This is a genomic window from Streptomyces sp. NPDC018263, from assembly GCF_055562575.1.
The window spans coordinates 280,444-337,039 of sequence record NZ_JBVHFA010000003.1; the positions used below are offsets into that span (position 1 = coordinate 280,444).

Genomic DNA, 56,596 nt, shown 5'->3' on the forward strand with positions numbered 1-56,596 from the left:
CAGGCCGTGCGGGCGCAGGTTGCGCGCGATGGCCGGCAGTAGCCGCTCGGGAGCGACGAGGCCCACGGCACCGAAGATCGAGTAGACGACGTCGAACCGCTCCGCTCGATGGCCGAGGTACCGGAGGGCATCACAGGGCAGAAACGTGGTGCCCGTCAGGTGTCCGTACCGGGTGACGGCCCGCCGGATCTGGAGGTCCACCGGGTCGATCGCCACGACGCTCGCTCCGTGCCTCTGCGCCAGGTGTGCCGCGTTGTGTCCCGGACCGCAGCCGAGTTCGAGGACCCGTTGGCCGCGTAGGTCCCGGCCGAACGCGGCCGTGCCCGGCCCGCTGCCAGGGTGGGTGCCCCACTCGAAGCGTGCGGGGGCGGCCTGTGGTCCGGGTGGCGACTCCGGAGTGCGGGCCGCGTAGGCGGACCAGGTCGAGGATCGGTCGATCACGTCGTCTCCTGCGGGATGCTCGGCTCCCGCCGGGACGGGAACTGCGCTGGCTGATTGGGGAGTTGATCAGTAGGAGAAGGCATGGGAATGCCCGGAAAGGCACAAGCGGGTGGTCTGTGCGTGCGTCCACCGCCGATGCTGACCTCAGCGGACGACCGGTCGCACTGTGGTCCGGCGGTCGACCGAACACACGATGACTCTAGGCAAACAGGTCGCGTTTCACTCCGTTTTGCCGGGCAACTGAGGCGGTAATGTCCGGACAGAGGCTTCATGCCCCATGAGAGCGAATTCCCTCCATTGGCCGGTTTGGGTAGTTGCCGGATCTGCACTCGCCGGTCTGCGACCGCTTCCCTCGAAGCCCGCTCGCCCCTCTGCGCGGGGAGACCCGGGCAACGCAGGAAAGGACACGCGATGCCCGCATCATCCGAACGGCTCAGTCACAGCGAAACGGGCCCGTGAGCGTCGGCGGAGCGGGAATTCCCCGCCTTCAGGAGCTCAGCTACATCGAGACCGCGGCACTGGCGGTGGCACGGGGCGACTCGCTTGAGCAGATCCGGGTGGCGATGGTCGATCAGGCCGAGCGCATCGCGCGCAAGGGGGACAACGACGGATCGTTCAACGGCGCCAAGTGGGCCGCGATTCGCGCTGATCACCGGCGCTACGTCCACAACACGGTCGATGTTCTGAAAGAGCTCATGCGACTGGGCTGGGTCGAGCGCCACATCCTTCCGTCCTCACCTCGCTCGGCCTACGCGCACGCCCATGACGTCTTCGAGCTCACCGAACCAGGCCGCGCGTGGACCGATCTCGTCATGCGCGACACACGTGTGGGATACCACGTCCTGTTCGGCGAGCTACTCGCCGCGCACCCTCAGTTCGAGGGCTTCCTGCGTGCCGTTGGAGCACGGCCCGACAGCATCTCGGACCACCTGACCGTTCCGCTGCTGCGCTGGGACGACGCGTCCCACCGCACCGGACAGGAATTCCGGCACGCGTTCGCCGCTCACCTGGTGGACTGCGTCCGCCAAGGCGGTCTGGGCTGGGACGCCGAGCCGGAGGCCGTGGTCTCCGCGATCGACGGCTACGTGACCCTGGCCGTCCAGCGGGTGGAGACCCGTATCGCGCGTTGGAGGGCTCAGCAGCGGGCTGATGAGGAAAAGCGGCTGAGCGGCGCGAGCCGGCAGCCGGCCAAGGCGCCGCCACCGCTGACCCGTAAGCGCATCGTCTCGTTCTGCGAGGAGGCGGCCGTCCGGCTGGCCTTCACGGCGGCCGGGTGTCCCATGGATTACATCAGTCACGAACTGCTGCGTCACTGGAGTGACTTCATGGGGCTGACGAACTTCAGCTATTACGCCCCGGGCACCGCCGCGCTACGGCTGTGGGCGACGGGAACCGTCACGGGGAGCGGAGCGGAGGCAACATTCCAACGCTCGGTCGGACCGGCCGTCCGCCGGTCGGTGCTGACCGCGCTGCCGCGCATCTGCCATGAGGAAGCGATGCGCATGGGAGCCACCACCGACTACTACGCGATCTGGCGTATCCGTGCGGCGACTTGCTGGCAGCAGCGCATCAATGACGCCGAGTTCGACGCTGCGTTGCTCGCCGCCCACCGGGGCCAGGTGGAAGGGCTTCCCTTCCAGATCCATATGGACGGGGCGTCCGGCACACGGACTCCGGGTTCCACCCGCCCGCTGATTTCCCATACGCCCTCGGGCCCGCGGGTGTTTCACGTCATGCACCTGGAGCCAACCCCTGCGGAGGTGGCAACGCTGTGAGTATCGGGGAGCCGGTAGCCGGAATCGTTTGGATCAAACAGAACTGGCGAATGCGAGGGAACCCTTTCCCTTCGACGGGCATGTCCGTGGTCGGCGGCAAGAACGAGCGGGAGAACGGCCACCTTTACGAGCCCGGAGTGCACGCTCAGCAACTTCGGGAAGTCATCGAGAAGTTCGTCCTCGGGATGTCCTACAACGGCTTGAAGTTCGGCTACCTCTGGTCCATCGGAGTCGTGCCGGCCGATTCCGACGCGCGCGGCTTCGGGAAGTCGGCACTCATGCAGCATCTGGCCCGGCAGGTGAACAAGGACTTCGGGGCCTGGGCCTACCGCGAGATGGGGCTGGACGAGGAGGACGCGACCGAGGTGCCGGTGTGCTGTCTGGTCACCAGCTTCGACACCGCGAAGGTGCGGTCACTCGGAGCGGCGCTGTTCACCGCGGTGGAGTATGCCGTCACCTACTCTCCGGACGGTGCCGAACCGCCACTGGCCGAACGCCTGCGGGACCGGCTCATCGAGAGGGTGGGCAGCGACGACCTGAGCGATCTCGTGGGGGCGGTCACCGACGAGCACCGGTCGATCCGCGGCCGGACGCTCGGGCCGCCGGAGGACAAGCTGGTCGTCGCGCTGTGCGAGGAGGGATGGGAGCCCGCCGCAGAGCACCTGCGCCTGGTCACCCCGACCTCGCGCAGTCGTAACGGCGCCTCCTACATGGCGACGTTCCTGCTGTTCGCGGCCGCCGCCGGCTTGGAGCACGTACTGGTCTTCTGCGATCAACTGGAGGACCTGGCGAGTACGACGACGGTCAAGGCGAAGCGGAACCTGGAGGTGGAGAAGTTCCGTGACGTGCTGGTCGAGACGTTGCCCATGGCCGACATGGTCACGTTGGTGACGACCATGCACCCCCGCTCCTCGCTGGCGCTCGGCACAGCGTGGGCGCTTGCCGATCTGCCGCCGTTCGAGCTGACCGAAGCGAACAGGCTGAGCACCGTCAAGCTGCCCGCGCTGCGCGACGCGACCCAGGCGGCTCAGCTCCTCCGCCCCTACTTGGCGGCGGCCATGAAAGACGGGGCGGTCCGTAAGGGAGACGAGATGTTTCCCTTCACCCCGGACGCCATCGCCTGTCTCTTCGACCGTTCGACCCGCAAGCCGCGCGATGTCCTGCGCAAGGCGCACACGGTCATCTCGGCAGCGGCGACGGCGAACCTGCCACGGATCGGCACCTCCGATGTGCAGAGATTCCTCGAGTCGTCGGTCCCGCACCAGCCCCGCCAGTCGCACCTGGCGACCGTCGCGGACAGCATCGACTGGCACGACGCATGACCCCCTACACGCTGGACTCCCTGGTGCGCGAGCGGTACGACGCCTGGCGGCGCCCGGAGCCGGCAGGCGGACGACGAGAGCCCCCGTGTTCCCGCTGCGGAGCCACACTGAGCCCGTGGGAGTCGGACGGGTGCGGCTGCGCCGGGCCGGCGAGCCCTCGTAACGCCGACCTGTTGTACACCGCCGCGTGCACGGCCGGCCGGCCCCGGACCGTGACCCAGCTCGTCCGGCACGTGCACGAGCAGTACGGCAAGGAAGTCTCCACCCGCACCGCCTCGGCCTTCCTCTACCGGGACCCACGCTTCTGCTGGGCGGGACCCGGACGGTACGGGCTCTATCGGCACGGCCCACTGCCAGGCCCACGCACGCTGGAACAGGCCGCCAGGCTGACGCTGCACTGCGCTCCGTGGCCGCTGCCGCTCAGCACGGTCGTCTGGTGGCTACGCGGCCTCGGTTACGAGTTCCACGAGCGCTCGCTGCGCGTATGCGCCCATCGCTCCGAGTGGACACAGCGCCTCGATGACGGACGTACGTGCATCCGGCTGGATGCCACGGACCACGACCTGCTGAGCGGTCTCGTGCTCGGCCAGGGCCCGGAAGATCCGGGGTGGCCCGTGCTCAAACGGGACATCGCTAACCGGCTCTCCACCGCGACCACCTTCCGACCGGCCGAGGACACAGCGGATGCCTCCCGACCACAGAGCTACAGGTTGGATCGGAGCGACGTCTGAGTACCCGGCTACTCGCTCTGCTCCTCGGACGCAGGCCCGATCCGGAAGGGGCTCGGCAGCTTCTGTTTCTTCGGCATGGTCAATTTGGGCACCTCGTCTCCCTTGATCCAGTGGTTCCATGCCTTCACGTAGAGGCCCGCCTGAGTCCGTGTCGAACGTCGTCGCTGACTGGAGCGGCCACGGGAACGGGTGATCGCATCGCGGAGCGCGAGTCGTGGATCTTCCATCGCCAGATTGGCGCCCGAAGTGAGACCGGAGAGCCATTCTTCGACCCGCATCCGCGGAGTGCTTCCATCTACCGTCACGTAGTGACCCACGGCTGCGGCAGTCGGGATCATCAGGAGCTTCGGGCCGAGCACGCGTCCGATCGCGGCGGCGTCCCGGTAGCCGTCCGGGTCCTTCGCCAGGGCCTCGATGATCTGGTCGTTGGTCATCCGTGCCTTGGGCCCGGTCCACTCGCCCAGTGGAAGATTCAGGTAGAGGAAGACGTGACGGACGGTTGAGGCGAGGAGCTGTGCGTTGTCCTCACCGTTCAGGGACAGCGCATCGGCGGCGGTGCGTCGCTGCCCGGTGTCCAGCACCCGGAACGTCTCACGGGGCATGTTCTCGAAGATCAGCATGGGGACGGAGACGCCCGCCTCCACCACGGCACGCAACCGGTGCTGGCCGTCGATGACCGAGCCCGTCGCCAGCGGGCCGTCGAGCGCGATCCCCTGGTGAGTGAGCTGCCAGTGCCCGCGCCCCATGCTCGCCGCCAGCGTGGCCACGTGACCGCGGTTCAGTCGGCGGTTGAAGTTCTCCCGTGCCAGCAGCTCAGTGGCGAGCTGGACAGTCATCAACACCACGCGCGGGACAACACTGCCCCACCGCGCGTCAGAATCGTGTGACATGCGGCGATGATCGCAGCCTCGATGAATCCCTGGGGTCGCTGGCGCAAGGTGATCAGGCCCGTGCGGCAACACTTCCACGGCTGATGAGAATCAGCGCGATATGACAGATCGGGACTGTTTCACCTGTCAGAGGCGGAGCCTCGTCCCACCCAGTCGGAAGGGTTTGTATGCCTACGCTCAGTGTCCTGACGCCCGTTCACGACGGCGGGCACGGCTATCTGCGGGAGTTGTACGAGTCACTGTGCGCGCAGCGGCTGCCTCGGGGGTGGGGGCTTCAGTGGGTGGTGCAGGAGGACGGGGAGACGGGGCGGCCCGCGGGGGTGTTGCCGGAGGAGGCGTGGATCTCCACCGGGGCCGGGCGGCGCGGTGGGGCGGCGCGGGCTCGCACGCTCGGGCTGGCTCGGGTCAGCGGGGCGCTGCTGCGGTGTGTCGACGCCGATGATCTGCTGCCCGATGCCGACGCCCTCGCCCGCGACATCGAGGTGCTGGCTTCCCGGCCCGGATACGGGTGGACCGTCGCCCCCTGTCTCGACCTGCATCCCGACGGGCGTCTCGTACCCGGTCCCTACGACCCCGCGCCCGGCCCGCTGCCCGCGCGGGCCCTGCTGGACGGGGCCGCGACGGGGGCGATGCCGGTGGTCGGGACCACGCAGACCGTCCACACCGAGCTGGTCCGGCTGCTGGGCGGGTGGCCCGCGCTGCCCGCGTTCGAGGACGGCGCGCTGCTGTTGAGCTGCGAGGCGGTCAGCCCCGGCTGGATGCAGTCGGAGCCCGGCACGCTCTATCGCAAGCACCCCACCCAGCACACGGCGTCCGAAGCCTTCCGGGACCGCGCCGAGGCCCGGCTCCGCGTCCAGATCGCCGTCCAGCGGGCGGAGGCCCTGCACACGGCGGGGTGGCGCTGGCGGCCCACCGCCCTCAAGGACTGACCCGGTCACCTCCGTGTTTCACGTGAAACAACCCGAATGCGCCTCACCTACGGCTGGACGTTCTGCTCGGCATCGGCGTGTCCGTCCGAGGTGCCGGCACGGTGGCTCGCGGGGCGCGGGGCGACTCGATGTCGGCGAGCAGGCGGTGCAGACAGGCGCGTACGGACGGGAGGTCGGGGGAGTCCGGGGTGCCGGGCAGCGGGACGCGGGTGTCCAGCGTGGCCAGGGTGCGGTGCGCGCGGTGCCAGGCGCGGGCGGTGTGGCCCTGGTGGTGGTCGGTGTAGGCGCGGGCGTATCGGGCGAGTGCCGTCGCCCAGGCGTCGTCGCGTACGCCGGGGGAGGCCAGCGCCCGGCGCGCGCTGCGCCCCGCCGCGCCCGGTGAGGTGCGGGCCTGGGCCACGGCCAGCGCCGCCAGGCTGACGGCGGGGGCCGGGCCGCCGGGGGCGAACGCCGGGACGGTGTCCGCGGCCTGCCGGAAGCACTCGGCGGCGGTACGGGCGTCCCCGCGTTCCCACGCCACCACGCCCTGGACGTGGGCGACCCAGCCGATCAGCGCGTCGTCACCCGCGAGCACCGCCGTCGGCCAGACCTGGCCCAGCAGGGCGCGGGCGGTGGCCGGGTCGCCGGGGGCGTGCAGCCAGGCGGCGAGCCAGCGGGCGCGGGCGGTGAGGTGGTCGTCGGCGGTCGCGCGGGGCAGCAGGCGGGCCAGGTGGGCGCGGCCCTCCTCGCCGTGGTCGTACACCGTCCACCAGAACCACAGGTCGGCCACCGTGGCCAGCGCCGCCGTCACCTGCGCGGCCGGCGCGTCGGGGCGGGAGGCGTACTCCACCAGTGCCGTCAGATCGGCCGCGTTGTCCCGTACGAGGCGGGCCGCCTGGCGCTGGTCGCCCGCGTGCCACAGGTGCTCGGCGACCTCCGCGAGGCGGCGGTGGTGCAGTACGTGCCGTTCCACGGCGACCGCGAACTCACCGGCCGCGTTGAGGCGTTCGGTGCCGAAGTCGCGGGCGGCGCGGGTCATGCGGTAGCGGGGCGGGCGCAGGCCACCCGGTTCGTCCAGGGTCTCCAGCACTCCGGCGGCGGCCAGTCGGGCCAGGCAGGTGGGGACCTGGTGCGGGGCGACGCCCGCGCCCGCGCACAGATACGCCGCCGTCGGCTCGGTGAACGCCCCCTGGAAGACGCTGCTCCGGCTCCACACCGCGCGCTCCGGCCGCTCGCACAGCAGATACGCCGCGCCGACGGCCGACCGCAGTGAGCGGTGCCTGTGCAGGGCCGGGCCGGGTGCGGCCAGCCAGCACTGGCCCTGCTCCAGCCGGTCGGCCAGCGCCCAGGCGGAGGGCTCGGCGTCCAGTTGGCCGGCCGCCAGCTCCACGGCGAGGGGTACGCCCTCCAGCAGCCGGCAGATCCGGGCCACGGCCGCCGACTCGGCACCCTCCGCGCGGAAGCCGGGGGCGGCGGCGCGGGCCCGCGCGAGGAACAGTTCCACCGCCGCCTCCAGGGTCAGCGGGGCCAGCCGCAGCACCCGTTCCTCACCGAGCCCGAGCGCCTGGCGGCAGGTCACCAGTACCCGCACACCGGGGACGTCCATCAGCAGCCGTTGCACCAGCCCCGCGCACTCGGTGCGCACCGCGTCGGCGTCGTCGAGCAACAGCAGTACGGGCCGCCGCCCGGCCGTGCCCCGCAGCGCCGCGACCAGGTCGGCGAGGGCGGGCCGGGCCTTGGCACGGGCACCGCGCGCGTCCGGTACGGCCCCCGCGCCGACCGTCCGCCGCCCACCCGCACCCGCACCCGCCGTCCGCGACCCCAGCACCGCCTCAGCCACCCGAGCGGCAAGCGCCCCCACGGCGACGGGCCCGCCACCACCGGGGCACCGCACGTAGATCACTCGCGCCCAGGGGGGCCCGCCCGCCGAACCGCCGGCGGGCGGCGAAGCCGTGCCCGAGCCGCCCGGCCGACCACACCCCTCAGCCAGGCAAGCCGGGCAACCGCACCCGGCGCCTCCGCAGGCCGGCCCCCCGGACATCTCCGGCCCGCCCTCGGCCAGGGCGCCCTCGCACTCCGAGCGCCCACCCTCACCGGGAGGCCCATCACCCGCGCCCCCCACCGCGACAGCGGCCAGCGCGCTCTTCCCCACCCCCGCGGCCCCCGTCACCGTCACCAGCCGGTTCCGGGCCAGCTCCTCCCGGAGGGAAGCCGTCTCCTCGCTCCGGCCGATCAGGCCGCCCGGTCCACAACGCCCCGCTGCGGACGCCCACTCGGCGTCCTCGGCGTATGCCCACACTTTTCTGCGCTCCGTAGCTCGCGGCGGTGCGGCACCCCGTGGCCGCACGCTCAGAGAGGGCAGCCAAATCGTTCCTGCACCGCGCCGCCTTCACGCAGAGTCCAACGGCCGCCCGCGACCTCGGGTGCGGACGCGGACCAGGGATCACACGCCGCACTGAACCCTCGTACACAGGTGCACATACCGGTGGGCGGCCCGGAATCCGAGCCGCCCACAAGTCCAGCCTGCCGGGAGAACCTAATACTCGTCGTCCTCGTCCGGTCCCTTCCGCTTGTCGCCGCCCTGGCCGGTCTCGTCCTCCCGGTCGATCGTGCGGACCGGGCGGGTCCGGCCGGGCTCGGGGAGTTCGCCGAGGTGGCTGCGGAGGTAGAGGACGTCGCCGACGAAGAGGTCGTAGAGGAAGATGCCGAGCAGGCCGCCGATCAGCGGGCCGACGATGGGAATCCACCAGTAGCCGCTGAACTGGCCCGGCACGCTGCCCGGGAAGGCGAGGCTCCCCCAGCCCGCCACCCAGGTGAAGAGCCGGGGGCCGAAGTCACGGGCGGGGTTGATGGCGTAGCCCGCGTTGGCGCCGAAGGACATGCCGATCGCGGCGACCGCGAAGCCCACCATCAGCGGGGCCAGATTCGCCTTCACCGCCTGGTTGCGCAGGTCCAGGAGGGCGACCACGAACATCACCAGAAAGCCCGCGCCCACGATCTGGTCGATCAGCGGACCCCAGATGCCCCCGTGGAAGTAGGGCGCCGGGAAGGTGGCGAAGATGGAGAACGAGGCCAGGGTGTGGCCGTCCGTCTTGGGCCCCTTCACCGCGGCGTCGAAGGTGTCGATCGCGTTGTGGTAGACGAGGTACACCAGCGCCGCCCCCGCGAACGCGCCCGCGACCTGCGCGAACCAGAACGGCAGCACCTTCAGCCAGGGGAAGCCGCGGCGCACGGCCATGGCGAGGGTGACCGCCGGGTTGAGGTGGGCGCCGCTGACGCCGCCGGCCACGTACACACCGAAGGTCACGGCCAGCGCCCAGCCCCAGGCGACCAGCAGCCAGTCACCGGCGGCCAGGAAGATCGTCGTGGTGGTGGCGGCGCGGCCGGAGCCCGGCAGCGCGGCGACCGCCATGGCGACCACACCACAGCCGAACGAGATCAGGACGAAGGTCCCGATGAACTCCGCCATGAGTTCGCCCGCCAGACCGCCCCGGTGCCGGAGCCGGGACGGTTTGATGAGCGGGGGAATATCGACAGCAGCCATTGAGGCCCCCTAGCAGAGGAGGGGTAGGGCAAACATCCTCATATTCACCCACCCCGCCCCGGCCCGCAGGGCGGGAAACCCGTCCGGCCTAAGGGTTCTTGCCGGGGCGCCCCTTCGGGGAGGTGTCCTACGGGTCGTCAGGCCCCGGCGAGTCTCGCCGTCTGAGCCGCCGTCACCGTACGGACCACAACGCCCGCGCGTCCGCCCCGGCCCGGCACCAAAAACCTTCCCGCCCCACGCGGAGGCCGGTGCCGCGCGGGAGAGCGTCGCGGCACCGGCCCGTAGGGGACGCGGCGGTCAGACCGCCGTGCGGCGCTCCGGGGTCCAGGTCGCCAGCGCCCAGATGATGAAGAAGTCGATCGCGATCAGGATCAGCGACCAGATGGGCGCGTACGGCAGGAACAGGAACTGGAGGATCAGCCCCAGCGAGGTCAGCACGATGCCGACCACCCGCGCCCAGGCCGCGCCCATGAGCACACCAGCACCGGTCGCCACCACGATCACGCCCGCCACCAGCAGAATCCAGCCCCAGCCGGTCAGGTTGATCTTGTAGACGTAGGCGTTGATCCGCGCGTACACATCGTCCGCCGCGATCGCCGAGATGCCCTGGAAGATGTGGAGGATGCCGTTCACCAGCATCAGCACACCCGCGAAGACCGCGCCTCCCTCGGCCAGCCCGCTGTGTGGGGCGCGCGCCGACTGCGTCTGCTGGGTCATGGCCGTTACCTCCGACGTCTCGTCCCCCGTGAACCCCGGTCGGGGTCGTAGGTACGACGATCCGGCGCGCGCGGCCCGGCGACCACGGGTACTAGGCCGTACGGGTGACGCCCCGGTGCGGTCCGGGCCTTCTCAGGCCATCCAGAAGAAGACCGCCGTCATGCGCTTCTCCTCCAGCGTGCGGCCGGTGTAGGCGGTCGCGCTGTGCACCAGGTTGGCGTTGTAGAGCAGCAGACGGTTGGCGCGGTGCGGGACGCGGACGTCCTCCTCGAAGGCGTCCGGGGTGACGAAGCGGGTGCCGAGGGCGTCGATGAGGTTGTTGTGCGGGGCCTGGACGACATTGCCGCCGAGCCGGCCGCCGGGGAGGGACTGGCGGTAGAAGCTGGTGCCGCAGGACTTCGGCACGGCCGGGTTGAGGTAGAGCACGGCCGCGTACCGGCACAGCGCGCGCGAGTCGGTGTGCGGGCGGGGCTCGCTCTCGCCCTCGCCGACGACCTGGACACAGTTGTGGTTGAGGGTGCCGCCGCCGGGCGCCCGCTGCACCCACAGCTCCTTCGCGCCGGTCGCCTTCCTCACCAGCCGTTCCACACGGGCCAGTTCACCGGGTTCGAGACCGGGCATCGCCCGCAGTCCGGGCCAGGTCTCGGAGGTGTACGGGTACCCCTTGGCCCAGTCCTCCTTGGCGAGACACCGCTCGCGCACCGCGCCGGCGTCGGGCAGGGCGTCGTCCAGCACCCAGTAGTCGCGGCCCTCGGTGGGCTTGCGGTACGGGAGGACGGGCAGGGCGGCACGCGTTCTGGGCGGTGACTGTGGGGGCATGCGGCGAAATCTAGGGCCGTGACCTGGGACACTTCGCCCGCAGAGAGGTCAACCTTTGGCCAACGTCCGCTCATACACTGGTTGTTGACGGGCCAAGGACGCCCCGCCGCACAGCACCGTGAAACCGGCGCGGAATCTTTACGGCGAACACCGAGACGAATCGGCTCCGCTTCCGTACTGCTGTGTGTCTGAACCGCCTGTCGGCGGAACCACGACCGGGCAGGAGGAACGGTGCGCTTTTCGCGGAACGCGACGGGAACTCTCTTCGTGGGCGGTGCCATGGCACTGACCCTCGCGGCGCTGGCCTACCCGGGCATGCTCGGGCTGGACACCGTCTCCAGCTCACAGACGCGCATCGTCGCCAACACCCAGTGGGGTCCGCTCACCGAGCAGGACCGGGACTTCGTGGTGAAGGTGCGCGCGGCCGGCCTGTGGGAGTACCCGCTCGGGCAGATCGGGCTCCAGAAGGGCTCCTCCGAAGGGGTCAAGATCGCGAGCAAGCACCTGATCGACGGGCACGCGGCGCTGGACGCCTCCTGCCGCAAGATCGCGCCGATGCTGAACATCACGATCCCCAACGTGGCGAGCCCCCAGCAGGAGGGGTTCGTGACCCAGCTCAAGGGGGAGACCGGCAAGGCGTTCGACACCGACTTCGCCAACATCCTGCGGATGACGCACGGTTCGATCTTCAACGCCATCGCGAAGATCCGGTCCACCACCAAGAACTCGCTGATCCGCTCGCTGGCCGACCAGGCCAACGACACCGTGCTCGACCACATGACGGTGATGGAGAAGACCGGCCTGGTCGACTTCGACCAGACCATCTTCCAGCAGACCACTCCGCCCAAGCTGCCCTCGGACAACCTCACCCCACCCGCGCCGGACCCCGGTCAGCCGCAGGTCGTGCTCACCCCGCCGCCGAACGCCACCTCGACCCCGCTGGCCATCCCCGGCGAACCGGGCTCGAACAGCACCCGCGAGGACCCGGCCCCGGCCCAGCCGAACCCCACCCCGACGATCGGCTAGCCCAGCCACACGGTGGTGTCCGGCGGGAGTACGTCCGGCTCGGTCAACGCGGTGCTGGACAGCAGGAGTTCGCCCGCCGGGCGGGCCACCGGCTCGGTGGTGAGGTTGGTCAGGCAGCGCCAGCCGGGTGTGCGGGTGAAGTCCAGGACGCCGGGCGGTGCGCCGGGCGTCCAGGTGAGTTCCTCGCCCTGGAGCAGCTTGCGGCGCAGCCGGAGCGCGGTGCGGTACAGCTCCAGCGTGGAGCCCTCGGCGCCGGCCTGCGCCTCCACGGCGTACCGGGCGAACGACTCCGGCTGCGGCAGCCAGGCCGGGCCGGGCCCGAAGCCGTACGAGGGTCCGGTGACCGTCCACGGCAGGGGTACGCGGCTGCCGTCCCGGCCCTTACGGGTGTGCCCCGACTGTTCCCAGACCGGGTCGCGCAGGGCCTCGGGGGGCAGGTCGGCGACCTCGGGCAGGCCCAGCTCCTCGCCCTGGTAGAGGTAGGCGGAGCCGGGCAGCGCCAGCATCAGCAGGGTCGCCGCGCGGGCCCGGCGCAGCCCGGCCTCGGGGTCGGCGTCGGGGTCGGTGCCGCCCGAGCGCAGCCAGGCGTCCAGGTCGGTGCCGGGCGGCAGGATGAGGCGGGAGGCGTGCCGGACCACGTCGTGGTTGGAGAGCACCCAGGTGGCCGAGGCGCCGGCGGTGTGCGCCTCCGCGAGGGAGGCGGTGATGGCGCGGCGCAGCCGGTCCGCGTCCCAACCGGTCTCCAGGTACTCGAAGTTGAACGCCTGGCCGAGTTCGTCCGGGCGGGCGTACAGGGCGCGGCGGGTGTCGGGGACCCACGCTTCGGCGACGGCTGTGCGGGGCGGGTCGTAGGTGTCCAGCAGGGTGCGCCAGTCGCGGTAGATCTCGTGGACCTCGTCCCGGTCCCAGTAGGGGTGGCTGCCGGGCGCGATCAGGGGCAGGGCCTCCTCGCCGGTGGCGCCGATCCCGCCGACGTCCCGCAGGGGTTCGGTGAGGTCCTTGGCCAGGCCGTGGGCGACGTCCACGCGGAAGCCGTCCACGCCCCGGTCGGACCAGAAGCGCAGGGTGGTGCGGAAGTCCTCGCGGACCTCGGGGTGCGACCAGTCGAGGTCGGGCTGCTCGGGGGCGAACAGGTGGAGGTACCAGTCACCGTCCGGGATGCGCTGCCAGGCGCTGCCGCCGAACACCGACTGCCAGTCGGTGGGCGGGAGTTCGCCGTACGTGCCCCTGCCGGGGCGGAAGACGTACCGGGCGCGGGCCGCCGAGCCGGGCGCGGAGAGCAGGGCCTCCTGGAACCAGGGGTGGCGGTGCGAGGTGTGGTTGGGGACGAGGTCCACGATGACCTTCAGGCCCAGCCGGTGGGCCTCAGCGACCAGGGCGTCGAAGTCGTCCAGGGTGCCGAGGCGGGGGTCGACGCCCCGGTGGTCGGCGACGTCGTAGCCGCCGTCGGCCAGTTCGGAGGGGTAGAAGGGGCTGAGCCACAGGGCGTCGACGCCGAGCGTGGCCAGGTGGTCCAGACGGGCGGTGACGCCCGCGAGGTCGCCCAGGCCGTCGCCGTCGGCGTCCGCGAAGCTGCGGGGATAGACCTGGTAGATGACGGCCTGCCGCCACCAGTCGGGGCTCTGGGACGAGAAGTCCGCCATGCGGGCTCCGTTCGGTTCACCTAGGGGGTGTCGACAGAAGGCTGTCCATGTCGCCCGGCGGGGGAAACCCGGGTCAGGGCCGCTCCACCGTCTTCAGGTACAGATCCACGTACCGGGCCACGTCCACGTCCAGCGCCACGTCCACCAGGGGACGCGCGCGGACGCCCTCGTGGATCTCGGCCTCGCCGGGACGGGGACGGCGGTCCACGACGGTCTGGCCGCGTGCGGGGCCGGGGGCGAGGCTGACCTCGACCGGGAGCGGGCGGGTGGTGAGCCCGGCCGGGTCGGCGACCGCGCAGACCGCGCCCGCGTCGCCGAGCCCGCCCGCCTCCTCGTCGTCCGGGGTGGTGCCGGGGGCGCTGGGGCGGTGGGACAGCAGGTCACCGGCGAGTTTCGCGCCGGGCTCGGTGGAGGCGCGCAGGCGGCGCACCTCGGTGCCGGGCACCACGACACGGGTGAACACGTCCAGCCCGTACATCGTGATCGGCACGTCCGCGCCGAGCAGGATCGCGGCGGCCTCGGGGTCGTGCCAGACGTTGAACTCCGCGACCGGGGTGGCGTTGCCGACGCCGACCGCGCCGCCCATGAAGACGACGCGCTCGATGTTGCGCGTCACCTCGGGGTGGGTGCGCAGCAGCAGGGCGATGTTGGTCAGGGGCGCGGTGGGGATCAGGGTCACCGGGCGCGGGGAGGCGAGGATCTCCCGGTGCAGCAGGGTGACGGCGTCCACGGCGGCCGGGGCGCGGGTGGGGGCGGGCAGGCCGAGGTCGCCCATGCCGTCGCTGCCGTGGACGTGGCGGGCGGAGCGGGCGGGCTCCAGCAGCGGGCGCTCGGCGCCCCTGGCCACCGGGATGTCGGGGGCACCGGCCCGCTCCAGCACGGTGAGGGTGTTGCGGACCACGCCGTCCACGTCGGTGTTCCCGGCCACGCAGGTCACCGCACGCAGGTCGAGTCCGGGGTGGCGGACGGCGAGGAGCAGGGCCAGGGCGTCGTCGACGCCGGTGTCGCAGTCGATGATCACGGGCACCACGGGCTGCACGGCGGCCTCCTGCCGGGCGTCGCTGCGTACGGACGCCTCGACCCTAGACGAGCGCCCGGCGCCCGGTCCTCGTGCCCTCACCCGAACGGACCGGAGCGCTGGTGGGCCGTGATCGCCGGTGGTGCCGTAGGAGCAGGCAGCGGCCGGAACGATCAGGAGGCACACCCGATGACCGGAGGCATACGTACCCGCGGCGCCCGTGTCCTCCTGCCGCTCGGCTCCCTGCTCGCGCTGAGCGGCTGCGCGACCCTCGGTCTGGAGCATCCGCCGACCGCCACGTACTCCCTGCCGACGGTCGAGAAGCCCGCGGCCACCTCCAAGGCGCCGTCCGGCGGGGGCACCGCGCTCACCGACGCGCAGGCGCAGGCGGCGCTGGTCACCGAGTCCGACCTCGGCTCCCCGTGGGCCGCGGCCCAGTCCATCGCCACCTGGCGGGACGGCCTGCTGAAGGCCAGGTCGGAGGTGGCCGAGTGCCAGCGGCTGCTGGACGCGCTCTACTCCGACCAGGTGCTCGGCGCCCCCGCCCGCGTCGCCGTCGCCCTGGACGACCCCGGCTCCGCCGCCCAGCTCCGCTACCAGATCGGCGCCCGCCGCCCCTCCGACGTGGACGCCGACCTGAAGTGGCTCGGTGAGATGCCGGCCAAGTGCGCCCGCTTCACCGCCACCACCCAGACCGGCTGGACCGAGGACGTCCAGGTCTCCAACCTCCCCCTCCCCGAGGTGGGCGACAGACGCCAGGGCCTCCGCCTCACCCTCACCGCCACCGACCCCGAGAACCCCGACGCCGACGAACAGCACCTCACCCTCGAACTCGCCGCCGCCCGGGTGGGCGAGGACGCCTTCGCCCTCACCAACGGCGGCCAGGGCGACGTCCCCAACGACGCGACCCAGGCGGCGGTCCAGATCGGCGCGCTGCGACTGGCGGACATCCGGCGGCAGGGGCGGGCGCAGGTCTGAGGGCCGCCGTGAGAGCGCCCGGCCCATGTCCGAGACGGGTGAGCGCGGGCGGGGCGGGGTCTCGCCCCCCCATGCCGGCGCCCCGGCGGCACAGGCGGGCTTGCCGCTGGCGGCCGACGACACGGCGGTGACCCGTCGGGTGGCGGAGGCGCCGGTCCGGACGGCGACGGCGGCTGTCGCGCGCCGGCCCGCGCACGCGGCTGCCGAGGCCGACACCGCCCAGGCCGAACCGGCCGCACACCGGCATCCGCGACGCGCTCGCCGGGCCGGACGGGCCGAGGGCGCCTGACCGTCAGAACGGCGGCCCCGCCGGGGCAGGGCCCAGCGTGGTCGTGCCCGGTGTGGTCCGGTGCCCCAGGCCCGTCCGGTAGGCGTCCAGGGCCGCTTCCGTGCGGCCCGTGCGGCGCAGGAGGTCGCCGAGGAGGCGGCAGAGGTCGGCCAGGTCGCCCGCGGCACCGGCCCGCTCCAGGAGGCTCAGGGCGCGTACGTAGTGCTCTTCGGCGAAGTCCGTCTCGTCCGCGTCCTCGGCGATGATGCCGAGGAGGCGGTGGGCTGCGGCGGCGTGGACGGCGCCGCGTTCGGAGGAGAAGTCGCCGAGGACACCGTCGAGGAGGGCGGCGGCCTCGGTGGGTCTGCCCCGGCGGTGCAGGACGTCGGCCAGCTCGACCGCGGCCTGGCTGCGGTACAGCGCGGCGCGGGTCTCGGCCAGCATCTCCAGCGCCTGGCGCAACTCGGTCTCGGCGCGCTCCAGTTCGCCCGCCTGGGCGTGCACGTAGCCGCGCATCCAGTGGCAGTTGGCCAGCTCGGTGCGCAGCCGGAGTTGGCGGTAGAGCCCGGCCGCCTTGGCGAGGGAGGCGTCCGCCTCGGCGTGCCGGCCCTCGGCGAGCAGCGTACGGGCGACCGAGCGGTGCATCCGGGCGATCAGCACGGGGTCGGCGGCGCGCGGGGCGAGCGCGAGGGCGAACTCGGCGGCCTGGGCGGCGCGGGCGTGGGCGCCCATGTCCATGTACGGGCCGATGACGGCGGTGTAGAGGTGGAGCAGGGCATCCGGGTCGTGCAGGCCGCCCCGGTTGAGTTCGTCGAGGGCGGTCTCCAACAGGTAGACCGCGTAGCGGAGTTCACCCGCCAGGTAGTGCGCCACGGCCCGGCCCCGGATCGCGGGCACCCGTGCCGGGAGGCTCTCGCCGGACAGCAGCGCCTCCGCCTGCTCGAAGTGATCGCGCGCGGAGGGGAGTTCACCGGTCTCCAGCCCGCACTCGCCAAGTCCCAGGAGAGCGGCGGCCTGTTCGGGGAGGAGGCCGTGTTCCTCCGCCTCGGCCAGCAGGCCCGCGTACCGCTCCCCGGCCTCCTCGGCGCGGCCGTCCGCGAGGACCCGCTCGGCCTCGGTGAGCCGGAGGCGCAGGGCGGTGGCGAGGCCGGCGGGGCGGCCGGATGCCAGCTCGTCGTAGGTGACGCCGAGGCGGTCCGCGATGTGCCGGAGGGCGTCGTCGGAGGCGCGTACCCGGCCCGCCTCCAGGGTGGAGATGTAGGCGGGGGTGTAGGCGGGCTCGGCCAACTGTCGCTGGGTCATACCGCGTTCGGCGCGCAGCCGTTGCACACGCCGTCCGACCACCTCCGGACCGTCCCGCTCCGGCATGCCCGCCCCTCCCCAACTCCCCTGGGTCCCCTTGTCGTTGGGGTCCCGCAGCCCTAGGTTAAACGGCGGCTCAAGTCCGCTTGACCCGTCGCTGATGTTGCGAGGTAGCCGTGCCAGGACGCACCCCCGCCGCACGCCCCCATGCACCCGGCCGCCCCCGGCTCCGCCCGGCGGACGCCGGACCGTTCGCCAGAGGGGTCGCGGCGGCCGTGGTGGCGGTGGCCACCCTGGTGATCGCCGGCCACGCCTGCCCGGCCCGCGCGGCGGACGCCGTACCGCAGCCCGTCGCCCGGCACGCCCAGCCCTGACAACCCCCGACAACCCCGTCGCGCAAGAGGGTTCTCCGCCCAACTCCGAGTAAAACCCACCCCGTTCCGCGCCGCGAATCACCCCGAACCCCACCGAAAGACCGGTTGTACGGGAGTGGAATATCTCACCGTCAACAGTTGACAGCGGACCCCGCCATTAGGGTGAGCCTCGATCCGGCCAGGCCCTTCGCGCACAGCGCACCGCCCGGCCGCTGAACGGGGATTCTTTTCGGTGGCCGGGGTCGGGGGGCCAGGGCGGAAGGGCACGGGGGATGACGGCTGGCAGCCTGCGCACGGAGGACACCGGGGCACCGGAGACCACCGGCGAGAGCGTGAAGCCGCCGAGAAGGCGGGCAAGGCGCGTCCTGCGCTGGACCGCCCTCGCCCTGTCCCTGCTCCTGCTCGGCACCGCCGCCGCCGGCTACCTCTACTACCGGCACCTCAACGGCAACCTCGCCAAGGCCCCGCTCAACCTCGGCGACAGCCCGAACCCCTCCTCCACCCCGGACGCGGCGGGCCGCACCCCGCTGAACATCCTGCTGATCGGCTCGGACAGCCGGAACACCGCCGACGACCTCGAACTAGGCGGCTCCAAGGGCGACGTGGGCCGCCCCCCGCTGGCGGACGTGCAGATGCTGCTGCACGTCTCGGCGGACCGGAACGACATGTCGGTGATCAGCCTCCCCCGCGACACCATGGTCCCGATCCCCCGCTGCACCGACCCCGTCACCAAGAAGGTGTACCCGGAGCTGAGCCTGGCGATGGCCAACGAGTCGCTGGGCCGGGGCGGCCCCGGCTGCACGGTCGCCACCTGGACGCGGCTCACCGGCATCCCCGTGGACCACTTCATGATGGTCGACTTCTCCGGCGTGGTCGCCATGGCCGACGCCATCGGGGGCGTCCCGGTCTGCGTCGAGCAGAACGTCTGGTCACACACCGCGAACGGCCACGGCTCCGGCCTCAAGCTGAAGGCGGGCACCCACCCGGTCAAGGGCAAGCAGGCCCTCCAGTGGCTCCGCACCCGCTACGGCTTCGAGGACGGCACCGACGTCGGCCGCACCCACGCCCAGCACATGTACATGAACTCGATGGTCCGCCAGCTCCGCGCGAACGCCACCCTCGGCAACCCGGCCGAGATGCGGCGGCTCGCGGAGGCCGCGACCAGCGCGCTCACGGTCGACGAGGGCCTCGGCACGGTCAAGAAGCTGTACGACCTCTCGATGGAGCTGCAGAAGGTGCCCACCGAGCGGATCACCATGACCACCCTGCCGACCACCCCCTGGTCGCAGGACCGCAACCGCCTGGTGCCCGCCGCCGACGACGCCGACAAGCTCGTCTCCATGGTCCGCGACGACGTCCCGCTGGACGGCCGCGGCACCAAGGACCCCGGCCCGAAGGCCACCGACCCGGCCGCGCCCGCCGCCGAGATCACGGTCCGGGTCGAGAACGGCACCGGCGCGGGCCTGGAGTCCCCCGCGCCCGAACGCGCCGGGGCGGTCGCCGGCATCCTCCGCGACCACGGCTTCACCCACACCATCGAGGAGAAGACGCCCGCCACCGAGCCCGGCACCTCCGTCCTCTACTCCGGCACCACCCTCAGGGGCGACGCCCTCGCGGTGGCCAAGGAGCTGAACATCCCCTCGGCCCGCGTCCGTTCGGTGGACGACGCCCAGGACATCACCCTCGTCGTCGGCGCCGACTGGCCCTCCGGCGACCGCTTCCCGGAACCGGCCGAACGCGAGGTACCCGAGTCGGCGGCTGTCCTGAACGGCGACAGCACGGACGCCTGCATGAAGGTCCAAGAGGGCTTCACCTGGTGACCGGCACGGACCGCGCGTACCGGTAAGTGCGGTCAGCCGTCCTGCAGTTGCTCCAGCCGCTCCCGTACGTCGTCCAGGGCACCCTCCCGGCGTCCCGGTACGCGGGCCCGCAACTCCGCCAGCTTGTGGCCCAGTTCGCGGACCCTCTCGGCGTCCTCGATGCGGCCCCACTGGTGGTGGGCGCGGTCCACCGCGGACTCCACGGCGGGGGCGTCGGGGGCGTGACCGGAGGCGAGGCGGAAGCCGGCCACGCCGAGCCAGGCGCGGCAACTGCGCACCGGGTCGCCCGCGAACATCGCCAGGTCGGCCCGGACCTCCGCCCAGTGCAGGGCGTCCTCGGAGGCGGGCCCGTGCCGCCGTACCGCCGCGTCCTGGTGGCGGGCGGCCAGCCGGTCGGCCTCGGCATGGCGCCCGGCCCGGACGGCGGCGCTCAGCGCGGCGTGCGGGTCGCCCTCCTCGTCGGGGGCGGTGAGCACCAGGTTGTGCGGCAGCTCGGCCGCGATCCGGTCCAGCGCCCGGCGGTGCAGCTCGGCGACCGGCGGCCGGTGCCCGCCGCGCAGCAGCGCCGCCACCGCCCGCATGTACGTCGGCTCCGCGATCCGGCGCCATCCTGGCGGCGGCGCGATCCGGCCGTGCACGACGGCCGTACGGCCGCAGTCCAGCGGGCGTTCCGCCAGGCCGGCCCAGGTCTCGGCGTCCGCGTGCAGGTCGAGCAGCAGGTGCGTGGTCCCGGCCGGGCGGAGCCGCAGCTCGTCCCCCAGCCAGTGCCAGGGCAGCGCGGTGTAGCGGGCGGTGGCCGGGGTGGTGCGGGCCAGCGCGAGATGGGGCAGGCGCTGGCGCCGGTCCAGCAGCAGTTGCCCGGTGACGTACACCGTCAGCGGGCCGGACGCGGCGGCGGCCGCGCGCAGCCGGGTCAGCACGCCCTGCGGATCGAGCGGGTCGGCGAGTTCGACCACGTGCGCGGTGTCGGTGCCCGCCAGTACGGACGGGGCGACGGCGCCCAGGGCGGGCAGCACGGCCGCCGCGTCCACCAGGCGGCCGCGGCCCAGCGGCGCGGCCGCGAGCAGCAGCACGGTTCCGGGCATGGCGCCTCCCCCTGTGTTCGGCCGGCCGGGTGCACCGGTCAGCCAGCACCGTAACCGCTGGACGCGGGCGGGCGCGGCTCAGGACGGCGAAGGTCGCCCGGTCGTGGACGCGGGGCAGGGCTCGGACTGCGGCTCGGGGAGCCTGCGGACGGCGAAGACGGTGGTGTCGTCGCCGAGCCGGCCGCGGGTGTGCCGCAGTACGCCCTCGCGGACCAGGCGCACCAGCCGCCGGGGCGCTGCCCGGCCGGGATCGGCGGCCACCGCGCGGGCCACGTCGTCGAGCAGCGGGTAGAACACGTCGGCGGGGCCGCGGGCCTCGGTCACGCCGTCCGTCACCATCAGCAGCGTCTCGTCCTGGTCCAGCCGCTCCCGGCAGGCGGCCGGCCCCGGCTCGGTACCGGCCGCCGCGTCTCCGGTGAGGTCCCCGAAGCCGATCGGCAGCCACTGTCCGCCCGGCAGCGGGCGCACTCCGCGCGGGCCCACGGCGAGCGGCGGCTCGTGCCCGAAGTTGATCACCTCGACGGCGTCCCGCGCGTCCGTGGGGAAGCCCAGGAGCAGGGCGGTGGCGAACCGGTCGCCGTCGTACCGGCCGAGCGCGGCGGTGTGTCCGCGGTGGCGGCACATCCGCACCTCCAGCCGGTCGGCGACGGTCGCCAGATCCGGCTCGTGGTACGCCGCCTCGCGGAAGGTGCCCAGCAGCGCGGCGGCCGTCTCCACCGCGCCGAGCCCCTTGCCCTGCACGTCCCCGAGGAGCACCCGGGTGCCGTGGGGGCCGGGCTGGATGTCGTAGAAGTCGCCGCCGACGCGCGCGTCCACGTCGGCGGCCAGGTACACGCCCGCATGCTCCAGACCGGCCCAGTTCGGCGGCAGCGGGCGCAGCACCGTACGGCGGGTGGTCTCCGCGATGTCCCGCATGTGCAGGCCCTGGCGCTCCCGGCGCATGCGCACGGCGGAGGCGATCACGGCGAGGACGCCGCCGAGCGCGACCAGAATGAAGTCCGCGGGGCCCGCCCGGTACCGCTCGGGGAAGGCGGTGTCCACGGCGAGGTAGGTGACGAGCGACAGCAGGGCGAACACGATGGTCGTGCCCATCCCGCACAGCGCGGCGGCGATGCTCGGCACCAGGACGATCCAGGAGACCATCCGGAACCGCTCACCGGTCTGGAAGTCCACCACCACGATGCCCGCGAGCAGCGCCAGCGGCACCAGCCAGGCGGTGCCCCGGCCGAAGATCCGCCGCCGCTCGCGCCCGCGGCGGTACTCCATCTCGGTCACGCGCCCCATCTCCGTCCCGCAGACCGCGCGAAGGTCGCGGCGGGCCGTCGTCCTCGGAGATCCCAGGGGAACACGCCCCGGTTCCCGCCGCATCCGCGCCCCGTCACCCGCCCGGCCGAGTTGCCGGGCCGTCGCCGCAGGTGTGCGCTGGAAGGCGGGCCGTCACGTCGCGGCCCGACGCGGCGAGAGAGGAGCACTCTCATGGCTCACGCGGTACCCGCGCCCGGCACGCCGATCCGAGGCGGCCGCAAGGACGCCCCGAAGGCGATCGCCCCGCCCCCCGACATCTTCGACAGCCGGACCCACCGGATGGCCAGGGTCGCGGTACCGGTGCTGCTGGCGCTGGTCTACGGCTACTGGGCGGCCGCCAACCGGCGCTCCGGCGGGCCGATCACCGGCTGGAACCTGCTCTTCGGGTTCCTCACCGCGCTGGTCTTCGCGGTCGTGCTCTACGCCGTGCTCACCGTCGGGCCCCGGCTGCGGCGCGAGCTGCACGCGCTGCTGTGGGCGGTGTTCATCGGCGCGTCCTTCGGGTTCCTCTACAACCAGGCGGGCGCCTCGCTGGTGCGCTCGGTGGGGATACCGCTGATCGTGGCGGCGGTGACGTTCGTCGTGTTCTTCTACCGCTTCTACACCCGCGAGGACGCGGCGGGGCGCCGGGTGAGCTGAGAGCACCCGGCCGAGCGGGTCCGTCCCCCGAACGCACCCCCACCGCTCGCGCCCCGGGCCCGGCGGGACTTGCCTGTAAGGCGTGCACCCCCGACTGAGGAGTGCCCTGTCGGCCGCCCTGATCGCCCTGGCCTGCCTGCTCGTGCCCTTCGGCGCACCGGCGGCCTGGGCGGCGTACACGCTCACCGACACGGGCCGGTACGTCACCACGATGGCCCCGCTCGCCGCCGACCCGGCCGTGCGGGACGCCATCGCGGACACGGTCGGCGACGGCATCCTCCGCGAGGTCGACCAGCACGCCGACATGACACCGGTACACGGCTCGGTCGGCCCCTTCGTCCGGGACGCGGTGCGCTCCTTCACCCGTACCCGCGCCTTCCGCCTCGCCTGGGACACCGGCAACCGGGTCACCCACGACGCGGTGCTGCGCGCGCTGCGCGAGGACGCCCCGGCGGGCGGCGCCCCGCAGGCGGTCACCGTCGACCTGGCCCCGGTGACCGCCGAGGTCAAGGCCCAGCTCGCCGAGAACCACATACCGCTCGCCGCCCGCATCCCGGTGCGCCACACCGAGGTCCCGGTGCTCCCGGCGGGGGAGCTGACCCGGTACCGCAAGGGATTCCACATGCTCGAAGTCGCCGGTCTGTGGCTGCCGGTGGCAGCCGTCCTGTTCGCCGCGGCCGGGATCGCCCTGGCCGTACGCCGCCGCCGCGCGGTCGTCGCCACCGCCCTCGGCACCGCCCTGGGCGGCGCCCTCCTCGGCCTCGCCCTCACCGCGGGCCGCGCCCTCACCCTCTCCGACCTCCCCGCCGACGTCCCCCACCCGGTGGCCGCCGCCGTCTACGACACCCTCACCTCCGGCCTCCGCACCGTCTCCTGGCTCCTGCTGTTCCTGGGCCTCGCGGTGGCCCTGACGGCGTGGCTGACCCGGCGGCGGTCGGCGCGTCGGAGGGAGGCGGGAGGCGGGAAGTCCACGGGGTCGCCCACGCGGACGCGGGCACGGGTGTAGGCGGCCTTTCGACGGGGCCGGCCGACCCTGCCCCGGGGCCGTCCCGCGGCGCGCTCCCTCGCCTGGGCTCGTCCCGCCGGCGCACTCGGGCTGCCGCCGGAGAGGGACAGGGCGAAGCGGCTGAGTCTCCCGCGCGGGCGGGCCGGAGAGCGCGGGCCGGTCGGCCGCCGCTCCACCGCGCCCTCCCCCTGCCCCGAGTGGCTCGACCGCCACGCCCATGCGGGAGGACGGTCAACCGTTCTGCCGGGCGGGCCGGTTGAAGGGCCCGGTGGGCACAGTGGACATAATGGGCGCATGTCCCGAGAGTTCCCCATCGGCCTCACCCCGCCCGACTGGCTGGTCCGGAACCTTCGGCCGCAGCCGGCGCCGGTGAACTGGGCCGCTGTCGCGCGGGCCGCCGTGGCGATGGCGCTGCCGTTGGCGATCGGGTTCGCGGCCGGGCAGCCGGCGCTCGGGGCGCTCGCGTCGATGGGCGCGCTGAACGGGGTCATCGGGGACACCGCCGACGCGTACCGGATGCGGGTCATCACCATCGCCGTACCCCAGCTCACCGGCGCCGTCGGCGTCATCCTCGGGCAACTCGTCTTCGGGCAGGGGTGGTACGCCGTCGCCGTGGTCACCGGGGTCGCGCTGGTCTCCGGGATGATTTCGACCATCGGCGCGGTGGCCTCCGTGTCGGGACTGCTGCTCCTGCTCAACTGCGTGGTCGGCGCCGGGCTCCCGATGCCCCACCCCTGGTGGCTGGCGCCGCTGCTGATGACCGGCGGCGGGCTACTGGTACTGGTCCTCGCCCTGCTGGCCTGGCCGCTGCGGGCCGGGGTGCCGGAACGGGCGTCGGTGGCGAACGCCTACCGCCGGGTCGCCGACCTGCTGGACGACGCCTGCGACGACGACCGCTACATCGGCGCCCGTTTCGACGTCACCCGCGCCCTGAACCAGTCGTACGACCTGATCCTCGGCCACCGCGCCCGGCACCACGGCCGCAGCGAGGAACTCACCAGGCTGCTGGCCCAGTTGAACGCCATCACCCCGGTCGTCGAGGCCGCCCCCGCCGTCCGCCTCACCGGCCGCCCGCTGCCCCCAGAAGTCCCCCGCGCGGTACGGGAACTGGCCGACGCGGTAGAGACCGGCGACACGTCCGGCCTGCGCCTGCCGAGGCTCCCCCTCGCCCTCACCGAGACCGAACGCGCCGTCGACCACGCCCTGAAGCACACCGCCGAGGTGGTCACCTCCCCCTCGGTCGACCCGCGCGGCATCGACGAACGCACCGTCGCCCTGCACGTACGCGCCGCCCGCGCCGCCCGCGACGCGGTGCTCTCCGCGGGCTCCTGGCGCTACGGGCTCCGCCTCGCCGTCTGCATCGGCATCGCGCAGGCCCTCGTCTCCCTCGTCCCGGTCCCGCGCTCGTACTGGGTCGCGCTGACCATCACCTTCGTCCTGAAGCCCGACTTCGGCTCGGTCTTCTCCCGCGCGCTGCTGCGCGCGCTGGGCACGGTGGTGGGCCTGGCGGTCGCGGCGGCGGTGCTGGCCGAGGTGCCGATCGGCTGGTGGGACGTGCCGGTGATGGTGCTGCTCGCCCCGCTCGTCCCGGCGCTCACCCCGCGCGGCTACGGCTTCCAGACCGCCGCGATCACGCCGGTGATCCTCCTGCTCTCCGACATCCTCAACCACCAGGGCACCGGCCTGCTGCTGCCCCGGCTGCTGGACTCCCTGATGGGCTGCGTGATCGCCCTGGTCGCGGGGTACCTCCTCTGGCCGGAGAGCTGGCACACCCGCGTCGGCGACCGGCTGGCGGACGCGGTCGAGGACACGGCGGTGTACGTCGAGACGGCGTTCGGCGCCGACACCGACCCCGCCCGCCGGGCCCGGATGCGACGCCGCCTGTACCGCGACCTCTCCACCATCCGGACGGAATTCCAGCGCGCGCTCACCGAACCGCCACCTACCGGACGGCGCGCCGCGGCATGGTGGCCACTGGTGGTCGCCGTGGAACGGATCGTCGACGCGACGACCGCGGCCCGCGTCCGCGTCCACCACGGCGCACCGCCCCCGTCCTCCGCCGAGGTCGATCAAGTGGTGCGCCAACTCGATGAATTGGCGGAGGGGGTCCGGGAGGCCGAGATCCTCACCGCCTTGCCCACCCACCTGACCGGCCCGGCGGGCAGCGTGCTGGAACCGGTACGACAAGAAGTGGCGGCCGCGAGAGCCATCGCCACACCGCACTGACGGGCCGCTAACCTAACGTGGCCGTCCTGGCCAGGGATCTACGGCGACAACTCACGCGAAGGGGTGCGCACATGGGCATTCTCACTCTCCTGCGGAACGCGTTCGGCCGAGGACGCAAAGAGCGTCCCGCCGAGGCGGAGAGTGCAGAGCACCTTCCGCCCCCGCGCCAGGAACACGACCTGGTGACAGAGGCGTTCGACACCCCGAGGGTCCCTTCACAGGGAGCGACGCGGGAGGACCCGGAATCCCCGAAGAGGGAAGCCGAGGCCGCACCACAGACGGAGACCGCGGCCCCGACGGAGCCGCCGGAGCCGGCCGAAGCGAAGTCCGCGACTGCGCCGGAGCCGGCAACGCCAGAGGCCGAGCCCGAGCCCGCCCCGGAAGCCCCCGCCACGGCGGAGGACACGCTCGCACCGGACCCGCTGGACTCGTCGGTGGAAGCCGCCGCTGCGCCGGAGGCCCCGGCCACGGCTGAGGCGGAAGAGACGGCCACCCCGCAGCCCGAGGCGCCGCAGGCCACGGGGGAGACCCCTGTGGCGGACGCCGCAGCACAGGAGCCGGACACGGCGAGGGCCGAGAAGGACGCCGCTCCGGAGGAGAAGGCGACAGAGCCGGACCCGTCGGCCGCGGCCCCGGAGATCGAGCCCCTGCTGATGGAGCCGGCCATCCTCGACGCGGACCCGGAGGTCGTGGTCCCCCAGCAGCGCACCGAGCCCCTCCCGGAGGCCGAGGCGGAGCACGACCAGCCCGCCATCCCCGAGCAGTCCACAGAACCGCCCGCCGACACGGCGAACGCCAAGCAGAACGCCACCCCCACCCCGGCCCAGAACCCGCAGACCAAGGCGGACACCAAGCCGGACGCCCTCCGCGAGCCCGAGGCGGACGCCAACGCCAAGCCGGAGCCCACCCCCGCCCCCGAGGCGAAGGCTCCTGCCGAGCCCGTTGCGAAGGCCAAGCCGGAGGCCACCCTTAAGCCCGAGACGGACGCCAAGCCGGAAACCTCCCGCGAGCCCGAGGCGGGCGCCGACGCGAACTCGGAGGCCACCCCCGCCCCCGAGGCAAAGGCTCCCGCCGCGCCCGACGCGAAGGCCGACCCGGAGCCCACCCCCACCCCGGAAGCCGACGCCAAGCCGGAAGCCATCCGCGAGCCGAAGGCAACGGCCGAGGCGGACGCCAAGCCGGAAACCATCCGCGCGCCCGAGGCGGACGCTGACGCCAAGTCGGACGCCACCCCCGCGCCCGATGGGAATGCCAACGCCAAGCCGGAGGCCGCCCCCGCGCCCGAGGCGGACGCCGACGCCAAGTCGGAGGCCATCCCCGCGCCCGAGGCAAAAGCTCCTGCCGAGCCCGTTGCGAAGGCCGACCCGGAGCCCACCCCCACCCCGGAAGCCGACGCCAAGCCGGAGCCCACCCCCGCGCCGAAGGCGAAGGCCAAGCCCGAAGCAACGGCTCCCGCCGAGCCAGAGGCGAAGGCAGGAACGGAGGCCGAGGCCAAGCCGGAAGCTCCCGCCGAGCCGGAGGCGAAGGCCGAAACGGAGGCCGAGGCCGAGCCGGAAGCTCCCGCCGAGCCGGAGGCGAAGGCCGTCCCCGACGCCGGGCCCGGCACCGCCCCCACCCCCGAGGCCGCCGACGCTCCCGCACCCCCGCCGGCGGCACCCGCAGCCGACAACGCATCCCGCACGGGTGGTGCGGGTGGGAACACTGGCGAGGCCGAGGGCGCAGCCGAGGCCGAGGCGCTCGCCGCCCCCACCCTCGCCGCAACCACCCTCGCCACCGCCCACACCGCCGCAGCAGCAACCCTCGCCAACACCAACCTCACCGGCCAGACAGCGAAGCTCTACCTCGTACTGGACCGCTCCGCGAGCATGCGCCCGTACTACAAGGACGGCTCGGCCCAGGCCCTCGCCGACCAGACCCTCGCCCTGGCGGCCCACCTGGACAAGGACCCGGCCGTCCACGTCGTCTTCTTCTCCACCGAGGTCGACGGCACGACGGACCTCACCCTCACCGAGGACCACGCCACCAAGATCGACGACACCCACGCGACCCTGGGCCGCATGGGCCGCACCAGCTACCACGCAGCCGTGGAAGCCGTACTGGCCCACCACGACAAGCACCACACCCCCGAGGACAACGTCCTGGTCGTCTTCCAGACGGACGGCGCCCCGGACGCCAAGACCCCCGCCACCCAGGCCCTGACGAACGCCGCGAAGACCCACCCGAAGGTCTTCTTCTCGTTCGTCGCCTTCGGTGAGCACGACAACAAGGCGTTCGACTACCTCCGCAAGCTGAAGACCGGAAACACGTCCTTCTTCCACGCGGGCCCCACCCCCCGCGAGCTGACGGACACCGAGCTGTACGAGGGCGTACTCGCCACCTGGCGCCCGTAACGAACCGCCGCTCCCCCGTGCCGCCCGCGTCCCACCCCGTAAAACGGGAGGCGGGCGGCATACACACGTCGGCTACGATTTCAAGGTTCGCAAAGACGATCCGACCTGGGAGCAGCCTCCAATGGCTCGACACCTCATCACCAGCGCCCTTCCGTACATCAACGGGATCAAGCACCTGGGCAACATGGTGGGGTCCATGCTCCCGGCGGACGTGTACTCCCGGTACCTCCGCCGGCGCGGCGAGGACGTCCTCTACATCTGCGCCACGGACGAGCACGGCACCCCCGCCGAGCTGGCCGCCAAGGAGCGGGGCCTGCCGGTGGACGAGTTCTGCGCCCAGGCGCACGACGCGCAGAAGGCGGTCTACGACGGCTTCGCGCTGGCCTTCGACTACTTCGGCCGCAGCTCCTCCGCCGAGAACCGCGACATCACCCAGCACTTCGCCCGGAAGCTGAACGAGAACGGCTTCATCGAGGAGCGGGCGATCCGCCAGGTCTACTCGCCGGCCGACGGCCGCTTCCTGCCGGACCGCTACGTGGAGGGCACCTGCCCGCACTGTGGCTACGACAAGGCCCGCGGCGACCAGTGCGAGAACTGCACCCGCGTGCTGGACCCGACCGACCTGATCGAGCCGCGCAGCGCGATCTCCGGCTCCACGGACCTGGAGGTCCGCGAGACCAAGCACCTCTTCCTGCTGCAGTCCAAGCTCCAGCACGAGGTCGAGGAGTGGGTGGCCCGGCACGAGCAGGACTGGCCGCAGCTCGCCTCCTCCATCGCCCGCAAGTGGCTGACCGAGGGCCTGCACGACCGCGCGATCACCCGTGACCTGGACTGGGGCGTGCCGGTCCCGGCGGACACCTGGCCGGAGCTGGCCGCCGAGGGCAAGGTGTTCTACGTCTGGTTCGACGCCCCGATCGAGTACATCGGCGCGACCAAGGAGTGGGCGGACCAGGACCCGGAGAACCGGGACTGGAAGTCCTGGTGGTACGAGGCGGACGACACCGTCCGCTACACGCAGTTCATGGCGAAGGACAACGTCCCGTTCCACACGGTGATGTTCCCGGCGACCGAGCTGGGTGTGCGCGAGCCGTGGAAGAAGGTCGACTACGTCAAGGCGTTCAACTGGCTGACGTACTACGGCGGCAAGTTCTCCACCTCGCAGAAGCGGGGCGTCTTCACCGACCAGGCCCTGGACATCCTGCCCGCGGACTACTGGCGCTACTTCCTGATCGCCAACGCCCCCGAGTCGGACGACTCGTCCTTCACCTGGGAGCACTTCACCGCCACGGTGAACAAGGACCTGGCGGACACGCTGGGCAACTTCGTCAACCGCGTCCTCTCCTTCTCCCGCAAGCGCTTCGGCGACGAGGTCCCGGCGGGCGGCGAGCCCGGCGAGGCGGAGACCCGCCTGGGCGAGGAGATCGCCCGTCTCCTCGCGGAGTACGAGACCCAGATGGACGCGCTCCAGTTCCGCAAGGCGGCCTCCGCCCTGCGCGCCCTGTGGTCGGCCGGCAACTCCTACCTGGAGGAGAAGGCCCCCTGGCTGGAGATCAAGACCGACAAGGACGCGGCGGCCCTCACCCTCCGCACCGCGATGAACCTGATCCACCTCTACGCGGTCGTCTCCGAGCCCTTCATCCCGTCCTCGGCGGCGGCGATGCGAGCCGCCTTCGCCCTCCCGTCGGACACGTCCACCTGGATCACCCCGGAAGAGGCCAAGTCCCTCACCACCCTCCAGCCGGGCATCCCCTTCACCGTCCCCCCGGTCCTCTTCGCCAAGCTCACGGACGAAGACCTGGAGACCTACAAGGCCCGCTTCGGCGGCCAGCCCACCTGACACACCCCCTCCCCACTGGCGCCGCCCCCACAGGGGCCGGCGCCAGCGGCATGCCCGCCTCCCCTTGCTGGAACGTTCCCTCGCCCCTCGAACGAGTGAACGCCGTCCAGAAAGTCGGGCAGCCCCGACAACCATGCCCCTAGCGTGCACACATGGTCACATCAGCCCATGAGGGCATGCACCGCATCTTCGAGGAACGCCCGGAGATCCTGGCACCCGTCTTCGGAGCGCTGGGCATCGCCTTCCCCGAGAAAGCGGCCGCCTACGCGGTCACCTCCGACGTGACGGAGACCCGTCCGCTCGTCCGGCACGTGGACACCGTGCTGCGCATCGAACCCTCCGACGGCGACGACTTCTTACTCGCCGTCGAGGCCCAGGAGCGCCGCGACCCGGCCAAGTCCGCGAGCTGGGCCTACTACGTCGCCTATCTCCAGTCGAAGTACCGGCTGCCGGTCCTGTTGCTCGTCGTCTGCCGCGACCGGGCCACGGCCAAGTGGGCCGCCGGTCCCTTCGAGTGCGGAGCGCGCGGCTGGACCGTGCAGCGCACCCACCCCTTGGAGCAGAGCGCCGCCCAGTACTTCAGCCAGTTCTTGGACACCGCCCTCGGGACGACCTCCGCGGGCAAAAATGGAGGAACATCGTGTCGTTCGTCAACTACTTCCCCGGCCGGGGCACCCTGCTGGAGCGCACCTTCAACGAGGGTGAGGCGAAGGGCGAGGCTCGGGGGGAGGCAAAGGGCGTGCTGAGCGTGCTCAAGGTGCGGGGCATTCCCGTCCCCGATGACATCCGAGAGCGCATCACCACCTGCACCGACCCGGTTCGCGTGAGCGGATGGCTCGACCGCGCGGAGACCGTCGAACGCGCCGAGGATCTCTTCACCGACACCCCCGAGGCCCCGGAACCGGCCTGACCTGGGTCTGGTCTGGCAGAGTACGGGGCTCGTGGAGGCTTGCGGAGTTCATCGGCGGTTGTTGGCGGATGTGGTCAGTGCGGGGGGTCCGTACGGGCTGGTGCTGGCCGGGGGGTATGCGCTGGAGGCGCATGGGGTGGTGCGGCGGGAGCACGGGAATCTCGACTTCGCCACCGAGAGCGGCGAGGCGATGGAGGGCATCGCCCGGGGGCTGGCCGGCGCGCTGGAGGCGCGGGGGCGGACCGTGCGAACCGAGGCCGTCACCGCGCTCACCGCGCAGTTGACCGTCGGTGATCCCCAGAGCGGGGAGGACGTCGGCCTCGCGCTGCACAAGGAAGCCTTCTGGCAGCCGGCCGAGCTGACCTCGTACGGGCCGACTCTCTCGCTCGCGGATGCCGTCGGGACGAAGATCCGGGCGTTGTACGACCGGGGAGCGGCCGTCGATCTGATCGACGCGCGGGGTGCCGCCGAGCATTACTCGCTGCCCGAGTTGGAGGAGCTGGGCCGGCGGCACGCGTACGACGTCTTCGACCTGCCCACCCTCCAGTCCCGCCTCACCGGCACCGACTTCTACTCCGACATCGAGTTCCGCCGCTACGGCCTGCCCCGCGAGGAGGTCGGACCCCTGCGCGCGTGGGCCCAGCACTGGTCCGACGACATCGGGGAACGCCTGCTGGAGGACGGCGCCGATCCCGATCAGGGGGAAGAAGAGGAATAGGAACGGCCCGGCTCCCTCAAGGAGCCGGGCCGTTCCACACGTACCGCTTACTACTTCGGCTGCGGCTTCCTGATGCTCAGGTGCAGCTCGCGCAGGCGGGACTCGTCCAGCTCGGTCGGGGCGCCCATCATGAGGTCCTGGGCGTTGCCGTTGAGCGGGAAGGCGATGGTCTCGCGGATGTTGGGCTCGTCGGCGAGCAGCATGACGATGCGGTCCACGCCGGGGGCGATGCCACCGTGCGGCGGGGCGCCGAAGCGGAATGCGCGGAGCATGCCGGCGAACTTGTCCTCGACCGTGTCCCGGTCGTAGCCCGCGATCTCGAACGCCTTGAGCATGATGTCCGGCTCGTGGTTCCGGATGGCGCCGGAGGACAGCTCCACACCGTTGCAGACGATGTCGTACTGCCAGCCCAGGATGTCCAGCGGGTCCTGGGTCTCCAGGGCCTCCAGGCCGCCCTGCGGCATCGAGAACGGGTTGTGGGAGAAGTCGAGCTTCCCCGTCTCCTCGTCCCGCTCGTACATCGGGAAGTCGATGATCCAGCAGAAGCGGAAGACGCCGTCCTCGAACTGGTCCGCACGCTTGGCCGCCTCGACGCGCACCGCGCCCATGATCTTGGAGACCTCGTCGAACTCGCCCGCGCCGAAGAACACCGCGTGGCCGGGGGCCAGCGACAGGCGCTTGGTCAGCTCGGCGACATTGTCCTCGGTGAGGAACTTGGCGATCGGGCCGGTCAGCGAACCGTCCTCGCCGACGCGCACCCAGGCCAGGCCCTGCGCGCCCTGCGAGACGGCGAACTCGCCGAGGCCGTCGAAGAACTTGCGGCTCTGGCCCGCGACGTCCGGCACCGGCAGGGCCCGCACGTGCTTGCCCGCGAACGCCTTGAACGCCGAGCCCTCGAAGACGTCGGTGATGTCCACGAGCTCCAGCTTGGCGCGCAGGTCCGGCTTGTCGGAGCCGTACTTGAGCATCGCCTCGCGGAACGGGATGCGCGGGAACGGCGAGGTGACATGGCGGCCGCCGCCGAACTCCTCGAACAGCTCGGTCATCAGCTTCTCGATCGGCTGGAAGACGTCCTCCTGCTCGACGAAGCTCATCTCGACGTCGAGCTGGTAGAACTCACCCGGCGAGCGGTCGGCACGCGCGTCCTCGTCGCGGAAGCAGGGCGCGATCTGGAAGTAGCGGTCGAAGCCCGAGATCATCAGGAGCTGCTTGAACTGCTGCGGCGCCTGCGGCAGGGCGTAGAACCGGCCCGCGTGGACGCGCGAGGGAACGACGTAGTCGCGGGCGCCCTCGGGGGAGGTGGCGGACAGGATCGGCGTGGCCATCTCGTTGAAGCCCATCGCGGACATCTTCTGGCGCATGGCGGAGATGACCGCCGTGCGCAGCATGATGTTGCGGTGCATGCGCTCGCGGCGCAGGTCCAGGAAGCGGTACTCCAGGCGCCGCTCCTCGTTGACCCCGTCCTCGGCGTTGATCGTGAAGGGCAGCGGGGCGGCGGCGCCCAGCAGCTCGACCTCCGCGACCTCGACCTCGATCTCACCGGTGGGCAGGTCGGGGTTCACGTTCTCGGTTCCACGTGAAACAACGCGGCCGTCGACGCGGACCGTGGACTCCTTGGAGATGGAGTCCAGCGCCTCGTACGCGGGGGTGCCGGGGCGGGCCACGAGCTGCGTGATGCCGTAGTGGTCACGCAGATCGATGAAGAGGATGCCGCCCAGGTCGCGCCGATTGTGCAGCCAGCCACTCAGCCGGACGTCGGTACCGACGTCGGAGGCGCGGAGCTGGCCGCAGGTGTGGGACCTGTACCGATGCATCGTCGTTCATCGTCCTTCGTTGGGGGTTCTTCGCCGGAAGTGTGCTCTGCCCGGCCAGAACGGGCACGGGGCCCGGACCCATCAAGGGTACCGGGCACCCCATGATCGCCTCCCCACCATTACCACCGGCGCATCAAGGGTGGCAGTAGTGGGGACGACCTTCCTAAAGTGGGGCAATGCGCACAGGTGAGCCACTGCCGTCCGTGGGAGATGTCCTCGCCTCCCTCGCCACGGGGCTCTGGCAGTGGGACACGGCCACCGAGCTGGTCACCGTGGACGCGGAGGCGGCGCGACTGCTGGGGCTGCCCGCCCGGCCCCACACCCTCACCGAGACCCAGGCCCGCGCCCGGATGCACCCCTCGGACTGGAACGAGATCACCGGGGTCATCCCGCTCGCCGTCGCCCGGGGCACGCTCGCCGAGGTGCGCATCCGGGTGGTGGACGCGGAGGGCCGTACCGTCCGGGTGGTGCGCAGCCGCTCCAAGCCGGCCTTCGACCGGGAACGGCGGGCGTACGAGCTGATCGGCACCCTCCAGGAGGTCATCGAGCCGGCGCCGGGCACGTCCTCGGCGCGCAGCGCGATCACCGGGGACTGGCGGCGCTCCCGCGAGGCGTTCCTGCTGGACGCGGGCCGCGCGCTGGCCGAGGCCCGGTCGACGGCGGAGGTGCTGCGGGTCGCGGCCACACTGTCGATGCCGGGCTTCTCCCCGGACGGGCTCGCGGTGTTCGGCGTGGAGGGCGACCGGCTGACGATCATCGGCCACCACGGCTACCAGCCCGGCGACGACGGTCCCTTCACCCATATGCCGCTGACCACGGACTATCCGGCGGCCGAGGTGGTCCGTACCGGCCGGGCCGTCTATCTCTCCTCGCCCGGCGAGTACCGGGACCGCTATCCGACGGCCTGGCCGCTGGCCGAGCAGTTCGGGCGCTGCGCGTGGGCGTTCCTGCCGCTGACGCTGGGCGGGCAGACGCGGGGCGCGTGGATGGCGGCGTTCAGCGACCGGGTGGCGTTCACCCCGGACGAGCGCGCGGTGCTGACCACGGTCGCCCGGATGCTGGCGCAGGCGCTGACGCGGGCGGGCGACGCGGAGACCCAGCGGGAGCTGTCCGAGGGGCTCCAGCGGTCGATGATGCCCTCGCTGCTCCCGGAGATTCCCGGCATGAGCGTGGCCGCGCGCTACATCCCGACCGGCGGCGGCCTCCAGGTGGGCGGCGACTGGTACGACATGATCCCGCTGCCCGGCGGGGTCTCCCCGACCACCGCGCAGGGAGGCAGGTTCGCGCTGGTCATCGGGGACGTACAGGGGCACGACGTACGGGCGGCGGGGCTGATGGGCCAGCTCCGGATCGCGCTGCGGGCGTACGCGGCCGAGGGGCACCGCCCGGACGCGGTGCTCTCCCGCGCCTCCCGCTTCCTGCACGGCATCACCCATGACGAGCACATGACCGACCTGCGCTTCGCCACCTGCCTGTACGCGGAGGCGGACCCGGCGACCGGGCGCCTGGAGGTGGCCCGCGCGGGACATCCGGAGCCGGTGATCCGGCTCCCCGACGGCACGGTGGTGCTCCGGCCGACCGCGGGCGGGCTGCCGCTGGGCGTCGACCCGGACGGGGACTACCCGACGACCCGGTTCACGCTGGAACCGGGCGAGACGATGATGCTGTGCACCGACGGTCTGATCGAGACCGGCGGCCACGACATGGAGAGCGGCTGGCGGCGCATCCGGGCCATCCTGGAGCAGTACGGCGCCAAGGAGTCGGAGCGCGAGAACGGTCTGGAGGGGCTCGCGGACGCGCTGGTGCAGGGGGTGCACGGGCCCTCCTCGCACCACACCACCGGCCCGCTGACCGACCGCCGCGAGGACGACATCGCGGTGCTGCTGCTGTTCCGCTCCGGGGAGAGCTGGGGGCTCAGCGGCCCGGCGGCCACGGCCCGGACGCGGGTGCGCAGCACGCTGCTGTCGGTGGCGCAGGACGAGCCGGAGCGGATCGCGGAGGCCCGCCAGCATCTGCGGGAGCTGCTGCACGACTGGAAGCCGGCCGAGCAGGTGGACGTGGCGGTGCTGCTGGTCTCCGAGATGATCACCAACGTGCTGGTGCACACCGACGCCGACGCGCTGCTGCTCGCGGAGATCTTCGGTGAGCCCGGCCACCGCCGGCTGCGCGTCCAGGTCACCGACGGCGGCGACGACCTCCCGCACAAGCGCCGCCCCGGCGAGCTGGCCTCCTCCGGCCGCGGCCTGATGCTGATCGAGATGCTCGCCGACGCGTGGGGGGTCGAGCCGCGCGGCGAGGGCAAGAGCATCTGGTTCGAGCTGTACGAGCGCCCCGAGGAGGAGGGTGACAAGGAGGGCGAAGGGAACAAGGGGGACGACGAGGAGGAGAGGCAGCGGGAGGGGGAGGACGCCGCCTAGGGCTGCTCGTGCGGGGTGCCGTAGCGCTCGCGGAGTTCCTGGACGACGCCGAAGACGGCCGCGGTCAGGGGGACGGCGAGGAGCATGCCGAGGATGCCCGCGACGGAGGCGCCCGCGGTGATCGTCAGCATCACCACCGCCGGGTGCATCTGTACGGTGCGGCTCTGGATGGCCGGCTGGAGTACGTGCCCCTCCAGCACCTGGACCGCGAGGACCACGCCGAGCGCCCAGAGCGCGATCACGAAACCCCGGTCCGCGAGGGCGACCAGGACGGCGACCGCGCCGGAGAGGAAGGCGCCGAGGTAGGGGATGTAGGCGGCGACGAAGACGAGCGCGCCGAGGCCCACCGCGCCGGGTACGCGCAGGATCAGCAGGCCGACGGTGATGCAGACGGCGTCGATGAGCGCGATGATCGTCGTCCCGCGCATGAAGCCCTCGACCGCCTCGAAGGCCCGGCGGGCCATGGCCTCCACGACGTCGGCGGTGCCGGCCGGGGCGAGGCCGCGCAGGGAGCGCAGGGCGCGGTGGGAGTCGCGCAGGAAGAAGAAGATCAGAAGCAGGGCGAGTACCGCGATGGCGACGGACTCGCCGACGACGCTGACGCCGCTGATGACGTTGGATACGGCGGTGCCGCCGAACTTGCCGAGCAGCTCACGGGCGTTGCCCGCCAGGTCGTCCAGGCCGGCGCCGGCGGCGCCGAAGTGCCGGGCGACCGCCTTGGCCGCCTCCCGGAGGGAGGCCACGATCTCGTCGCCGGTGTTCACGAGGGCGGCGACGACGATGTAGACCGCGCCGCCGACGACCGCCACGACGGCCACGCAGGTCAGGGCGGCGGCGAGGCTGGCGTTCAGCCTCATCTTGAGCAGCCAGCGGTACAGCGGGCCCAGCAGGGCGGTGCCGAGGAGGGCGAGCAGTACGGGGGTGACGGCGGTACGCAGTTCCCCGCACAGCCGGATGCCGACCCAGCCCAGTCCTGCGGCCAGCAGCAGCACGGCACACCAGGCGGCGAAGCGGCGTACGGGTACGGGGAGTAGCGACACGCTTCCAGCGGAGCACGCCGTGGGTTCCGCGTCCTGCTACGGCGGGCCGGGTGGGTGAGTCGCCCTCTCTCCGCGTGCCGTCCCAGGGGGCTCCCGCCCCCTGGACCCCCGGCCTGTGCCCACCCACCACCCGACTCGGGAAGTCGAGTGGTGGGCGAGAGACAGTGCCTCACGGCACCCGGGCATCAGCCCTGCGGGCCGCTCTCCGTCATGCCGTGCACCGCGGGCACCGTGCCCAGACGGCCCTTCTGGAAGTCCTCGAACGCCTGCATGAGCTGGTCCTTGGTGTTCATGACGAACGGGCCGTAGTGGGCCATGGGCTCACGGATCGGCTGTCCGCCGAGGAGGACGACCTCCAGGTCCGGCGTGTTCGAGTCCTGCTTCTCGTCCGCGCGGACGGTCAGCGAGGAGCCGGCGCCGAAGACCGCCGTCTGCCCGGTGTGCACCGGACGACGCTCCGCGCCCACCGAGCCGCGCCCGGCGAGGACGTAGGCGAGGCCGTTGAAGTCCTCGCGCCACGGCAGGGTGACCTCGGCACCCGGCGCCACCGTCGCGTGGATCATGGTGATCGGCGTGTGGGTGATGCCGGGACCGGCGTGCCCGTCCAGCTCACCGGCGATGACCCGCAGCAGCGCGCCGCCGTCGGGGGTGGTGAGCAACTGGACGCTGCCGCCCCGGATGTCCTGGTAGCGCGGCGCCATCATCTTGTCCTTGGCGGGGAGGTTCACCCAGAGCTGGAGCCCGTGGAAGAGACCGCCCGACATGACCAGGTGCTCCGGCGGGGCCTCGATGTGCAGCAGGCCCGAACCGGCGGTCATCCACTGGGTGTCGCCGTTGGTGATGGTGCCGCCACCGCCGTTGGAGTCCTGGTGGTCGAAGATCCCGTCGATGATGTAGGTCACGGTCTCGAAGCCGCGGTGCGGGTGCCAGGGGGTGCCCTTGGGCTCGCCCGGCGCGTACTCCACCTCGCCCATCTGGTCCATCATGATGAACGGGTCGAGGTGGCGGTAGTTGATCCCGGCGAAGGCGCGGCGCACCGGGAACCCCTCGCCCTCGAAGCCGCTCGGCGCGGTCGTCACGACGAGCACCGGACGCGACACGGCGTCGGCGGGCGCGGTCACACGGGGCAGCGTCAACGGGTTCTCGACGGTCACTGCAGGCATGGTCGGTACCTCCTTGTGGACCCAGTTTAGTTGAGCGTTGAACTTTTCGCCAGCCACAACACAGGAGGCCCGGAGGTAATTCCCTCCGGGCCTCATCACTGATGACAGGGGCTATCCGTACATCCGGCGCATGGCGAACTCGACCATCTGCTCCACCGCCTTCGCGTCGAACACCATCCGGTGCTCACCCTCCATGTCGACCACGAAGCCGTAGCCGGTGGGGAGCAGGTCGATCACCTCGGCGCCGGTGATCACGAAGTACTTGGACTCCTTGCCGGCGTACCGGCGCAGCTCTTTCAGCGAGGTGAACATCGGGATCACCGGCTGCTGGGTGTTGTGCAGGGCGAGGAAGCCGGGGGTGTCGCCGCGCGGGCAGTACACCTTGGACGTGGCGAAGACCTGCTGGAAGTCCTCGGCGGCCATCTGCCCCGTGGTGAAGGCGCGCACCGCGTCCGCCAGCGAGGGTGCGGACGGCTCCGGGTAGAGCGGCGGCTGCTGGCCGTACCCGCCGACACCACCCGGCTGCTGCTGCGGCGGCACGTAACTCTGCTGGGCGCCCACGTTCTGGTCGTAGCCGTACATGGCCGCAAGGGTACCGAGCGAACCCGCCCGTACGGCCTACTCGGCCGTAACCTCCCGCGTGAGACGGGAAGTCCACGGGCACCAGACGCGCCCCGGCAGGAAGGCGCCGCCCGCCTCGTCGAGGTGGTCCTCGACGTAAGGGAGGGTGGCGTCGCAGACCTCGATGGCCACGTCGAAGAACCCGACCGTCGCGGGCTCGTAGTGGAAACTCCACCTCGGGTTGTACGGGGCCTGGCGCGTGACGATCCGTCCGACGAGGTGGGGACGGTCGGTCGTCTCGCCGCTGAGCAGCTCCCGCGCATGAGCGATCGTGGCCGGGTCGTCGATCCGGACGACCGCCGTCTGCCGGGTCACGTCCGTGAATTCGAAGTACGCCGGGTCCGCCGCCTGCGAGGGATGGGCCAGTCCGACCGTCAGCATCGCCGCCGCCGCGAGGCCGCCGAACCTGGTCAGAAGTCGTCGCACGTGTGCCTCCGAGCACAGAGAAGGAAGGGAACGTCACGCAAAGTACACAGAGCGTCACTTGGCGTGCTCTTCGCGGAGGCGTGGATTCACCCGGCCGGGCGGGCGCACAGGGAGGCACGACGGAGAGCGCGGCGGGGGCGGGTGAGCGGTAGAGGCTTGTCACACCCGTCGGGGTTGCGTCTTATTACCGACGGGTAGCATCATCGTAGCCACTTGTTGGTACGTGATCAGCCGCGAGGAGTCAGTGCCTCGCCGAGTCCGTGATGGAGTCACCATGGGGCACTACAAGTCCAACCTGCGCGACATCGAGTTCAACCTCTTCGAAGTCCTCGGCCGCGAGAAGCTCTACGGCACGGGCCCGTTCGAGGAGATGGACACCGACACCGCGAAGTCCGTCCTCGCGGAGCTGACCCGTCTCTCGGAGAACGAGCTGGCGGAGTCCTTCGTGGACGCCGACCGCAACCCCCCGGTCTTCGACCCCGAGACCAACACCGCGCCCGTCCCGGCCTCCTTCAAGAAGAGCTACAAGTCCTTCATGGACTCGGAGTACTGGCGGCTCGGCCTGCCCGAGGAGATCGGCGGCACCAACACCCCGCCGTCCCTGATCTGGGCGTACGCGGAGCTGGTGCTCGGCGCCAACCCGGCCATCTGGATGTACTCCTCCGGCCCGGCGTTCGCGCGCATCCTCTTCGAGGAGGGCACCGAGGAGCAGAAGCAGTGGGCGAAGATAGCGGTCGAGAAGACCTGGGGCTCCACCATGGTCCTCACCGAGCCGGACGCCGGTTCGGACGTGGGTGCCGGCCGCACCAAGGCCGTGCAGCAGGAGGACGGCTCCTGGCACATCGAGGGCGTGAAGCGCTTCATCACCTCCGGTGAGCACGACATGGAGGAGAACATCCTCCACTACGTCCTCGCCCGCCCCGAGGGCGCCGGCCCCGGCACCAAGGGCCTCTCCCTCTTCCTGGTGCCCAAGTACCACTTCGACGGCGAGACCGGCGAGCTGGGCGAGCGCAACGGCGTCTACGCCACCAACGTCGAGCACAAGATGGGCCTCAAGGCGTCCAACACCTGCGAGATGACCTTCGGCGACCGCCACCCGGCCGTGGGCTGGCTGATCGGTGACAAGCACGACGGCATCCGCCAGATGTTCCGCATCATCGAGTTCGCCCGCATGATGGTCGGCACGAAGGCCATCTCGACCCTGTCGACCGGCTACCTCAACGCGCTGGAGTACGCCAAGGAGCGCGTCCAGGGTCCCGACCTCGCGAACTTCATGGACAAGAAGGCGCCCAAGGTCACCATCACCCACCACCCCGACGTGCGCCGCTCGCTGATGACGCAGAAGGCGTACGCGGAGGGCATGCGCGCCCTGGTGCTGCACACGGCGTCCGTCCAGGACACCATCGCGGTCAAGGAGGCGAACGGCGAGGACGCCTCCGCCGAGCACGCGCTGAACGACCTGCTCCTGCCGATCGTGAAGGGCTACGGCTCCGAGAAGGGCTACGAGCAGCTCGCGCAGTCGCTCCAGACCTTCGGCGGCTCCGGGTTCCTCCAGGAGTACCCGATCGAGCAGTACATCCGCGACGCCAAGATCGACACCCTCTACGAGGGCACCACCGCGATCCAGGGCCAGGACTTCTTCTTCCGGAAGATCGTCCGTAACCAGGGTGCCGCGCTGAACGGTCTGGCCGAGGACATCAAGAAGTTCCTGGCGCTGGCCACCGGCGGCGAGGAGCTGGCGGGTGCCCGCGAGCACCTGGCCAAGGCGGCCGTGGAGCTGGAGGCGATCGTCGGCCTGATGCTGACCGACCTCGCGGCCACCGAGCAGGACGTCAAGAACATCTACAAGGTGGGCCTCAACACCACCCGCCTGCTGATGGCCTCCGGTGACGTGATCGTCGGCTACCTGCTGCTGCGCGGCGCTGCCGTCGCCGCCGAGAAGCTTCAGACCGCGTCCGCCAAGGACAAGGCGTTCTACACCGGCAAGATCGCGGCGGCGAAGTTCTTCGCTGCCAACGTCCTGCCCGGCGTCACCCTGGCCCGCAAGGTCGCCTCCGGTGTCGACCTGGACCTGATGGAGCTGGACGAGGCCGCCTTCTAGGGCCTTTCCTCCGGATCAGGCCGGCTCGGGGCGACGGTGCCTTCGGGCCGACCCGAGCGGGGTCTGGTGCGTGCAGATGCAAGGCGGAGGAGGGCGTCGACGCGGTGGGGGTCCCCCCGCGCGAGCGCAGCCGAGCGTGGGGGAGTCGGCAACCGACGACAACGCCGCAGATGTGCGTGCCAGACCCCGCGACCCCGGCAAGATCCGGAGGACAGGCCCTCGTCCCCGACCCTCCTTCCGAAGACCCCGCGCGGGCCCGCTCCCTCCTTCCGGAGAGCGGGCCCGCGCTCGTCGTTAAGGTAAACGCCATGAGCGCACCGTCCCGTTTCGACCGCGGCCACACCGACGACCTGATGGCCTTCCTGGCGGCGAGCCCGACGCCGTACCACGCCGTGGCGAACGTCGCCGCGCGGCTTGAGGAGGCAGGCTTCACGCAGGTCACCGAGACCGAGGCGTGGGACACCCCCGCGGGCACCGGCAGCGGGGGGCGGTACGTGCTGCGCGGCGGCGCGGTCATCGCCTGGTACGTCCCGGAGGGCGCCACCCCGCACACCCCGTTCCGGATCGTCGGCGCGCACACCGACTCCCCCAACCTCCGGGTCAAGCCCGAGCCGGACAGCGGCGCGCACGGCTGGCGCCAGGTCGCGGTGGAGATCTACGGCGGCCCCCTGATGAACTCCTGGCTCGACCGCGACCTGGGCCTGGCCGGCCGGCTCACCCTGCGCGACGGCACCTCGGTCCTGGTCGACGTCGACCGCCCGCTGCTGCGGGTGCCGCAGCTCGCCATCCATCTGGACCGCTCGGTCTCCGTGGACGGCCTCAAGCTCGACAAGCAGCGCCACCTCCAGCCCGTGTGGGGCCTCGGGAACGATGTGAGCGAGGGTGACCTGATCGCCTTCCTGGAGGAGGAGGCGGGGCTCGAGGCCGGTTCGGTCGCGGGCTGGGACCTGATGACCTATCCGGTCGAGGCGCCCGCCTACCTGGGCCGGGACCGCGAGCTGGTCGCCGGGCCCCGGATGGACAACCTGCTCTCCGTGCACGCCGGTACGGCCGCGCTGATCGCCGCTGCGGCCGCAGGGGAGACCCTCACCCACATCCCCGTACTGGCCGCCTTCGACCACGAGGAGAACGGCTCGCAGTCCGACACCGGCGCCGACGGCCCGCTGCTCGGCAGCGTGCTGGAGCGCTCGGTGTTCGCGCGCGGCGGCTCCTACGAGGACCGCGCCCGTGCCTTCGCGGGCACCGTCTGCCTCTCCTCCGACACCGGGCACGCCGTGCACCCCAACTACGCGGAGCGGCACGACCCGACGCACCACCCGCGGGTCAACGGCGGCCCGATCCTCAAGGTGAACGTCAACAACCGCTACGCCACGGACGGTTCGGGCCGCGCGGTGTTCGCCGCCGCGTGCGAGCGGGCCGGGGTGCCGTTCCAGACGTTCGTCTCGAACAACTCGATGCCCTGCGGCACCACCATCGGCCCCATCACCGCCGCCCGCCACGGCATCAGCACCGTGGACATCGGCGTGGCGATCCTCTCCATGCACAGCGCGCGCGAACTCTGCGGCGCCGAGGACCCGTTCCTCCTCGCGGAGGCCCTGACGGCCTTTCTGGAGGGCTAGTTGACAACGCGGTCGGGTGGCTAACCGGCCGGATGGGGGGTACCCGCCGAACGGGACCGGAGATTCCGGAACCGGAAGGGGAGGCGAGATCTCATGGGCCTCGGCGGATGCATCATCCTGATAGCCGTGGGAGCGATCCTCACATTTGCCACCGACTGGCACATGAGCGGCGTCAACCTCGACCTGGTCGGCGTCATCTTCATGGCCGCCGGTCTCATCGGCCTGGCGACCTTCAGTGGGATCGCCCGGCGCCGCCGCGTGGTCGTCCCGCCCACCCGCGTGGTGGAGGAGGAGCGGCCCGCGCCGCGCGACGGCTACTCGGACGGCTACGGCGTCTGACTCAGCGCGCCTCACCCTCGTCCAGGCCCGCCAGCACCAGCGGCAGGCGGTCCGTCGCGCCCTCGACGAGGCGGACCGGGACGCCCCAGTCCTGCTGGTGGACGTGGCAGGCGGGGTACTCTCCCCCAGTCTTCGACCGGGAGGTGCCCCCAGCCGGGTCGTCGTCGCAGGAGGCGGCCATCGCGGAGACGTGCAGCACGCCCTCGGTGACGGCCGGGTCCAGCTCCAGCTCCCGGCTCAGGTCGCTGTCCGCGCCCTCGCCCTTGAGCAGCAGCTCGGGCGGGGTCGCGGAGACCAGCAGCCGGGTCGACGGGCCGTATCGGGTGTCCAGCTTCTGGCCCGCCGGGGCCTGGAAGATCACGTCCAGCCGCAGCCGGCCGGGGGCCACCTCGGTGGCGGCGCGCTGCGTGCGGTGGGCGACCGCCTCCACGCGGACCGCCTCCTCGGGCAGGCGCAGCCGGGTCAGCCGGTGGCGGGCGGACTCCACCACCACGATGTCGTCGCCGACGAGCACCGCGTCACTGGGCTCGCGCAGGTCGGTGGCGAGGGTGGTGACCTCGCCGGTGGCGGGGTCGTAGCGGCGCAGCGCGTGGTTGTAGGTGTCGGCCACCGCGACCGAGCCGTCCGGCAGCGCGGTGACGCCCAGCGGGTGCTGGAGCAGGGCCTGCCCGGCCTCGCCGTCCCGGTGGCCGAAGTCGAACAGACCGGTGCCGACGGCGGTGTGCACGGCGCCGTCGAGGTCGACCCAGCGCAGCGCGGAGGTCTCGGAGTCCGCGAGCCACAGCCGCTCCGCCGTCGCCGCGAGCCCGGAGGGCTGCGCGAACCACGCCTCGGCGCCGGGCCCGTCCACCAGGCCCTCGTTGGTCGTACCGGCCGCGACCTGGACGGTCTCCGCCTCGGGGTCGTACGTCCAGAGCTGGTGCACGCCCGCCATGGCGATCCACACCTTGCCACCGAAGAGGGCCACGTCCCACGGTGAGGACAGCGCGACCTCGCGGGCCGCGCCCGAGGTGGGGGCGCCCTGCATCCACTGCCTGCCGGTGCCGGCCAGCGTGGTGACCGCGCCGGAGGCGAGGTCCAGGCGGCGCAGGGCGTGGTTCACCGTGTCGGCGACGACCACGGAGCCGTCGTCCAGCAGGGCGAGACCCTGGGGCTCGTTGAAGGACGCCTCGTCGGCCGGGCCGTCCGCGAAGCCGCGCTCACCGGTGCCGATCCGGCGCACCACGGACTCGCCGTCCTCGGCCAGCTCGACCAGCCGGTGCCGGGTGGTATCGCTGACCAGGAAGTTCCCCGAGGGCAGCAGCAGCGCCTTGCCGGGGAAGCGCAGCACGGTCGGCTCCGGCTCCGGCGCCACGTAGGGGCCGTCGCCCCGGCGCAGGGTGCCCTTGACCTCGTGCTCGGCCTCCAGCTCCGCCACCAGCCGCTCGATGGCGTGCACATGCCCCTCACCGGCGTGCTGGGCGACCACGTACCCCTCCGGGTCGATCACCACCAGCGTCGGCCAGGCGCGCACCGCGTACTGCTTCCAGGTGGCCAGCTCCGGGTCGTCCAGTACGGGGTGCTCCACGCCGTACCGCTCGACCGCGTCCACGACCGCCTGGTGCTCGGCCTCGTGCACGAACTTCGGGGAGTGCACGCCGACCACGACCACGGTGTCCCGGTGCCGCTCCTCCAGCTCCCGCAGCTCGTCCAGGACGTGCAGGCAGTTGATGCAGCAGAACGTCCAGAAGTCGAGGATGACGATGCGTCCTCGCAGGTCGGCCAGGGTGTACTGCTGATCACCGGTGTTCAGCCAGCCGCCCTTGCCGACCAGCTCGGGAGCGCGGACACGGACACGTCGAGAAGCGGAGTCGTTCATGCTTCAAGGGTGCCACCCAGGGGTGCGGCCCTCAGTCCAGGGTGTGCCCCGTGGTGGCGTCCACATGGTCCGGGATCTCTTCGTGCCGGTCGCCCACCGACAGGGTGCCGGTGGGTTCGAGGACCAGGATCTCGGTGGGGACCGGGGCGTACGGCTTGTGCTCGGTGCCGCGCGGGACGGTGAAGACCGAGCCCTGGTGCAGGACGACCGTGCGCTCACCGGCCGGCTCGCGCAGCGCGATGTGGAGTTCGCCGGTCAGTACGAGGAAGAACTCGTCGGTGTCGTCGTGCGCGTGCCAGAGGTGCTCGCCCTCGACCTTGGCCACGCGGACGTCGTAGTCGTTGACCGACGCGACGATGCGGGGGCTCCAGCGGTCGGTGAAGGAGGCCAGGACCTGGGGGAGGGAGCGGGGTTCTTCGGTTGCCATGTGCTCATCGTGGGGTGTGTGCGCGACCCGTACGAGTGCTAGGAATTGCATATGGCGCAAGAATCCTCGCAGGTGCGGCGCACCCATCGGGTCGCCGTTCTGGTGGACGCCGGCACCAACCCGTTCGAGGTCGGGGTCGCCACCGAGCTGTTCGGCCTGCCCCGCCCCGAACTGGGCCCGGCCGACCCGCTGTACGAGGTCACGCTGTGCGCGCCGACCCGCGAGGTGCGGATGAACCACGGCTTCTTCACGATGACCGGGGTGGCCGGGCTGGACGCGGTGGACGACGCCGACACCCTGGTCGTGCCGGGCCGCCCGGACAACGTGGTCCCGCGCGGGGCCCCCGTACGGGAGGCGATCCGGCGTGCGCACGGGCGGGGCACCCGGATCGTGAGCTTCTGCACCGGCACCTTCGCGCTCGCCGAGGCCGGGCTGCTCGACGGACGGCCGGCCACCACCCACTGGAAGTGGGCCGACACCTTCCGGCGGCTGCACCCGAAGGTCCTGCTGGAGCCGGACGTGCTCTTCGTCGACGACGGGGACGTACTCTCCGCCTCGGGCAGCGCGGCCGCGCTCGACCTCGGGCTGTACCTGTGGCGGCGGGACCACGGCGCCGAGATCGCCAACGCGGTCTCCCGGCGCCTGGTCTTCGCCGCCCACCGGGACGGCGGGCAGCGGCAGTTCGTGGAACGCCCGCTGCCCGAGGTGCCCGACGGCTCGCTCGGCCCACTGCTGGCCTGGGCGCAGGAACGGCTCGGCGAACCGCTCACCGTGGCCGACCTCGCCGCCCGCGCGGCCGTCTCCCCCGCCACCCTGCACCGCCGCTTCCGTGAACGCCTCGGCACCACCCCGCTGGCCTGGCTCACCGGCGAACGGGTGGCGCTGGCCTGCCGGCTGATCGAGCGTGGGGAGACCCGGCTCGAGGTGGTCGCCGCCCGCTGCGGACTGGGCACAGCGGCCAACCTGCGGGCCCGGCTGCGCCGGGAGACCGGACTGAGCCCCTCCGACTACCGGAAGCGGTTCGGCCCCGCCGCCCGGTGAGGAACGCCTCCCGCCGGGGAAGCGCTTTGGACATGAGACTCCTCGTGCGCGACCGGCTGCTGGGCATCGGCGACGACTACTGGATCGAGGACGAGAACGGCCGCAAGGTCTTCCTCGTCGACGGCAAGGCCATGCGGCTGCGGGACACCTTCGAGCTGAAGGACACCGCGGGCAACGTCCTGATCGACATCCACCAGAAGATGTTCGCCCTGCGCGACACCATGGTGATCCAGCGGGACGGCGAGGATCTCGCCACCGTCCGGCGCAAGCGGCTCTCCCTGCTGCGCAACCACTACCGCGTCGACCTGGTCGACGGCACCGGACTCGACATCAGCGGCAAGATCCTCGACCGGGAGTTCGCCGTCGAGTACCAGGGCGAACTCCTCGCGGTGATCTCCCGCCGGTGGCTCACCGTCCGCGACACCTACGGGGTCGACGTCGTACGGGACGACGCCGACCCGGCGCTGCTCATCGCGGTGGCGGTGTGCGTGATCCACCTGGCGGAGAAGGAGCGGGAGGACGGCTGAGGCTCAGCGGCCGGGGTTCTTCGGCTGAGGCTCAGCGGCGGGGCGGTTCCAGGCCCAGGACACGGTCCTTCAGCGCGGGGAACTGCTCACGGGTGGCCGGGACCTTCGCCGGGTCGAACTCCACCCGGAGCACCTCCTCGTCCGGGCCCGCCTCCGCCAGCACCTCGCCCCACGGGTCCACCACGATCGAGTGACCCGCCTGGGGAACTCCGGCATGCGTACCGGCCGTTCCGCAGGCGAGGACGTACGCCTGGTTCTCCACCGCCCGTGCCTGGGCCAGCAGCGTCCAGTGGGCGCGGCGGCGCTCGGGCCAGCCCGCGGAGACGACCAGGGTCTCGGCGCCCGCGTCGGTGAGGGTCCGGAAGAGTTCCGGGAAGCGGAGGTCGTAGCAGGTGGCGAGGCCGACGGTGGTCTCCGGCAGCGGGACGGTGACGGGTTCGCGCCCGGCGCCCATCAGCACGGCCTCGCCCTGGTCGAAGCCGAAGCGGTGGATCTTCCGGTAGGAGGCGGCGAGTTCACCCGAGGGGGAGAAGACGAGCGCGGTGTTGTAGAGGGTGCCGTCGGGGTCCCGCTCCGGGATCGACCCGGCGTGCAGCCAGACGCCCGCGTCCTTGGCGGCCCGGGCCATCGCCTCGTGGGTGGGGCCCTTAAGCGGCTCGGCCTCGGTGGCGAACGTGTCGTAGGCGAAGGCTCCGGTGGTCCACAGCTCGGGCAGCACCACGAGGTCGGCGCCCGCCTCGGCGCGTACGAGGTCCGCCGCGCGCAGGCGGCGTCCGGCCACGGATTCGCCCTCGTCCACACGGATCTGGATCAGCGAGGCGCGCACACTACCACCGTCCTGGCATTCGAGTCGTTCCCACGGGCCTACGATCGTCACACGAAAGCACTGCCGGGGGGTATCGGAGCAGCGTAACTTGGGGGTCCCCCCACCTCGCGCAAGCCGAGAGCGTGGGGGAGTTTCCAGACGCCCGCCCAGTGCAGCCGCCGATTCTGCCCGTGTAACGACCGCCGAGGGGTCCTGTTCCGTGAGTCTGCATCCCACCCTCCAGCCCTACGCCGACGCCTGGAACCACTCGATCGACGCGATATCCGAGCTGGTGAACCCGCTGGCCGAGGCCGAGTGGAACCGGCGTACGCCGTGCCCCGGCTGGTCGGTGCGGGACGTGGTCTCCCATGTCATCGGGCTGGACTGCGAGATGCTCGGCGACCCCCGGCCGATCCACACGCTGCCCCGCGACCTCTACCACGTCACCAACGAGGCGCAGCGGTACATGGAGATGCAGGTCGACGTGCGCCGCCATCACACGGCGCCGGAGATGACGTCGGAGCTGGAGTACACGGTCATCCGGCGCAACCGGCAGATCCGCAACGAGTCCCGGCAGCCCGACACGATCGTCCGGGGGCCGATGGGCAAGGAGATCACCCTCGAACTCGCCATGCGGATGCGGGCGTTCGACGTCTGGGTGCACGAGCAGGATCTGCGCACCGCCCTCGGGCGTCCCGGCAACCTCGACTCGCCCGGCGCGCTGGTCACCCGTGACCTGCTGCTGGCCGGGCTGCCCAAGGTGGTCGCCAAGGAGGCCCAGGCGCCGCGCAGTTCGGCGATCGTCTTCGACGTGCACGGGCCGGTGGAGTTCCTGCGCACGATCCGCGTCGACATCCAGGGCCGGGGCACGCTGGAGACGGCACCCGCGCTCGGGCCCGCCGCGAGCTTCAGCCTCGACTGGGAGACGTACTTCCGGCTGGCCTGCGGGCGGATCAGCGCGGAGGCGGCGGGCGACCGCGTCAAGACGGAGGGCGACCCGGACCTGACGGCGGCGATCCTGCGCAACTTCGCGGTCACGCCCTGACCCTGTTATTCAGGTGCCGGTGCGGGGGCCGGCCGTTACCGTCCCCGCTATGACCACCCACACCCGCCTCACCTTCCACGGCCCCCTCTCCTCCGCGCGCGCCGACGCGATCGTCGCCCGCCTGGCCGCCAACCGGCCCCGCACCGTCCTCGACATCGGCTGCGGCTGGGGCGAGCTGCTGCTCCGGATACTGGAGGCGGTCCCCGAGGCGCGGGGCACGGGCATCGACCTGGACGAGACGGACCTCGCTCGGGGCCGCCGGGCGGCGGAGGGGCGGGGGCTGGCGGAGCGGGTGGCCTTCCTGGCGGAGTCCGCGCGGGGCACCGGGCACGGCCCCGCCGACCTGGTCCTCTGCCTGGGCGCCACCCAGGCCCTGAGCGAGGCCGAGCCCCCGACGGCGGAGGCTCTGCACGCGCTGCGCGGCCTCGTCTCCGAAGGCGGCCGGGTCCTCGTCGGCGAAGGCTTCTGGGAACGGACGCCCACGTCCGCCGAGCTGGCAGGCATGTGGCCGGGCGCCCGTGCGGAGGACCACCTCTCCCTTCCCGCGCTCCTGGACCTCACCGTCGAAGCCGGCTTCCGCCCCGAGTGGACGGAAACGGCGACTCTCTCCGAGTGGGACCACTTCGAATCGGCCTACCAGGCCGACCAGGAGGTCTGGCTCGCCGCCAACCCGGACGCGGTCGAGGTCCGCGAACGCCTGGACCGCCACCGGTCACAGTGGATGAGCTACCGGGGGGTCCTGGGGATGGCGTACCTGACGCTGGTGCCGGTTGGCCGCTGACCACGGGCTACACGGCCGGTACGTGCACCGTCTCCACCCTGCTCGCCACCAGCCGTTCCCGTTCGCGGCGGGCCGCCCGGCCGCGGAGCCGGAGGATCTGGGTGAGGCCGAGGGCCTGGAGGACGAAGACGGCGCAGAAGGCGACGGAGTAGTCGTCGCCCGTGGCGTCCAGGAGGACGCCGATGGCGAAGAGGGTGGTCATGGAGGCGATGAAGCCGCCCATGTTGGTGATGCCGGAGGCGGTGCCCTGGCGCTCGGGCGGGTTGGCGGGGCGGGCGAAGTCGAAGCCGAGCATGGAGGCGGGGCCGCAGGCGCCGAGCACCACGCACAGCACCAGCAGCAACGGCATCGGCGCGTGTGCGCCCGGCCAGGCGAGGGTCAGCGCCCATGTGACCGCCGTCGCGGCGACCGTACCGAGGGCCAGCGGGAGCCGGGCCGCGTGGTGCCGGGCGACGACCTGGCCGTAGACCAGCCCGATCACCATGTTGGAGAGCACGACCAGGGTGAGCAGCTCACCCGCGCCGGCCCGGCTGAGCCCCTGCGCCTGCACCAGGAACGGCAGCCCCCACAGCAGCAGGAAGACCATCGCCGGGAACTGGGTGGTGAAGTGCACCCACATCCCCAGCCGGGTGCCGGGCTCCCGCCACGCCTCCGCGATCTGCCGGCGCACATACGCGGCGCCCTGGTGCGGGAAGGGCTCCGGCTCGTGGCCCTCGGGGTGGTCCTTGAGGAACAGCAGCGTCAGCACCAGGACGACCACACCGGCGAGCGCGCTGCCCGCGAACGCCGGGGTCCAGCCGAGCCCGTGCAGCAGCCGGGCCAGCACCAGGGTGGAGACGAGGTTGCCCGCCATGCCGACCAGCCCGGCGAGCTGCGCGACGAAGGGCCCGCGCCGGGCCGGGAACCAGCGGGTGCCCAGCCGCAGCACGCTGATGAACGTCATCGCGTCCCCGCAGCCCAGCAGCGCGCGGGAGGCGAGGGCGGTGCCGTACGACGGGGAGAACGCGAAGCCGAGCTGTCCGGCCGTGAACAGCACCGCGCCCAGGCACAGCACCTTCTTGGTGCCGAGCCGGTCGACCAGCAGGCCGACGGGTATCTGCATGCCCGCGTACACGAGCAACTGGAGGATCGAGAACGTCGACAGCGCGGAGGCGTTCACATGGAAGCGGTCCGCCGCGTCCAGGCCGGCCACGCCGAGCGAGGTGCGGAAGATGACGGCGACGAAGTAGACCGCGACGCCTGTGGACCACACGGCGACGGCGCGACGGCCGCCCGGAGGGTCACCCGGCAGGGTGGTCGTGGCCCGGCTCATCGGACCTCCCCGCGCGCCAGCCCGGAGAACCAGCCGACGTGCCGGTGCACCAGCCCGACCGCCGCCTCCGCGTCCCCGGCGCGCAGCGCGTCCAGGATCTCGGCGTGCTCAGTGAGGGTCTTGGCGATCCGGTCGGGGTGCGAGTGCATCACGGCGACGCCCATCCGGAGCTGGCGGTCGCGGAGCTGGTCGTAGAGGCGGGACAGGATCTCGTTGCCGCCGCTGCGCACGATCTCCGCGTGGAAGCACCGGTCGGTGACGGCCGCGCCGGCGAAGTCGCCCGCCGCGGCCTGCTCCCGCTGCCGCTGGAGCAGCTCGGCGAGCCGGTCCAGCAGGGCCGGCGGCGCGGGGACCGCCTTGCGGGCGGCGTGCTCCTCGACCAGCAGCCGGGTCTCCACCACGTCCGCGATCTCCTGCGCGGAGACCGGCAGCACCAGCGCGCCCTTCTTGGGGTACAGCCGGATCAGCCCCTCGGCCTCCAGCCGCAGCAGCGCCTCGCGGACGGGGGTCCGGGACACGCCCACCGCCTCGGCCAGCTCGCCCTCGGTGAGCAGGGTTCCGCCCTCGTACCGGCGGTCGAGGACGCCCTGCTTGACGTGGGTGTAGACGCGGTCGGCGGCGGGTGGCTGCCTGGTGGCCGTTTGCATGTCCACAGGATAGATACAACAGGCGGGGGCGGGACAGCGCGGTCCAGCATGCGGACCCTGAGTGAGGGAGCGTCAGCGGAGCGCCGGAAATTTCCCTCCGGCCGGAGTGCAACCATGGGGGCCGTTCACTTGTCACACAGGTGCGGCCCTGCTTTTTGGGCACCTCAACTAGGCCGCATTCCAGGGCATTTCAGACAATCGAGGTATTTCGCTTTGATTACCGGCATCAAGGGCTCCTCCCTCCGCAGGGCCGCCGCCGTCGCCGTCGCGTCCGGCGCGCTGCTCACCACCAGTGCCCTCACCGCAGCGCCCGCGCAGGCCGCTTCCGCACCGTCGATCGTGGCCGCGGGCGGCTACGCGATGAACAACTCCACCGGCACCTCGCTGTACACCAAGAACGCCGACACCCGGCGTTCCACGGGTTCGACCACCAAGATCATGACCGCGAAGGTCGTGCTGGCGCAGCCGAACCTGAACCTGGACGCCAAGGTCACGATCCCCAAGGGCGCCAGCGACTACATCGTCGCCAACAACGCGTCCTCGGCCGGTCTGATCGTCGGCGACAAGGTCACCGTCCGCCAGCTCCTGTACGGGCTGATGCTGCCGTCCGGCTGCGACGCCGCGTACGTCCTCGCGGACAAGTACGGCTCGGGCAGCACGCACACCGCGCGCGTGAACTCCTTCCTCGGCAAGATGAACGCCGCCGCGAAGGCCCTCAACCTGAAGAACACGCACTTCGATTCCTTCGACGGCATCGGCAAGGGCTCGAACTACTCGACCCCGCGCGACCTGACGAAGATCGCCAGCAGCGCGATGAAGAACGCCAACTTCCGCGCGATCGTCAAGACCAAGTCGTACACGGCGAAGACGGTCACCAAGACCGGCAGCACGCGCACGATGAAGGCGTGGACCAACACCAACACCCTGCTGAGCAGCTACAGCGGCACCATCGGCGTCAAGACCGGCTCCGGCCCCGAGGCCAAGTACTGCCTCGTCTTCGCCGCCACCCGCAACGGCAAGACGGTCATCGGCACGGTCCTCGCGTCGTCCTCCGTCAGCCAGCGCGGCACGGACGCGACGAAGATCCTGAACTACGGCTTCACCAAGTAAGCCCGCACCACCCCAGGGCCCGCTCCCACGGTTCACGCCGCGGCAGCGGGCCTTTGCGATGCGCCAACTCGCCTTTCCCTATAACGGGATCAGCGCCTGGAGGCTGACAATCGAGTCTCAGAATTCTCTGGAGGCTGAGACCGTAAGCAGGGCTTACGGTCTCAGCATTTCCGCAGGTGAAAAGGGCCTGTTACGCCCAGGAGATCAGTCGCTTCGGCTGTTCCAGAATTGCTGCGACATCTGCCAGGACCTTGGAGCCGAGTTCGCCGTCGACCAGGCGGTGGTCGAAGCTGAGGGCGAGGGTGGTCACCTGGCGGGGCTTGACCTTGCCCTTGTGGACCCAGGGCTGGAGCTTGATCGCGCCGACGGCGAGGATCGCGGACTCGCCCGGGTTGAGGATCGGCGTACCGGTGTCGACGCCGAAGACGCCGACGTTGGTGATGGTCACCGTGCCGCCCTGCATCGCCGCCGGGGACGTCTTGCCCTCGCGGGCCGTGCTCACCAGCTCGCCCAGCGCCGCGGACAACTGCGGGAGCGTCTTGTCCTGCGCGTCCTTGATGTTCGGCACGATCAGCCCGCGCGGAGTCGCCGCCGCGATGCCCAGGTTGACGTAGTGCTTGAGCACGATCTCCTGGGCGGCCTCGTCCCAGGACGCGTTGACCTCGGGGTTGCGCTTGATCGCGACCAGCAGGGCCTTGGCGATCAGCAGCAGCGGGTTCACCCGCAGCCCCTGGAACTCCTTGTCCTGCTTCAGCTCCTCGACCAGCTTCATCGTCCGCGTCACGTCCACCGTCACGAACTCCGTGACATGCGGCGCCGTGAACGCCGAGCCGATCATCGCCTGCGCGGTCGCCTTGCGGACCCCCTTGACCGGGATACGCGTCTCCCGCGCGGAGTCGTACACCGCCACGGCGGGCGCGGGCGCGGCGACCGGGGCCGGGGCCTCTTCCACCACGGGCTGCGCCGGGGCCACCGCCGCGTGCACGTCCTCGCGGGTGATGATGCCGTCCGGCCCGGACGGGGTGACCAGCGCCAGGTCGACGCCCAGGTCCTTGGCCAGCTTGCGCACCGGCGGCTTGGCCAGCGGGCGCTCCTTCACCGGAGCGGGAGCGGCGGCGCCGTGCCCGTTCAGCTCGGCCTGCACCGCCTGCGCGGCGGCCACCGGAATCTCGGGCCCCTTGCGCGGACGCCGCTTGGTGGAGGAGGCGGCCACGCCGTACCCCACCAGCACCGGCGTACGCCCCTGCGGCTCGGCCTCCTCGGCGGCGGGAGCGGGCTCGGCCGGGGCAGCGGCCGGCGCGGGCTCGGGAGCGGCCCCGCCCGACACGTCCACCGCGATGATCGCCGTACCCACGTCGACCGTCGTGCCCTCGGCGAAGCGCAGCTCGCGCACCACCCCGTCGTAGGGGATGGGGAGTTCGACGGCCGCCTTGGCGGTCTCGACCTCGCACACCACCTGGCCGTCGGTGACCGTGTCCCCGACCTGCACGTACCACTTGAGGATCTCGGCCTCGGTGAGCCCCTCGCCCACGTCCGGCATCTTGAACTCGCGCACGGAAGCTTCCGTCATCGTCGTCACGAAACCTTCCTCAGTACGTAAGGGCGCGGTCGACGGCGTCGAGCACCCGGTCCAGGCCCGGCAGATACTCGTCCTCCAGGCGCGCCGGCGGGTACGGGGCGTGGTAGCCGCCGACCCGGAGCACCGGAGCCTCCAGGTGGTAGAAGCACCGCTCGGTGATCCGCGCGGCGATCTCCGCGCCGGAGCCGAGGAACACCGGCGCCTCGTGGACGACCACCAGACGGCGGGTCTTCTCGACCGAGGTCTGGATGGTGTCGAAGTCCAGCGGGGAGACCGAGCGGAGGTCGAGCACCTCCAGGGACTTGCCCTCCTCGGCGGCCGCCGCGGCGACCTCCTGGCAGAGCTTGACCATCGGGCCGTAGGCGGCCAGCGTCAGGTCGGTGCCCTCGCGGACCACGCGGGCCTTGTGCAGCGGGGCCGGGATCGCCTCGAAGTCGACCTCGCCCTTGTCCCAGTAGCGCCGCTTGGGCTCGAAGTAGATCACCGGGTCGTCGCTCTGGATGGCCTGCTGCATCATCCAGTAGGCGTCCGAGGAGTTGGACGGGCTGACCACCTTCAGGCCGGCCACGTGCGCGAACAGCGCCTCGGGGGACTCGGAGTGGTGCTCGACCGCGCCGATGCCGCCGCCGTAGGGGATGCGGATGACGACCGGCATCTTGACCTTGCCCAGCGAGCGGGCGTGCATCTTCGCGAGCTGGGTGACGATCTGGTCGTACGCCGGGAAGACGAAGCCGTCGAACTGGATCTCGACCACCGGGCGGTAGCCGCGCAGGGCGAGACCGATCGCGGTGCCGACGATGCCGGACTCGGCGAGCGGGGTGTCGATGACCCGCTCCTCGCCGAAGTCCTTCTGGAGGCCGTCGGTCACCCGGAAGACACCGCCGAGCTTGCCGACGTCCTCACCCATGACCAGGACCTTGGGGTCGGTCTCCAGCGCGCGCCGCAGCGATTCGTTGATCGCCTTGGCCAGAGCCATCTTCTCGGCCATGTCAGTTGCCCCCTTCCACGTCCGCGAACGACGCCTGGTAGGCGGCGAACTGGGCGCGCTCCTCGTCGACGAGCGCGTGCCCGTCCGCGTACACGTTCTCGAAGATGGCGAAGCGGTCCGGGTCCGGCATGGCGCGGACCGCCTCCCGCACCCGCTTGCCCAACGCCTCGGACTCGGTCTCCAGTTCCGCGAAGAATCCCTCGTCCGCGTGGTTCGCGGACTCCAGATAGGCGCGCAGGCGCAGGATCGGGTCCTTCGCCTCCCAGGCGACGCGCTCGTCGTCGTGGCGGTAGCGCGTGGGGTCGTCGGAGGTGGTGTGGGCGCCCATCCGGTAGGTGAACGCCTCGACCAGGGTCGGGCCCTCGCCGTTGCGGGCGCGCTCCAGCGCCCAGCGGGTCACGGCGAGGCAGGCCAGCACGTCGTTGCCGTCGACCCGGACGCCGGGGAAGCCGTAGCCCTGGGCGCGCTGGTAGAGCGGGACGCGGGTCTGCTTCTCGGTGGGCTCGGAGATCGCCCACTGGTTGTTCTGGCAGAAGAACACGACCGGGGCGTTGTAGACCGCGGAGAAGGTGAACGACTCCGCCACGTCGCCCTGGCTGGACGCGCCGTCGCCGAAGTAGGCGATCACGGCCGAGTCCGCGCCGTCCTTGGCCACGCCCATCGCGTAGCCGGTGGCGTGCAGGGTCTGCGAGCCGATGACGATCGTGTACAGGTGGAAGTTGTTGCCGTTGGGGTCCCAGCCGCCGTTGTTCACACCCCGGAACATGCCGAGCAGGTTGGTCGGGTCGACCCCGCGGCACCAAGCGACGCCGTGCTCGCGGTAGGTCGGGAAGACGTAGTCGTCCTCGCGGGTGGCGCGGCCGGAGCCGATCTGGGCGGCCTCCTGGCCGAGGAGCGAGGCCCACAGGCCCAGCTCGCCCTGGCGCTGGAGCGCGGTCGCCTCCGCGTCGAAGCGGCGGGTGAGCACCATGTCGCGGTACAGACCGCGCAGCTCGTCGGGGGTGATGCCGGCGACGTAGGCGTCGAACTCGGCGTTCTTGACCCGCTTGCCCTCCGGCGTCAGAAGCTGCACCAGCTCCGGCTCGGTGCCCTGCTTCGCGGTGCTGCGGGTGCGCTGGGTACCGGCGGTACCGGCCTTGCCTGCGGCGCTGCGTCGCGGCTTGCGCGCGGCACTGCTCTCCACGGTCACGTGTGCTCCTCCGTCGTTCCGGCCCACGGGGTTGCCGGTGAGCCTGGGGTCCCCC

Annotated in this window: 50 protein-coding genes (1 of these 50 cut by a window edge); 26 read left to right on the top strand and 24 right to left on the bottom strand. The window is 72.0% G+C overall.

Annotated elements, in window-relative coordinates:
* Positions 1-441: the 5' portion of a class I SAM-dependent methyltransferase gene (locus ACZ3HQ_RS10435; protein ID WP_467509331.1), read on the bottom strand. 345 nt of this gene lie to the left of the window's left edge; 441 of the gene's 786 nt are visible here — the first part of the coding sequence; it begins with the start codon at positions 439-441; its stop codon lies beyond the left edge, outside the window.
* A gap of 455 nt (positions 442-896) precedes the next feature.
* Between ACZ3HQ_RS10435 and ACZ3HQ_RS10440 the strand changes: the two genes are divergently transcribed.
* From ACZ3HQ_RS10440 to ACZ3HQ_RS10450, 3 genes are all read left to right on the top strand, one after another.
* Positions 897-2,216, top strand: a complete 1,320-nt coding sequence (locus ACZ3HQ_RS10440) for a hypothetical protein (RefSeq protein ID WP_467509333.1) — start codon at positions 897-899, stop codon at positions 2,214-2,216.
* A gap of 80 nt (positions 2,217-2,296) precedes the next feature.
* Positions 2,297-3,538, top strand: coding sequence for a hypothetical protein (locus tag ACZ3HQ_RS10445; protein WP_467509335.1), 1,242 nt, complete (start codon positions 2,297-2,299; stop codon positions 3,536-3,538).
* 212 nt (positions 3,539-3,750) lie between these two features.
* Positions 3,751-4,269, top strand: a complete 519-nt coding sequence (locus tag ACZ3HQ_RS10450; RefSeq protein WP_467509337.1) for a hypothetical protein — start codon at positions 3,751-3,753, stop codon at positions 4,267-4,269.
* A gap of 8 nt (positions 4,270-4,277) precedes the next feature.
* Here ACZ3HQ_RS10450 and ACZ3HQ_RS10455 read toward each other — a convergent pair whose 3' ends face one another.
* Complete coding sequence (locus tag ACZ3HQ_RS10455) at positions 4,278-5,105, bottom strand: hypothetical protein (RefSeq protein ID WP_467509339.1); 828 nt, start codon at positions 5,103-5,105, stop codon at positions 4,278-4,280.
* A gap of 221 nt (positions 5,106-5,326) precedes the next feature.
* Between ACZ3HQ_RS10455 and ACZ3HQ_RS10460 the strand changes: the two genes are divergently transcribed.
* Positions 5,327-6,088: a GltA gene (locus ACZ3HQ_RS10460; protein ID WP_467509341.1), complete on the top strand. Its 762-nt coding sequence runs from the start codon at positions 5,327-5,329 to the stop codon at positions 6,086-6,088.
* A 43-nt stretch (positions 6,089-6,131) separates the two neighbouring features.
* Here ACZ3HQ_RS10460 and ACZ3HQ_RS10465 read toward each other — a convergent pair whose 3' ends face one another.
* From ACZ3HQ_RS10465 to ACZ3HQ_RS10480, 4 genes are all read right to left on the bottom strand, one after another.
* Entirely contained in the window at positions 6,132-7,907 is a 1,776-nt protein-coding gene (locus tag ACZ3HQ_RS10465; protein WP_467509343.1) for an ATP-binding protein, read from the bottom strand.
* A 696-nt stretch (positions 7,908-8,603) separates the two neighbouring features.
* Positions 8,604-9,611, bottom strand: a complete 1,008-nt coding sequence (locus ACZ3HQ_RS10470) for an MIP/aquaporin family protein (protein ID WP_467509345.1) — start codon at positions 9,609-9,611, stop codon at positions 8,604-8,606.
* 297 nt (positions 9,612-9,908) lie between these two features.
* Entirely contained in the window at positions 9,909-10,328 is a 420-nt protein-coding gene (locus ACZ3HQ_RS10475) for a DUF7144 family membrane protein (protein WP_467509347.1), read from the bottom strand.
* 132 nt (positions 10,329-10,460) lie between these two features.
* On the bottom strand, positions 10,461-11,147 hold the full coding sequence (locus ACZ3HQ_RS10480) for a DUF6445 family protein (RefSeq protein ID WP_467509349.1): 687 nt from the start codon (positions 11,145-11,147) through the stop codon (positions 10,461-10,463).
* A gap of 279 nt (positions 11,148-11,426) precedes the next feature.
* Between ACZ3HQ_RS10480 and ACZ3HQ_RS10485 the strand changes: the two genes are divergently transcribed.
* Entirely contained in the window at positions 11,427-12,173 is a 747-nt protein-coding gene (locus ACZ3HQ_RS10485) for a DUF4142 domain-containing protein (RefSeq protein ID WP_467509351.1), read from the top strand.
* Here ACZ3HQ_RS10485 and ACZ3HQ_RS10490 read toward each other — a convergent pair.
* Positions 12,170-13,816: a glycoside hydrolase family 13 protein gene (locus ACZ3HQ_RS10490; RefSeq protein WP_467509353.1), complete on the bottom strand. Its 1,647-nt coding sequence runs from the start codon at positions 13,814-13,816 to the stop codon at positions 12,170-12,172. The two genes, ACZ3HQ_RS10485 and ACZ3HQ_RS10490, sit on opposite strands and share 4 nt — an antisense overlap.
* Before the next feature lie 73 nt (positions 13,817-13,889).
* Entirely contained in the window at positions 13,890-14,855 is a 966-nt protein-coding gene (locus tag ACZ3HQ_RS10495; protein WP_467509355.1) for a nucleoside hydrolase, read from the bottom strand.
* A gap of 168 nt (positions 14,856-15,023) precedes the next feature.
* Between ACZ3HQ_RS10495 and ACZ3HQ_RS10500 the strand changes: the two genes are divergently transcribed.
* Positions 15,024-15,812: a hypothetical protein gene (locus ACZ3HQ_RS10500; protein WP_467509357.1), complete on the top strand. Its 789-nt coding sequence runs from the start codon at positions 15,024-15,026 to the stop codon at positions 15,810-15,812.
* A gap of 25 nt (positions 15,813-15,837) precedes the next feature.
* Entirely contained in the window at positions 15,838-16,101 is a 264-nt protein-coding gene (locus tag ACZ3HQ_RS10505) for a hypothetical protein (protein ID WP_467509359.1), read from the top strand.
* A 3-nt stretch (positions 16,102-16,104) separates the two neighbouring features.
* On the opposite strand, the gene ACZ3HQ_RS10510 is transcribed toward ACZ3HQ_RS10505, so the two are convergent.
* Complete coding sequence (locus tag ACZ3HQ_RS10510; protein WP_467509361.1) at positions 16,105-17,448, bottom strand: helix-turn-helix domain-containing protein; 1,344 nt, start codon at positions 17,446-17,448, stop codon at positions 16,105-16,107.
* 110 nt (positions 17,449-17,558) lie between these two features.
* Between ACZ3HQ_RS10510 and ACZ3HQ_RS10515 the strand changes: the two genes are divergently transcribed.
* Both ACZ3HQ_RS10515 and ACZ3HQ_RS10520 read left to right on the top strand, forming a co-directional pair.
* The gene (locus ACZ3HQ_RS10515) at positions 17,559-17,756 is read left to right on the top strand and encodes a hypothetical protein (RefSeq protein ID WP_467509363.1); all 198 of its coding nucleotides are present in this window, start codon (positions 17,559-17,561) and stop codon (positions 17,754-17,756) included.
* A gap of 272 nt (positions 17,757-18,028) precedes the next feature.
* Positions 18,029-19,576, top strand: coding sequence for an LCP family protein (locus tag ACZ3HQ_RS10520; RefSeq protein WP_467509365.1), 1,548 nt, complete (start codon positions 18,029-18,031; stop codon positions 19,574-19,576).
* Positions 19,577-19,608: 32 nt separating this feature from the next.
* On the opposite strand, the gene ACZ3HQ_RS10525 is transcribed toward ACZ3HQ_RS10520, so the two are convergent.
* Positions 19,609-20,661: a hypothetical protein gene (locus ACZ3HQ_RS10525; protein WP_467509367.1), complete on the bottom strand. Its 1,053-nt coding sequence runs from the start codon at positions 20,659-20,661 to the stop codon at positions 19,609-19,611.
* A gap of 78 nt (positions 20,662-20,739) precedes the next feature.
* Entirely contained in the window at positions 20,740-21,945 is a 1,206-nt protein-coding gene (locus ACZ3HQ_RS10530) for a PP2C family protein-serine/threonine phosphatase (RefSeq protein ID WP_467509369.1), read from the bottom strand.
* 192 nt (positions 21,946-22,137) lie between these two features.
* On the opposite strand from ACZ3HQ_RS10530, the gene ACZ3HQ_RS10535 reads away from it, so the two are divergent.
* The 8 genes from ACZ3HQ_RS10535 to ACZ3HQ_RS10570 all read left to right on the top strand — a co-directional run bounded on the left by ACZ3HQ_RS10535 (position 22,138) and on the right by ACZ3HQ_RS10570 (position 31,692).
* The gene (locus tag ACZ3HQ_RS10535) at positions 22,138-22,605 is read left to right on the top strand and encodes a hypothetical protein (RefSeq protein ID WP_467509371.1); all 468 of its coding nucleotides are present in this window, start codon (positions 22,138-22,140) and stop codon (positions 22,603-22,605) included.
* A gap of 82 nt (positions 22,606-22,687) precedes the next feature.
* On the top strand, positions 22,688-23,611 hold the full coding sequence (locus tag ACZ3HQ_RS10540) for a hypothetical protein (protein WP_467509373.1): 924 nt from the start codon (positions 22,688-22,690) through the stop codon (positions 23,609-23,611).
* 294 nt (positions 23,612-23,905) lie between these two features.
* Positions 23,906-25,837: an FUSC family protein gene (locus ACZ3HQ_RS10545; RefSeq protein WP_467509375.1), complete on the top strand. Its 1,932-nt coding sequence runs from the start codon at positions 23,906-23,908 to the stop codon at positions 25,835-25,837.
* Positions 25,838-26,271: 434 nt separating this feature from the next.
* A complete protein-coding gene (locus ACZ3HQ_RS10550; protein WP_467509377.1) occupies positions 26,272-28,227 on the top strand; it encodes a VWA domain-containing protein in 1,956 nt (651 codons plus the stop codon).
* Positions 28,228-28,348: 121 nt separating this feature from the next.
* The gene (gene metG, locus ACZ3HQ_RS10555; protein ID WP_467509379.1) at positions 28,349-30,064 is read left to right on the top strand and encodes a methionine--tRNA ligase; all 1,716 of its coding nucleotides are present in this window, start codon (positions 28,349-28,351) and stop codon (positions 30,062-30,064) included.
* Between the two features lie 152 nt (positions 30,065-30,216).
* Positions 30,217-30,810 carry a hypothetical protein gene (locus ACZ3HQ_RS10560; RefSeq protein WP_467509381.1) on the top strand — a complete coding sequence of 198 codons (594 nt, stop codon included), beginning with the start codon at positions 30,217-30,219 and terminating at the stop codon, positions 30,808-30,810.
* The gene (locus ACZ3HQ_RS10565; RefSeq protein ID WP_467509383.1) at positions 30,804-30,974 is read left to right on the top strand and encodes a hypothetical protein; all 171 of its coding nucleotides are present in this window, start codon (positions 30,804-30,806) and stop codon (positions 30,972-30,974) included. The genes ACZ3HQ_RS10560 and ACZ3HQ_RS10565 overlap by 7 nt, the downstream gene beginning before the upstream one ends.
* Before the next feature lie 31 nt (positions 30,975-31,005).
* Positions 31,006-31,692: a hypothetical protein gene (locus tag ACZ3HQ_RS10570; RefSeq protein WP_467509385.1), complete on the top strand. Its 687-nt coding sequence runs from the start codon at positions 31,006-31,008 to the stop codon at positions 31,690-31,692.
* 50 nt (positions 31,693-31,742) lie between these two features.
* Here ACZ3HQ_RS10570 and aspS read toward each other — a convergent pair whose 3' ends face one another.
* A complete protein-coding gene (aspS, locus tag ACZ3HQ_RS10575) occupies positions 31,743-33,506 on the bottom strand; it encodes an aspartate--tRNA ligase (RefSeq protein ID WP_467509387.1) in 1,764 nt (587 codons plus the stop codon).
* 176 nt (positions 33,507-33,682) lie between these two features.
* Between aspS and ACZ3HQ_RS10580 the strand changes: the two genes are divergently transcribed.
* Positions 33,683-35,923: an ATP-binding SpoIIE family protein phosphatase gene (locus tag ACZ3HQ_RS10580; protein ID WP_467509389.1), complete on the top strand. Its 2,241-nt coding sequence runs from the start codon at positions 33,683-33,685 to the stop codon at positions 35,921-35,923.
* Here the strand turns inward: ACZ3HQ_RS10580 and ACZ3HQ_RS10585 are convergent.
* The 4 genes from ACZ3HQ_RS10585 to ACZ3HQ_RS10600 form a co-directional block, all read right to left on the bottom strand.
* Complete coding sequence (locus ACZ3HQ_RS10585; RefSeq protein WP_467509391.1) at positions 35,920-36,963, bottom strand: AI-2E family transporter; 1,044 nt, start codon at positions 36,961-36,963, stop codon at positions 35,920-35,922. The genes ACZ3HQ_RS10580 and ACZ3HQ_RS10585 overlap by 4 nt on opposite strands.
* A 185-nt stretch (positions 36,964-37,148) precedes the next feature.
* Entirely contained in the window at positions 37,149-38,126 is a 978-nt protein-coding gene (locus tag ACZ3HQ_RS10590; protein ID WP_467509393.1) for a pirin family protein, read from the bottom strand.
* Positions 38,127-38,237: 111 nt separating this feature from the next.
* On the bottom strand, positions 38,238-38,708 hold the full coding sequence (locus tag ACZ3HQ_RS10595) for an SseB family protein (RefSeq protein WP_086690269.1): 471 nt from the start codon (positions 38,706-38,708) through the stop codon (positions 38,238-38,240).
* Between the two features lie 36 nt (positions 38,709-38,744).
* A complete protein-coding gene (locus ACZ3HQ_RS10600; protein ID WP_467509396.1) occupies positions 38,745-39,173 on the bottom strand; it encodes a BP74-related protein in 429 nt (142 codons plus the stop codon).
* A gap of 274 nt (positions 39,174-39,447) precedes the next feature.
* Between ACZ3HQ_RS10600 and ACZ3HQ_RS10605 the strand changes: the two genes are divergently transcribed.
* The 3 genes from ACZ3HQ_RS10605 to ACZ3HQ_RS10615 all read left to right on the top strand — a co-directional run bounded on the left by ACZ3HQ_RS10605 (position 39,448) and on the right by ACZ3HQ_RS10615 (position 43,232).
* The gene (locus ACZ3HQ_RS10605) at positions 39,448-41,274 is read left to right on the top strand and encodes an acyl-CoA dehydrogenase (protein WP_467509398.1); all 1,827 of its coding nucleotides are present in this window, start codon (positions 39,448-39,450) and stop codon (positions 41,272-41,274) included.
* A 308-nt stretch (positions 41,275-41,582) separates the two neighbouring features.
* A complete protein-coding gene (locus ACZ3HQ_RS10610; RefSeq protein ID WP_467509400.1) occupies positions 41,583-42,893 on the top strand; it encodes a M18 family aminopeptidase in 1,311 nt (436 codons plus the stop codon).
* Between the two features lie 93 nt (positions 42,894-42,986).
* Positions 42,987-43,232 carry a DUF6458 family protein gene (locus ACZ3HQ_RS10615; protein WP_135787270.1) on the top strand — a complete coding sequence of 82 codons (246 nt, stop codon included), beginning with the start codon at positions 42,987-42,989 and terminating at the stop codon, positions 43,230-43,232.
* A gap of 1 nt (position 43,233) precedes the next feature.
* On the opposite strand, the gene ACZ3HQ_RS10620 is transcribed toward ACZ3HQ_RS10615, so the two are convergent.
* Together ACZ3HQ_RS10620 and ACZ3HQ_RS10625 are read right to left on the bottom strand one after the other, a co-directional pair.
* A complete protein-coding gene (locus tag ACZ3HQ_RS10620) occupies positions 43,234-45,090 on the bottom strand; it encodes a thioredoxin-like domain-containing protein (RefSeq protein ID WP_467509402.1) in 1,857 nt (618 codons plus the stop codon).
* 31 nt (positions 45,091-45,121) lie between these two features.
* The gene (locus ACZ3HQ_RS10625; protein WP_467509404.1) at positions 45,122-45,517 is read right to left on the bottom strand and encodes a cupin domain-containing protein; all 396 of its coding nucleotides are present in this window, start codon (positions 45,515-45,517) and stop codon (positions 45,122-45,124) included.
* A 51-nt stretch (positions 45,518-45,568) separates the two neighbouring features.
* Between ACZ3HQ_RS10625 and ACZ3HQ_RS10630 the strand changes: the two genes are divergently transcribed.
* Positions 45,569-46,558 carry a GlxA family transcriptional regulator gene (locus tag ACZ3HQ_RS10630; protein ID WP_467509406.1) on the top strand — a complete coding sequence of 330 codons (990 nt, stop codon included), beginning with the start codon at positions 45,569-45,571 and terminating at the stop codon, positions 46,556-46,558.
* Positions 46,559-46,590: 32 nt separating this feature from the next.
* Entirely contained in the window at positions 46,591-47,085 is a 495-nt protein-coding gene (locus ACZ3HQ_RS10635; protein ID WP_467509408.1) for an LURP-one-related/scramblase family protein, read from the top strand.
* Between the two features lie 31 nt (positions 47,086-47,116).
* On the opposite strand, the gene ACZ3HQ_RS10640 is transcribed toward ACZ3HQ_RS10635, so the two are convergent.
* A complete protein-coding gene (locus tag ACZ3HQ_RS10640; RefSeq protein ID WP_467509410.1) occupies positions 47,117-47,911 on the bottom strand; it encodes a carbon-nitrogen family hydrolase in 795 nt (264 codons plus the stop codon).
* 199 nt (positions 47,912-48,110) lie between these two features.
* On the opposite strand from ACZ3HQ_RS10640, the gene ACZ3HQ_RS10645 reads away from it, so the two are divergent.
* The gene (locus tag ACZ3HQ_RS10645; RefSeq protein ID WP_467509412.1) at positions 48,111-48,935 is read left to right on the top strand and encodes a maleylpyruvate isomerase family mycothiol-dependent enzyme; all 825 of its coding nucleotides are present in this window, start codon (positions 48,111-48,113) and stop codon (positions 48,933-48,935) included.
* A 49-nt stretch (positions 48,936-48,984) separates the two neighbouring features.
* On the top strand, positions 48,985-49,716 hold the full coding sequence (locus ACZ3HQ_RS10650) for an SAM-dependent methyltransferase (protein WP_467509414.1): 732 nt from the start codon (positions 48,985-48,987) through the stop codon (positions 49,714-49,716).
* 7 nt (positions 49,717-49,723) lie between these two features.
* On the opposite strand, the gene ACZ3HQ_RS10655 is transcribed toward ACZ3HQ_RS10650, so the two are convergent.
* Together ACZ3HQ_RS10655 and ACZ3HQ_RS10660 are read right to left on the bottom strand one after the other, a co-directional pair.
* The gene (locus tag ACZ3HQ_RS10655) at positions 49,724-51,028 is read right to left on the bottom strand and encodes an MFS transporter (protein WP_467509416.1); all 1,305 of its coding nucleotides are present in this window, start codon (positions 51,026-51,028) and stop codon (positions 49,724-49,726) included.
* The gene (locus tag ACZ3HQ_RS10660; RefSeq protein ID WP_161190200.1) at positions 51,025-51,675 is read right to left on the bottom strand and encodes a GntR family transcriptional regulator; all 651 of its coding nucleotides are present in this window, start codon (positions 51,673-51,675) and stop codon (positions 51,025-51,027) included. The genes ACZ3HQ_RS10655 and ACZ3HQ_RS10660 overlap by 4 nt, the downstream gene beginning before the upstream one ends.
* Positions 51,676-51,888: 213 nt before the next feature.
* On the opposite strand from ACZ3HQ_RS10660, the gene ACZ3HQ_RS10665 reads away from it, so the two are divergent.
* A complete protein-coding gene (locus ACZ3HQ_RS10665) occupies positions 51,889-52,785 on the top strand; it encodes a D-alanyl-D-alanine carboxypeptidase family protein (RefSeq protein ID WP_467509419.1) in 897 nt (298 codons plus the stop codon).
* A gap of 190 nt (positions 52,786-52,975) precedes the next feature.
* Here ACZ3HQ_RS10665 and ACZ3HQ_RS10670 read toward each other — a convergent pair whose 3' ends face one another.
* Genes ACZ3HQ_RS10670 through pdhA form a run of 3 tightly spaced genes read right to left on the bottom strand, consistent with a single transcriptional unit; the run spans position 52,976 to position 56,541 of the window.
* On the bottom strand, positions 52,976-54,364 hold the full coding sequence (locus tag ACZ3HQ_RS10670; RefSeq protein ID WP_467509421.1) for a dihydrolipoamide acetyltransferase family protein: 1,389 nt from the start codon (positions 54,362-54,364) through the stop codon (positions 52,976-52,978).
* A gap of 10 nt (positions 54,365-54,374) precedes the next feature.
* Positions 54,375-55,352 carry an alpha-ketoacid dehydrogenase subunit beta gene (locus tag ACZ3HQ_RS10675; RefSeq protein WP_467509423.1) on the bottom strand — a complete coding sequence of 326 codons (978 nt, stop codon included), beginning with the start codon at positions 55,350-55,352 and terminating at the stop codon, positions 54,375-54,377.
* 1 nt (position 55,353) lies between these two features.
* A complete protein-coding gene (gene pdhA / locus ACZ3HQ_RS10680; protein WP_467509425.1) occupies positions 55,354-56,541 on the bottom strand; it encodes a pyruvate dehydrogenase (acetyl-transferring) E1 component subunit alpha in 1,188 nt (395 codons plus the stop codon).
* Between the last annotated feature and the right edge of the window lie 55 nt (positions 56,542-56,596).

What these genes read in the sequence shown, in the direction of transcription:
- ACZ3HQ_RS10445 (WP_467509335.1), top strand. Translation starts at nt 2,297, where the DNA reads ATGTCCGTGGTCGGCGGCAAGAACGAGCGGGAGAACGGCCACCTTTAC.
- ACZ3HQ_RS10455 (WP_467509339.1), bottom strand. Translation starts at nt 5,105, where the DNA reads ATGACTGTCCAGCTCGCCACTGAGCTGCTGGCACGGGAGAACTTCAAC.
- ACZ3HQ_RS10460 (WP_467509341.1), top strand. Translation starts at nt 5,327, where the DNA reads ATGCCTACGCTCAGTGTCCTGACGCCCGTTCACGACGGCGGGCACGGC.
- ACZ3HQ_RS10470 (WP_467509345.1), bottom strand. Translation starts at nt 9,611, where the DNA reads ATGGCTGCTGTCGATATTCCCCCGCTCATCAAACCGTCCCGGCTCCGG.
- ACZ3HQ_RS10475 (WP_467509347.1), bottom strand. Translation starts at nt 10,328, where the DNA reads ATGACCCAGCAGACGCAGTCGGCGCGCGCCCCACACAGCGGGCTGGCC.
- ACZ3HQ_RS10480 (WP_467509349.1), bottom strand. Translation starts at nt 11,147, where the DNA reads ATGCCCCCACAGTCACCGCCCAGAACGCGTGCCGCCCTGCCCGTCCTC.
- ACZ3HQ_RS10485 (WP_467509351.1), top strand. Translation starts at nt 11,427, where the DNA reads ATGGCACTGACCCTCGCGGCGCTGGCCTACCCGGGCATGCTCGGGCTG.
- ACZ3HQ_RS10490 (WP_467509353.1), bottom strand. Translation starts at nt 13,816, where the DNA reads ATGGCGGACTTCTCGTCCCAGAGCCCCGACTGGTGGCGGCAGGCCGTC.
- ACZ3HQ_RS10500 (WP_467509357.1), top strand. Translation starts at nt 15,024, where the DNA reads ATGACCGGAGGCATACGTACCCGCGGCGCCCGTGTCCTCCTGCCGCTC.
- ACZ3HQ_RS10505 (WP_467509359.1), top strand. Translation starts at nt 15,838, where the DNA reads ATGTCCGAGACGGGTGAGCGCGGGCGGGGCGGGGTCTCGCCCCCCCAT.
- ACZ3HQ_RS10510 (WP_467509361.1), bottom strand. Translation starts at nt 17,448, where the DNA reads ATGCCGGAGCGGGACGGTCCGGAGGTGGTCGGACGGCGTGTGCAACGG.
- ACZ3HQ_RS10520 (WP_467509365.1), top strand. Translation starts at nt 18,029, where the DNA reads ATGACGGCTGGCAGCCTGCGCACGGAGGACACCGGGGCACCGGAGACC.
- ACZ3HQ_RS10525 (WP_467509367.1), bottom strand. Translation starts at nt 20,661, where the DNA reads ATGCCCGGAACCGTGCTGCTGCTCGCGGCCGCGCCGCTGGGCCGCGGC.
- ACZ3HQ_RS10530 (WP_467509369.1), bottom strand. Translation starts at nt 21,945, where the DNA reads ATGGGGCGCGTGACCGAGATGGAGTACCGCCGCGGGCGCGAGCGGCGG.
- ACZ3HQ_RS10535 (WP_467509371.1), top strand. Translation starts at nt 22,138, where the DNA reads ATGGCTCACGCGGTACCCGCGCCCGGCACGCCGATCCGAGGCGGCCGC.
- ACZ3HQ_RS10545 (WP_467509375.1), top strand. Translation starts at nt 23,906, where the DNA reads ATGTCCCGAGAGTTCCCCATCGGCCTCACCCCGCCCGACTGGCTGGTC.
- metG (WP_467509379.1), top strand. Translation starts at nt 28,349, where the DNA reads ATGGCTCGACACCTCATCACCAGCGCCCTTCCGTACATCAACGGGATC.
- ACZ3HQ_RS10560 (WP_467509381.1), top strand. Translation starts at nt 30,217, where the DNA reads ATGGTCACATCAGCCCATGAGGGCATGCACCGCATCTTCGAGGAACGC.
- aspS (WP_467509387.1), bottom strand. Translation starts at nt 33,506, where the DNA reads ATGCATCGGTACAGGTCCCACACCTGCGGCCAGCTCCGCGCCTCCGAC.
- ACZ3HQ_RS10580 (WP_467509389.1), top strand. Translation starts at nt 33,683, where the DNA reads ATGCGCACAGGTGAGCCACTGCCGTCCGTGGGAGATGTCCTCGCCTCC.
- ACZ3HQ_RS10590 (WP_467509393.1), bottom strand. Translation starts at nt 38,126, where the DNA reads ATGCCTGCAGTGACCGTCGAGAACCCGTTGACGCTGCCCCGTGTGACC.
- ACZ3HQ_RS10595 (WP_086690269.1), bottom strand. Translation starts at nt 38,708, where the DNA reads ATGTACGGCTACGACCAGAACGTGGGCGCCCAGCAGAGTTACGTGCCG.
- ACZ3HQ_RS10605 (WP_467509398.1), top strand. Translation starts at nt 39,448, where the DNA reads ATGGGGCACTACAAGTCCAACCTGCGCGACATCGAGTTCAACCTCTTC.
- ACZ3HQ_RS10610 (WP_467509400.1), top strand. Translation starts at nt 41,583, where the DNA reads ATGAGCGCACCGTCCCGTTTCGACCGCGGCCACACCGACGACCTGATG.
- ACZ3HQ_RS10615 (WP_135787270.1), top strand. Translation starts at nt 42,987, where the DNA reads ATGGGCCTCGGCGGATGCATCATCCTGATAGCCGTGGGAGCGATCCTC.
- ACZ3HQ_RS10620 (WP_467509402.1), bottom strand. Translation starts at nt 45,090, where the DNA reads ATGAACGACTCCGCTTCTCGACGTGTCCGTGTCCGCGCTCCCGAGCTG.
- ACZ3HQ_RS10625 (WP_467509404.1), bottom strand. Translation starts at nt 45,517, where the DNA reads ATGGCAACCGAAGAACCCCGCTCCCTCCCCCAGGTCCTGGCCTCCTTC.
- ACZ3HQ_RS10630 (WP_467509406.1), top strand. Translation starts at nt 45,569, where the DNA reads ATGGCGCAAGAATCCTCGCAGGTGCGGCGCACCCATCGGGTCGCCGTT.
- ACZ3HQ_RS10635 (WP_467509408.1), top strand. Translation starts at nt 46,591, where the DNA reads ATGAGACTCCTCGTGCGCGACCGGCTGCTGGGCATCGGCGACGACTAC.
- ACZ3HQ_RS10650 (WP_467509414.1), top strand. Translation starts at nt 48,985, where the DNA reads ATGACCACCCACACCCGCCTCACCTTCCACGGCCCCCTCTCCTCCGCG.
- ACZ3HQ_RS10655 (WP_467509416.1), bottom strand. Translation starts at nt 51,028, where the DNA reads ATGAGCCGGGCCACGACCACCCTGCCGGGTGACCCTCCGGGCGGCCGT.
- ACZ3HQ_RS10660 (WP_161190200.1), bottom strand. Translation starts at nt 51,675, where the DNA reads ATGCAAACGGCCACCAGGCAGCCACCCGCCGCCGACCGCGTCTACACC.
- ACZ3HQ_RS10675 (WP_467509423.1), bottom strand. Translation starts at nt 55,352, where the DNA reads ATGGCCGAGAAGATGGCTCTGGCCAAGGCGATCAACGAATCGCTGCGG.